The 57,671-nt window shown below is 52.9% G+C and carries 52 protein-coding genes, 1 tRNA gene and 1 other RNA gene (2 of these 54 only partly in view); 26 read left to right on the top strand and 28 right to left on the bottom strand.

Translation table 11 applies throughout. From position 1 onward, the window contains the following. Together LA337_22685 and LA337_22680 are read right to left on the bottom strand one after the other, a co-directional pair. Nucleotides 1–1,755: the 5' portion of a glycoside hydrolase family 127 protein gene (locus tag LA337_22685; GenBank protein UBI15922.1), read on the bottom strand. 201 nt of this gene lie to the left of the window's left edge; the window shows 1,755 of its 1,956 coding nt (coding positions 1–1,755); its start codon is at nucleotides 1,753–1,755; the stop codon falls past the left edge of the window. A gap of 10 nt (nucleotides 1,756–1,765) precedes the next feature. Further along, nucleotides 1,766–3,166, bottom strand: a complete 1,401-nt coding sequence (locus LA337_22680) for an MFS transporter (protein ID UBI15921.1) — start codon at nucleotides 3,164–3,166, stop codon at nucleotides 1,766–1,768. A gap of 252 nt (nucleotides 3,167–3,418) precedes the next feature. On the opposite strand from LA337_22680, the gene LA337_22675 reads away from it, so the two are divergent. Next, complete coding sequence (locus LA337_22675; protein UBI15920.1) at nucleotides 3,419–4,234, top strand: helix-turn-helix domain-containing protein; 816 nt, start codon at nucleotides 3,419–3,421, stop codon at nucleotides 4,232–4,234. 4 nt (nucleotides 4,235–4,238) lie between these two features. On the opposite strand, the gene araD is transcribed toward LA337_22675, so the two are convergent. The 8 genes from araD to yiaK all read right to left on the bottom strand — a co-directional run bounded on the left by araD (nucleotide 4,239) and on the right by yiaK (nucleotide 11,818). Continuing rightward, on the bottom strand, nucleotides 4,239–4,934 hold the full coding sequence (gene araD, locus LA337_22670; protein ID UBI15919.1) for an L-ribulose-5-phosphate 4-epimerase: 696 nt from the start codon (nucleotides 4,932–4,934) through the stop codon (nucleotides 4,239–4,241). Beyond that, entirely contained in the window at nucleotides 4,928–5,788 is an 861-nt protein-coding gene (locus LA337_22665; GenBank protein UBI15918.1) for an L-ribulose-5-phosphate 3-epimerase, read from the bottom strand. The genes araD and LA337_22665 overlap by 7 nt, the downstream gene beginning before the upstream one ends. After that, complete coding sequence (ulaD, locus tag LA337_22660) at nucleotides 5,781–6,443, bottom strand: 3-keto-L-gulonate-6-phosphate decarboxylase UlaD (protein ID UBI18537.1); 663 nt, start codon at nucleotides 6,441–6,443, stop codon at nucleotides 5,781–5,783. Before ulaD ends, LA337_22665 begins: the two co-directional genes overlap by 8 nt. Continuing rightward, on the bottom strand, nucleotides 6,443–7,945 hold the full coding sequence (locus LA337_22655) for a carbohydrate kinase (protein ID UBI15917.1): 1,503 nt from the start codon (nucleotides 7,943–7,945) through the stop codon (nucleotides 6,443–6,445). Before LA337_22655 ends, ulaD begins: the two co-directional genes overlap by 1 nt. Before the next feature lie 100 nt (nucleotides 7,946–8,045). After that, nucleotides 8,046–9,365, bottom strand: coding sequence for an MFS transporter (locus LA337_22650; GenBank protein UBI15916.1), 1,320 nt, complete (start codon nucleotides 9,363–9,365; stop codon nucleotides 8,046–8,048). 31 nt (nucleotides 9,366–9,396) lie between these two features. Further along, nucleotides 9,397–10,329, bottom strand: coding sequence for a DUF4862 family protein (locus LA337_22645; GenBank protein ID UBI15915.1), 933 nt, complete (start codon nucleotides 10,327–10,329; stop codon nucleotides 9,397–9,399). A gap of 14 nt (nucleotides 10,330–10,343) precedes the next feature. After that, nucleotides 10,344–10,808 (bottom strand): YhcH/YjgK/YiaL family protein, encoded by a 465-nt coding sequence (locus tag LA337_22640; GenBank protein UBI15914.1) that lies wholly within the window; start codon nucleotides 10,806–10,808, stop codon nucleotides 10,344–10,346. A gap of 11 nt (nucleotides 10,809–10,819) precedes the next feature. Then, on the bottom strand, nucleotides 10,820–11,818 hold the full coding sequence (gene yiaK, locus LA337_22635; protein ID UBI15913.1) for a 3-dehydro-L-gulonate 2-dehydrogenase: 999 nt from the start codon (nucleotides 11,816–11,818) through the stop codon (nucleotides 10,820–10,822). A 217-nt stretch (nucleotides 11,819–12,035) separates the two neighbouring features. Between yiaK and yiaJ the strand changes: the two genes are divergently transcribed. The 3 genes from yiaJ to LA337_22620 all read left to right on the top strand — a co-directional run bounded on the left by yiaJ (nucleotide 12,036) and on the right by LA337_22620 (nucleotide 14,830). Further along, nucleotides 12,036–12,851: an IclR family transcriptional regulator YiaJ gene (gene yiaJ / locus LA337_22630; GenBank protein ID UBI15912.1), complete on the top strand. Its 816-nt coding sequence runs from the start codon at nucleotides 12,036–12,038 to the stop codon at nucleotides 12,849–12,851. 117 nt (nucleotides 12,852–12,968) lie between these two features. Then, the gene (locus tag LA337_22625) at nucleotides 12,969–13,460 is read left to right on the top strand and encodes a 4Fe-4S binding protein (protein ID UBI15911.1); all 492 of its coding nucleotides are present in this window, start codon (nucleotides 12,969–12,971) and stop codon (nucleotides 13,458–13,460) included. 23 nt (nucleotides 13,461–13,483) lie between these two features. Further along, nucleotides 13,484–14,830, top strand: a complete 1,347-nt coding sequence (locus LA337_22620) for a DUF4026 domain-containing protein (GenBank protein ID UBI15910.1) — start codon at nucleotides 13,484–13,486, stop codon at nucleotides 14,828–14,830. A 39-nt stretch (nucleotides 14,831–14,869) separates the two neighbouring features. Here the strand turns inward: LA337_22620 and avtA are convergent, their stop codons facing one another. Both avtA and malS read right to left on the bottom strand, forming a co-directional pair. Continuing rightward, entirely contained in the window at nucleotides 14,870–16,168 is a 1,299-nt protein-coding gene (gene avtA, locus LA337_22615; GenBank protein UBI15909.1) for a valine--pyruvate transaminase, read from the bottom strand. A 133-nt stretch (nucleotides 16,169–16,301) separates the two neighbouring features. Next, complete coding sequence (gene malS / locus LA337_22610; protein ID UBI15908.1) at nucleotides 16,302–18,332, bottom strand: alpha-amylase; 2,031 nt, start codon at nucleotides 18,330–18,332, stop codon at nucleotides 16,302–16,304. Nucleotides 18,333–18,648: 316 nt separating this feature from the next. On the opposite strand from malS, the gene LA337_22605 reads away from it, so the two are divergent. Continuing rightward, entirely contained in the window at nucleotides 18,649–19,473 is an 825-nt protein-coding gene (locus tag LA337_22605) for a protein bax (protein ID UBI15907.1), read from the top strand. A 73-nt stretch (nucleotides 19,474–19,546) separates the two neighbouring features. Here LA337_22605 and LA337_22600 read toward each other — a convergent pair whose 3' ends face one another. Beyond that, nucleotides 19,547–20,725: a XylR family transcriptional regulator gene (locus LA337_22600; protein UBI15906.1), complete on the bottom strand. Its 1,179-nt coding sequence runs from the start codon at nucleotides 20,723–20,725 to the stop codon at nucleotides 19,547–19,549. Nucleotides 20,726–21,086: 361 nt separating this feature from the next. On the opposite strand from LA337_22600, the gene xylA reads away from it, so the two are divergent. The 4 genes from xylA to LA337_22580 all read left to right on the top strand — a co-directional run bounded on the left by xylA (nucleotide 21,087) and on the right by LA337_22580 (nucleotide 24,909). Beyond that, complete coding sequence (gene xylA, locus LA337_22595) at nucleotides 21,087–22,409, top strand: xylose isomerase (GenBank protein UBI15905.1); 1,323 nt, start codon at nucleotides 21,087–21,089, stop codon at nucleotides 22,407–22,409. Between the two features lie 71 nt (nucleotides 22,410–22,480). Next, a complete protein-coding gene (gene xylB / locus LA337_22590; GenBank protein ID UBI15904.1) occupies nucleotides 22,481–23,935 on the top strand; it encodes a xylulokinase in 1,455 nt (484 codons plus the stop codon). 167 nt (nucleotides 23,936–24,102) lie between these two features. Next, on the top strand, nucleotides 24,103–24,471 hold the full coding sequence (locus LA337_22585) for a hypothetical protein (protein UBI15903.1): 369 nt from the start codon (nucleotides 24,103–24,105) through the stop codon (nucleotides 24,469–24,471). Next, nucleotides 24,472–24,909: a YiaB family inner membrane protein gene (locus LA337_22580; GenBank protein UBI15902.1), complete on the top strand. Its 438-nt coding sequence runs from the start codon at nucleotides 24,472–24,474 to the stop codon at nucleotides 24,907–24,909. 40 nt (nucleotides 24,910–24,949) lie between these two features. Here the strand turns inward: LA337_22580 and LA337_22575 are convergent, their stop codons facing one another. Further along, entirely contained in the window at nucleotides 24,950–25,945 is a 996-nt protein-coding gene (locus tag LA337_22575) for an acyltransferase (protein UBI15901.1), read from the bottom strand. A 172-nt stretch (nucleotides 25,946–26,117) separates the two neighbouring features. Between LA337_22575 and LA337_22570 the strand changes: the two genes are divergently transcribed. The 3 genes from LA337_22570 to glyS all read left to right on the top strand — a co-directional run bounded on the left by LA337_22570 (nucleotide 26,118) and on the right by glyS (nucleotide 29,512). Continuing rightward, nucleotides 26,118–26,426, top strand: a complete 309-nt coding sequence (locus LA337_22570) for a hypothetical protein (protein UBI15900.1) — start codon at nucleotides 26,118–26,120, stop codon at nucleotides 26,424–26,426. Nucleotides 26,427–26,521: 95 nt separating this feature from the next. Continuing rightward, nucleotides 26,522–27,433 (top strand): glycine--tRNA ligase subunit alpha, encoded by a 912-nt coding sequence (glyQ, locus tag LA337_22565; GenBank protein UBI15899.1) that lies wholly within the window; start codon nucleotides 26,522–26,524, stop codon nucleotides 27,431–27,433. Nucleotides 27,434–27,442: 9 nt separating this feature from the next. Next, nucleotides 27,443–29,512 carry a glycine--tRNA ligase subunit beta gene (gene glyS / locus LA337_22560; protein UBI15898.1) on the top strand — a complete coding sequence of 690 codons (2,070 nt, stop codon included), beginning with the start codon at nucleotides 27,443–27,445 and terminating at the stop codon, nucleotides 29,510–29,512. A gap of 66 nt (nucleotides 29,513–29,578) precedes the next feature. Here glyS and cueP read toward each other — a convergent pair whose 3' ends face one another. From cueP to LA337_22545, 3 genes are all read right to left on the bottom strand, one after another. Beyond that, a complete protein-coding gene (gene cueP, locus LA337_22555) occupies nucleotides 29,579–30,118 on the bottom strand; it encodes a copper-binding periplasmic metallochaperone CueP (GenBank protein ID UBI15897.1) in 540 nt (179 codons plus the stop codon). A 185-nt stretch (nucleotides 30,119–30,303) separates the two neighbouring features. Continuing rightward, the gene (cspA, locus tag LA337_22550) at nucleotides 30,304–30,516 is read right to left on the bottom strand and encodes an RNA chaperone/antiterminator CspA (protein UBI15896.1); all 213 of its coding nucleotides are present in this window, start codon (nucleotides 30,514–30,516) and stop codon (nucleotides 30,304–30,306) included. Between the two features lie 279 nt (nucleotides 30,517–30,795). Then, a complete protein-coding gene (locus tag LA337_22545) occupies nucleotides 30,796–31,086 on the bottom strand; it encodes an HTH-type transcriptional regulator (protein ID UBI15895.1) in 291 nt (96 codons plus the stop codon). Between the two features lie 380 nt (nucleotides 31,087–31,466). Here LA337_22545 and LA337_22540 point away from each other — a divergent pair, with 380 nt between their 5' ends. After that, on the top strand, nucleotides 31,467–32,177 hold the full coding sequence (locus tag LA337_22540) for a DUF3053 domain-containing protein (protein ID UBI15894.1): 711 nt from the start codon (nucleotides 31,467–31,469) through the stop codon (nucleotides 32,175–32,177). 58 nt (nucleotides 32,178–32,235) lie between these two features. On the opposite strand, the gene ghrB is transcribed toward LA337_22540, so the two are convergent. From ghrB to LA337_22510, 6 genes are all read right to left on the bottom strand, one after another. Further along, complete coding sequence (ghrB, locus tag LA337_22535) at nucleotides 32,236–33,210, bottom strand: glyoxylate/hydroxypyruvate reductase GhrB (GenBank protein UBI15893.1); 975 nt, start codon at nucleotides 33,208–33,210, stop codon at nucleotides 32,236–32,238. 22 nt (nucleotides 33,211–33,232) lie between these two features. After that, on the bottom strand, nucleotides 33,233–34,513 hold the full coding sequence (locus tag LA337_22530; GenBank protein UBI15892.1) for an MFS transporter: 1,281 nt from the start codon (nucleotides 34,511–34,513) through the stop codon (nucleotides 33,233–33,235). Between the two features lie 64 nt (nucleotides 34,514–34,577). Then, entirely contained in the window at nucleotides 34,578–35,516 is a 939-nt protein-coding gene (locus LA337_22525; GenBank protein UBI15891.1) for a sugar kinase, read from the bottom strand. A 3-nt stretch (nucleotides 35,517–35,519) separates the two neighbouring features. Then, complete coding sequence (locus LA337_22520) at nucleotides 35,520–36,269, bottom strand: sugar phosphate isomerase/epimerase (GenBank protein UBI15890.1); 750 nt, start codon at nucleotides 36,267–36,269, stop codon at nucleotides 35,520–35,522. A 99-nt stretch (nucleotides 36,270–36,368) separates the two neighbouring features. Further along, complete coding sequence (locus LA337_22515) at nucleotides 36,369–37,385, bottom strand: LacI family DNA-binding transcriptional regulator (protein ID UBI15889.1); 1,017 nt, start codon at nucleotides 37,383–37,385, stop codon at nucleotides 36,369–36,371. 104 nt (nucleotides 37,386–37,489) lie between these two features. Beyond that, on the bottom strand, nucleotides 37,490–38,152 hold the full coding sequence (locus LA337_22510; protein ID UBI15888.1) for an OmpA family lipoprotein: 663 nt from the start codon (nucleotides 38,150–38,152) through the stop codon (nucleotides 37,490–37,492). Between the two features lie 159 nt (nucleotides 38,153–38,311). Here LA337_22510 and LA337_22505 point away from each other — a divergent pair, with 159 nt between their 5' ends. Then, on the top strand, nucleotides 38,312–40,645 hold the full coding sequence (locus LA337_22505; protein ID UBI15887.1) for a molybdopterin guanine dinucleotide-containing S/N-oxide reductase: 2,334 nt from the start codon (nucleotides 38,312–38,314) through the stop codon (nucleotides 40,643–40,645). Here LA337_22505 and LA337_22500 read toward each other — a convergent pair. Together LA337_22500 and tag are read right to left on the bottom strand one after the other, a co-directional pair. Beyond that, the gene (locus LA337_22500) at nucleotides 40,614–41,054 is read right to left on the bottom strand and encodes an N-acetyltransferase (GenBank protein UBI15886.1); all 441 of its coding nucleotides are present in this window, start codon (nucleotides 41,052–41,054) and stop codon (nucleotides 40,614–40,616) included. The genes LA337_22505 and LA337_22500 overlap by 32 nt on opposite strands. Beyond that, nucleotides 41,044–41,613: a DNA-3-methyladenine glycosylase I gene (tag, locus tag LA337_22495; protein ID UBI15885.1), complete on the bottom strand. Its 570-nt coding sequence runs from the start codon at nucleotides 41,611–41,613 to the stop codon at nucleotides 41,044–41,046. The genes LA337_22500 and tag overlap by 11 nt, the downstream gene beginning before the upstream one ends. Before the next feature lie 159 nt (nucleotides 41,614–41,772). Between tag and LA337_22490 the strand changes: the two genes are divergently transcribed. The 5 genes from LA337_22490 to LA337_22470 all read left to right on the top strand — a co-directional run bounded on the left by LA337_22490 (nucleotide 41,773) and on the right by LA337_22470 (nucleotide 46,169). After that, a complete protein-coding gene (locus LA337_22490; GenBank protein ID UBI15884.1) occupies nucleotides 41,773–42,474 on the top strand; it encodes an autotransporter outer membrane beta-barrel domain-containing protein in 702 nt (233 codons plus the stop codon). A 251-nt stretch (nucleotides 42,475–42,725) separates the two neighbouring features. After that, the gene (locus LA337_22485; GenBank protein ID UBI15883.1) at nucleotides 42,726–43,928 is read left to right on the top strand and encodes an MFS transporter; all 1,203 of its coding nucleotides are present in this window, start codon (nucleotides 42,726–42,728) and stop codon (nucleotides 43,926–43,928) included. A 211-nt stretch (nucleotides 43,929–44,139) separates the two neighbouring features. After that, nucleotides 44,140–45,834, top strand: a complete 1,695-nt coding sequence (gene eptB / locus LA337_22480; GenBank protein UBI15882.1) for a kdo(2)-lipid A phosphoethanolamine 7''-transferase — start codon at nucleotides 44,140–44,142, stop codon at nucleotides 45,832–45,834. 91 nt (nucleotides 45,835–45,925) lie between these two features. Then, nucleotides 45,926–46,002 (top strand) — tRNA-Pro (locus LA337_22475). Between the two features lie 34 nt (nucleotides 46,003–46,036). Next, a non-coding RNA gene (locus LA337_22470) (RtT sRNA) lies at nucleotides 46,037–46,169 on the top strand. A 46-nt stretch (nucleotides 46,170–46,215) separates the two neighbouring features. Here the strand turns inward: LA337_22470 and LA337_22465 are convergent. Then, a complete protein-coding gene (locus tag LA337_22465; GenBank protein UBI15881.1) occupies nucleotides 46,216–47,577 on the bottom strand; it encodes a hypothetical protein in 1,362 nt (453 codons plus the stop codon). Nucleotides 47,578–47,902: 325 nt separating this feature from the next. Continuing rightward, a complete protein-coding gene (locus LA337_22460; GenBank protein ID UBI15880.1) occupies nucleotides 47,903–49,264 on the bottom strand; it encodes a hypothetical protein in 1,362 nt (453 codons plus the stop codon). Between the two features lie 562 nt (nucleotides 49,265–49,826). On the opposite strand from LA337_22460, the gene LA337_22455 reads away from it, so the two are divergent. The 7 genes from LA337_22455 (at nucleotide 49,827) to LA337_22425 (ending at nucleotide 57,057) form a co-directional block, all read left to right on the top strand. After that, nucleotides 49,827–50,063 (top strand): hypothetical protein, encoded by a 237-nt coding sequence (locus LA337_22455; protein ID UBI18548.1) that lies wholly within the window; start codon nucleotides 49,827–49,829, stop codon nucleotides 50,061–50,063. Continuing rightward, nucleotides 49,978–51,585, top strand: a complete 1,608-nt coding sequence (locus LA337_22450; protein UBI15879.1) for an ABC transporter substrate-binding protein — start codon at nucleotides 49,978–49,980, stop codon at nucleotides 51,583–51,585. Before LA337_22455 ends, LA337_22450 begins: the two co-directional genes overlap by 86 nt. A gap of 166 nt (nucleotides 51,586–51,751) precedes the next feature. Further along, nucleotides 51,752–52,771, top strand: a complete 1,020-nt coding sequence (gene dppB, locus LA337_22445) for a dipeptide ABC transporter permease DppB (GenBank protein UBI15878.1) — start codon at nucleotides 51,752–51,754, stop codon at nucleotides 52,769–52,771. 9 nt (nucleotides 52,772–52,780) lie between these two features. Beyond that, the gene (dppC, locus tag LA337_22440; GenBank protein ID UBI15877.1) at nucleotides 52,781–53,683 is read left to right on the top strand and encodes a dipeptide ABC transporter permease DppC; all 903 of its coding nucleotides are present in this window, start codon (nucleotides 52,781–52,783) and stop codon (nucleotides 53,681–53,683) included. Nucleotides 53,684–53,693: 10 nt separating this feature from the next. After that, nucleotides 53,694–54,677 carry a dipeptide ABC transporter ATP-binding protein gene (dppD, locus tag LA337_22435; protein UBI15876.1) on the top strand — a complete coding sequence of 328 codons (984 nt, stop codon included), beginning with the start codon at nucleotides 53,694–53,696 and terminating at the stop codon, nucleotides 54,675–54,677. Continuing rightward, nucleotides 54,674–55,678: a dipeptide ABC transporter ATP-binding subunit DppF gene (dppF, locus tag LA337_22430; GenBank protein ID UBI15875.1), complete on the top strand. Its 1,005-nt coding sequence runs from the start codon at nucleotides 54,674–54,676 to the stop codon at nucleotides 55,676–55,678. Before dppD ends, dppF begins: the two co-directional genes overlap by 4 nt. A 176-nt stretch (nucleotides 55,679–55,854) precedes the next feature. Next, on the top strand, nucleotides 55,855–57,057 hold the full coding sequence (locus LA337_22425) for a sigma 54-interacting transcriptional regulator (GenBank protein ID UBI15874.1): 1,203 nt from the start codon (nucleotides 55,855–55,857) through the stop codon (nucleotides 57,055–57,057). A 35-nt stretch (nucleotides 57,058–57,092) separates the two neighbouring features. Here LA337_22425 and LA337_22420 read toward each other — a convergent pair whose 3' ends face one another. After that, on the bottom strand, nucleotides 57,093–57,671 hold the 3' portion of the coding sequence (locus tag LA337_22420; GenBank protein ID UBI15873.1) for an amino acid permease. 720 nt of this gene lie beyond the right edge of the window; 579 of the gene's 1,299 nt are visible here — the last part of the coding sequence; its start codon lies beyond the right edge, outside the window; it ends in the stop codon at nucleotides 57,093–57,095.

Genomic DNA, 57,671 nt, shown 5'->3' with positions numbered 1-57,671 from the left:
CTCGAATACCCTGAATTCGCTCTCTTTCGCCAGCCACAGATTATGCAGTTCTTCGCCGTTGTCGGCCTGCTCCAGGCAATACACCAATGGCCCACGTTGAATAGCGACCTTACCGGCAACATGACGCACCAGTGGGTTTCCGTACACCCGACGCACTGGCATTGGCAGAGTCAGACTGAGCGTATCGCCCTCCTGCCAGGTTCGGCTGATGTGCAAATAGCCTTTGCGAATATCCTGCTCAACCGGTTGGCCATTCAGCAAAACCTGCGGCGCGGAGCACCAGTCAGGCAAGCGCAAGGCCAGGGTGTGATACACCGACTGCGGTGATTCAATGGCGATTTTCACCTGCTCATGCCATGGATAATCCCCGCTAATGCGCAGTTTGAGCGCGCCATCTGCCACGGGGACTTCCATGCTATTGCCCACATACATATTGATATACAGCGCGTCCTGACGTGGCGTGTAGATGTAATGGCCAATTGAGGTTAAGACGCGGGCGATATTGGGCGGACAGCAGGCGCAGCCGAACCAGCGTTGGCGAACGGGCTTCACGTGGTCGTAAATATGATTGAATTTTAATGACTTAGGGTGTACTTCCAGTGGGTTAACGTAGAAGAAGTGTTTACCGTCCAGCGCCATGCCGCCGAGAACGGTGTTATACAGGGCGCGCTCCATGACGTCGGCATACTGGCTGTCGGCCTCCATTTCCAGCATTCTGCGGGCGAACATCATCAGTCCGATTGAAGCGCAGCTTTCCGCGTACACGGAGTCGTTGGGCAGATCGTAATCGCTGCTAAACGCCTCGCCACTGCTTTGAGAGCCGATCCCGCCGGTAATGTACAACTGGCGCTGGGCCATATTTTTCCACAGACGCAGGCAATCCTGACGCTTGCCTTCGTCCTGGCTTAAACGTGCCAGGTGCGCCACGCCGGTCATCAGATATACAAAGCGCACTGCGTGACCGATAGCCGTTTGCTGTTCTGAAATGGGCTGATGTGCCTGGCTATAGGGTTTATCTTTCACCATCCACGCCGGGCCGTAAGTGTGCCAGTAAGAGGTTTGCCCCCGCTTTTCGTACTCTTCGTCATAGAAATGGGGCTGAGCGCCGCGTTGTTCAACAAAGTAATTTACCAGCGCCATATAGCGTGGCTGCTGAGTCACTTCATATAAGCGCATTAAGGCCAGCTCGATTTCCGGGTGTCCGGGGTAGCCGCGTAACTGATTTTCACCAAGCCCAAACACGCTGTCGATATGATCCGCCAGGCGGCACACCACTTCTAACAAACGACGCTTACCCGTCGCCTGGAAGAATGCGACGCCCGCTTCAATTAAATGACCGGCGCAGTACAGTTCATGGCATTCGGCGAGGTTGGTCCAGCGTTCATCCGGAGCTTTTACCGTGAAGTAAGTATTGAGATAGCCGTCTGCACACTGTGCCGCAGCCACCAGTTCAATGACCTCATCAGCGGTTTTCTCAAGTTCTGCATCGGGTTTCTGGCACAGGGACCAGGCGACGGCCTCCAGCCATTTCGCCACGTCGCTATCCTGAAAAACCATGCCGTAAAACTCGCCGTCCTGCAGTCCCGCGGCGATGCGGAAGTTTTCTATCGCATGGCTTGGTTCCGCCTCTGCAATGCGGTCATTAAGCGCATCCCACTGGTAGGGGATCACCACATCACGCACCAACTGCTGATATTGTCCGAGGAACGGATCGCTGACCGTGAGCTTATGCAGGTCGACTTCCAGTACGTTCATTTCGTGCTCCTTAAGGCTGTACATGACGCTGACGCAAATCGGTGGCAATGCGCGACATCATCGGGTTATTGAGTTTGCAAAGGCGGATAGACAGCGCCAGCAGCAGGTGGAACAGCGCGGGCAGCAGCGTTTCCATCGCGGTAATCCCTTGCAGCGAACTGGCGGTTTGGTTGCCAGCGCCTGGCTGATAGGCGACAAAAATAAACAACAGGCTGATGATCCCCGCGCTTGAGGCCCAGGCCAGCTTGATGAAAAACAGGTTGAAGGCGAAATTCATGCCGGAAGAACGTACGCCGGTTTTCCACTCGCCGTAGTCGTCGGCAAAGGCCATCAGCGAGAAATGCAGCGGCAGCGTAAAGCCCAGAATAATGCCGTTGCCGAGGATCACCGCCAGCCACAGCGTCTGATAAGCCGGACCGGTTGGCAGGAACCACATCAGCACCGCCAGCGCCGTCAGCACCAGGTTGGTGTAGTAATAGAGTTTGACGGTATCCATGCGGCGGGTCAGCGGGCTGACGATCACCGAACCGATGATGGACGCGAAGGTGACCATGGTGAAAAACAGCGACGTGTAAGCGGTGCTGCCCTCCAGCACATAGGTAATGAAGTACATGTACCCGCCGCCGCGAATATTAAAGACGTTAATCAGCAGGAAAGACATTACCAGCATCAGTAATAGCTGATCATTTTTGCGCAGCCCGCCAATGTGTTCGCGCAGGGTAAATTTCCCCATCATCGCCAGCGGCACGCGCTCGCGCACCCAGAAGAAGCAGCACAGGAACATCACTACCGCGATGGCGCACAGGATACCCACGCCGAACTGATAACCCTGCGCAGCGTTGCCCTGACCCAGAACATCCACCATCCACGGCAGGCCGACGGAGACAAGGAATCCCGCCACGCCGCACAACACAAAGCGCCAGGACTGGCAGGCGATCACCTCATTGTGGCGGGTGGTCATGGTGTTGATCAGCGCACAGTACGGCACGTTGATGGCGGTATAGCCGACGGAGAGCAGCAGATAGGTGCCGAACGCCCAGGCAATTTTTACGCTCATGCTGGCGTCAGGGACGGTAAACGTGAGTACGCCAATAATGCCAATGGGAACCGCAACCCACAGCTGCCAGGGGCGAAAGCGCCCCCAGCGACTTTGGGTACGGTCGGCCAGCACGCCCATTATCGGGTCGGAAATGGCGTCAAATACGCGCAGGGCAATAAACAATGTACCAACCAGTGCGGGCGTTAACCCGAAGACATCGGTGTAGAAAAATGTCAGGAAGTTCATGATCAGACAGGTAATGACCGTCCCGCCCGCATCGCCTAACCCATAGCCTATTTTTTCACGCAGAGAGAGTTTGTCGTCCTGGGCACGCTGTGCCAAATCGGATGTCGTAATCGGAGCCGAAGTCATAAATAACTCCCGGAGAGAATGTTCAGAAAAATTCCCGCTACACTGCGGGTTATTTGTGGGTAATTTGCAAAGTACGTTATTTATTCTGCACGAAATGTTTGGAGCAACAAGGGAAGAGAAAAGTATAAAAAGATAACAATTCCGACTTCATTTAGAAAATGTGATTTCGATCCGGTGAAACCTGGGTTTATCGTGAATAATCAATAATAAAGACCGATTTAAATAATGCTGAAAGCGGGAATTTGAATATATATGCTCGAATTATCCATGTCTCTTCCGATTAAAGTACAAAATGGCGGATTATTTATTTCTCGGGGCGTGGGCAGTCATCCTGCGCGACGATTGCAATCCTGGGAAATTATCTTTGTCGAAAAAGGGACATTAACGATTCGCGAAGGCCAGACCGTTTTTGGCGTGAATGCCGGAGAAAGTTTGCTGCTGTGGCCGCAGCGCTCGCATATTGGCGTTGGGCAATTTCCGGCTGATTTGAAATTTTACTGGCTGCATTTTGAGGTGATGGCAGAAAGCGACGCATCAATAACTGAACCGTTACTTGCTATCCCTCAACATACCCGGGTGAGCGAGCCACAATATATTATCTCGTTGTTTCGTCAGTTCTTACGCGAGCAGGAAAATATTCATCGCAGCATAGCGCTGGAACTGATCCTGCTGCTGATTTTGCAGCAAATATCCGCGGCTGCCAGCGAGCAACCACCAGACAGTCCGGGTAATGCGCTGGCGTGGAAAGCGCAGCAGATAATTCACACTCAGTTCCACCTGCCGATTAGTGCCTCAACGCTGGCGAAAGAGCTGCATTGCAATGCGGACTATCTGGGGCGTGTATTCCGTAGCGCGTTCCGGCTGACACTCACCGAAGCGTTGCATCGCCAGCGGGTAAGGGCGGCAGAAAAACTGTTGATCAGTGATTCGCTATCGCTTACCGAAGTGGCGATGAAATGTGGATTTAATGAGGTGGGTTATTTTCGCAAAATCTTTCGCAAGCATACCAGCCTGACGCCCGCGGCGTGGAAACGGCGCTATTGCAAAGAGCATATTAATAGCGCCTGACCCGTTACTGCCCGTAATACGCATTCACGCCATGTTTGCGCAGATAATGTTTATCCAGCAACTCAGGCTGCATATCCGGCAACTGCGGAGCTAACTGGCGCGAGAACAGTCCCATGTAGGCGCACTCTTCGAGCACCACGGCGTTATGTACGGCGTCTGCGGCGTCTTTACCCCAGGCAAACGGACCGTGTGAATGCACTAACACCGCCGGAACCTGCATCGGGTTCAGGTCCCGTTGCTCAAAAGTTTTAATGATGACTTCGCCGGTCTGGTATTCATATTCACCGTTGATCTCCTCAACGGTCATCAGACGGGTACATGGAATAGAACCATAGAAATAATCGGCATGCGTGGTGCCCCATGCCGGGAGATCAAGACCCGCCTGCGACCAGATCGTCGCGTGGCGTGAGTGGGTATGGACGATCCCACCGATCTCAGGGTAGCGGCGGTATAGCGCCAGATGGGTTGGCGTGTCAGATGAGGGTTTTTTACTCCCTTCAACCACGTCGCCGCTGGCGATATCCACCACCACCATATCGTCGGCGGTCATCACGTCATATTCTACGCCGGATGGCTTAATCACCATCAGTGTCCGCGTTTCATCTACTGCGCTGACGTTACCCCAGGTAAAGGTGACTAAACCATGAGCCGGAAGCGCCAGATTGGCCGCCAGCACCTCGGCCTTCAGTTGTTTTAACATGGAAATCCTCCCTCCTGCATACGTGCTTCTATCCAGCGTCGTGCCTGGATAATTTCCAGTACCGGCTCTTTCGCTTTTTCTGTCCACATTTCAATCAGAAACGACCCGCGATAGTTCAGCTCATGCAGCGTTTTGAAGATACCAACAAAGTCCACACACCCTTCGCCAAAGGGCACATCGCGAAACTGGCCCGGATGGGTTTCGGTTACTGGCAGCGTGTCTTTCAGGTGGATAGCGGCGATACGGTCAATGCCCAGCGTCAATTCGGCAGTGACGTCATTACCCCAGGCGCTGAGGTTGCCTACGTCCGGATAGACGGTGAACCACGGCGATGACAGCATTTCATCCCACTTTTTCCACTTGCTGATCGAGTTCATGAACGCGGTATCCATGATTTCTACCGCCAGCATGACCTGCGCGGCGGCGGCTTGCTCGACTGCCCATGCCAACCCTTCGGCAAAGCGCTGCTGCGTACCTTCGTCATGTTCTTCGTAATAGACGTCGTAGCCTGCCAGCTGAATGGTGCGAATACCGAGATCGCGCGCCAGACGAATGGCTTTGGTCATGATGTCGCGCGCCCGGGCGCGTGTAGATTCATCGCGGCTGCCAAACGGAAAACGGCGGTGGGCGGACAGGCACATTGAGGGGATTGCCACGCCGGTTTCCAGCATCGCGCTCACCAGCGATGCGCGCTGAGCGGGACTCCAGTCGAGACGCGACAGGCGTTCATCGGTTTCATCCACTGACATTTCGACGAAATCAAAACCGCAGCTTTTCGCCAGCACCAGACGCTCCGGCCAGGAGAGGTCTTTCGCCAGCGCTTTTTCATAGATACCTAACGGATGATTACGCATACTGTGCTCCCCAGATGGCATCGATTTGCGCATGGAATTCGCCAGCAACCTGCGTTGGGTTTTTCGCCCCAGCCAGCGCGCGTCCGGCGATAAAGGCTTTGACGTTGATATCGCGAAACAGCGGCAGGTCGGCGGGCGTAATCCCGCCGGTAATCGACAGTTCCAGACCAATATCGGAAAGCGCTTTCATGCGTGCCAGATCCGCTTCTCCCCACTGTTGCCCGCTGGCCTGGGCATCGCGCCCGCGATGGTAAATCGCCTGACGAACCCCAACGCGATACCAGTCTCGGGCGTCATCCAGCGTCCAGTTGCCGAACAGTTCCATCTGAATTTCACCGCCGCAGGACTGCGCGACGTCATGACCTTTTTCTACCGTCGCCAGCGGCGCAGCGCAGATGATGGTCATCCAGTTAGCGCCAGCATCAAACGCTTGCTGTGCGAGGGTTTCGCCCGCATCGGCCACCTTCCAGTCGGCGACGATGATTTTATTTGGGCACTGGGCGCGCAACGCTTTTACGGCGCTAAGGCCTTCGGTTAAGCAGAGAATCGTCCCCGCCTCAACGATATCAACACTCTCTTGTAGCAGTGCGACATCGCGCTGGGCCGCCTGCAGGTTGGTGTGGTCGAGCGCCAGTTGCAGTAATGGTCGACTCATCATTCGTACTCCTTAATGCGGGCGTGATAGCCCTGTAGTGCGGTAATTAAATTCTGGTATTGGCGGTATTTACGCTGGTAGCTCGCATGCGCGGCGGCGTCTGGCAGCAGCGTGCGCACCGGGTGCTGTAAGCTGCGCTGGGCGTCGCTGAAATTGTGATAAACGCCGGTGCCTACGCGGGCAGCAAGCGCTGCGCCAAAGCAGCCGGTCTCTTCAATCTGCGGCAGCTCGATACGTAAGCCGCTGACGTCGGCCAGCATTTGCATCCAGACATCTGAGTGCGCCGGACCTCCGGTGACGCGCAGGGTATGCGCCTGCGTAAAGCGTTCGCGCATGCGGTTGAGGTGGGTCATGTGGCTGAAAACCACGCCTTCGTAGATGGCCTGTAATAAGTGGGCGCGAGAGTGTATAGCCTGCATGCCATAAAAGCCGCTGGTCATCTCCAACCCGGCGTTGCTGCCGTACAAAAAGGGCAGGAAGAAAAGCTCGCTACCGGCTTTCGGTAAGCTGTCGACGGCCTGATTGATCTCATCAAAAGAGAGTTCGCCCCACTGAGCGGTAAACCATTCCAGATTGCCGGAGGAGGTCGGACTGGCTTCGTGAACGATGTACTGCCCGTCATTCACATAGCGGCCATAAACATAGGGATGGGCCTCGTGGTCACGCAGGCCGTGAGCGATCCCGCTGGTGACAGCCCAGGTTCCCATTACCGCGTTGAGGGTGTGCTCATCTTCAATACCGGCGCAGAGTGCGGTGGAAACCACATCAAACAGACCGCCGACGACGGGCGTACCCGCCGCCAGACCGGTGATGGCGGCTGTCTGAGCGGTGATTTCCCCGCATATTTCTGCTGAGCCAACGACAGGTGGCAGGGCAGTGTCGATTTCACTGATGCCCAACCATTGGGTCAATCGCGGGTCGTACTGACCGGTGGTCATGTTGTAGAGGTTCGACTCGGAGATATTGCTTTCTTCGCAGCCTTTGACGCCGGTTAAGCACCAGCGCAGGTAATCATGGCCCATCATGACGCTGCCAATTTGCGCGTAGCGCTGAGGGGTATTCTCCTTTACCCAACGCAGGAGCGATGCCGGATGCCCGGTCCACAATGTCTGGCGGGTGACCGGGTAGAGCTGCTCAGGGATCCCATCCTGCTGCCAGCGCTGAACGATGTCCATCGCGCGTCGATCGGAAGAGAGAATGGCATTGCCCAGCGGTTTATCCTGCTTATCAAGAAGAAACAGGCCTTTGCCCTGAGCGGAAATACCGACGCCTTTAATTTGATCGCCGCAGACGCCAGTGCGTTTTAACAGACCGGCAATGGTCGCGACGCACTGTTGCCACAGTTGGTGCATATCGCGTTCGGCGTAACCGGGTAACGGCGATATTGTCTGCAGCGATTGCCGGTTAATTCCCTGCTCATGACCTTTGGCATCATACAAACCTGCTTTCAGATATGTACCGCCACAATCAATACCCAGCCAGAAGGTCGCTTTCTCACTCATCTTTGTCATCTCATTTTGGCCGGATGACGCTGCGCTTATCCGGCCTGGGGTATGTATGGATTTCGTCGGCCCGATAAGCGAAGCGTCACCGGACATCGTGTTACGCCGCGTGTTTACGCGGATTCAGCGTCTTTAGCGGCGCAGAACCGGCATCGCATTTTGCTGGCAGCAGCAGTGCCATCAGCGCGGCCAGCGCCAGTGAGATTGCCAGGCAGTAAACGCCCGCATCTTTGCTGTACAGGGTGATGAGTACGCCGACCGCGTAAGGACCGCAGAAGCCTCCAAGGTTGCCGAGGGCGTTGATAACCCCACGTGCGCCACCGGCCATTTCCGCGCTGAACAACCGCGCCGGAATGGTCCAGAACACGCCCGCAGCCGATTGCAGGAAGAAGCCACAGCCGACCAGCGCGGCATAAGCCAGCCAGACGTTATTTTTCAGCGCTACGGAGAGGAACATGCACAGGGCAAAGCCAATCAGCGGCAGGCAGACGAACAGCTTGCGTTTACCGGTGCGGTCAGAGAGAGAAGAGAACAGGAACATCCCGGCAATTGCGCCAACGTACGGCAGAATGGCGAGCATACCGACCTGTCCCATGCTGCTGTGCGTCAACTCTTTGAGGATGGTCGGCAGCCACAGGGTGTAACCGTAAATCCCGGTCTGGTAGAAGAAATTCAGTGCGATCAACTGCCACATGGTTTTATCGGACAGCACCGCGCCCAGAGAGGCATTTTTGACTTCGGTTCCGGCAATGGCTTTTTGCTCGGCGGCCAGCGTTTCAACGAGGTAATTTTTCTCGGCGTCAGAGATCCAGCGTGCTTCCTGCGGTCGGTCGTAAACGGTATAGGCCCACAGCACCAGGACCACAATGGAGAGTAAACCTTCAATAATGAACAGCCAGCGCCAGTCGAGCACGGTGATGATCCAACCCGAGAGCGGGGCGGTAATGATCCCGGCAATCGGCACAAACATAATCACAATCGCATTGGCGCGACCGCGCTCGGCGTCGGGGAACCAGTTGCTGATCATCGTCAACACAACCGGCAGCATGCCGCCTTCGGCAACGCCGAGTAAAAAGCGCAAAACCAGCAGTTGATACTGATTAGTGATCAATCCTGTCAAAACGGAAATAACCGCCCAGGCAACCAACGACCAGCCGATAAATTTCTTGCCGCTACCGTGTACGGCAATTTTTCCGCCGGGAACCTGTAAAAACAGATAACCGATAAAGAAAATACCGCCAGCCAGTCCCGCCATGGTGGCGGAAATACCTAATTCGGCGTCCATGCCGCCCGGCATCGCAAATGCGATATTAACGCGGTCCATATAAGAAATAATACAGGCGATGAGAATGGGTGGAATAATTCGCAGCCAGCGCTGACGGGGTATATCTTTGAGTGTAGGGCGAGAGGTCATGTTCATATTAATATTCTCGTAGAGTAGTATGTTATTTTTATAATTTTGTTTTGTTTAATGCAGCGATACCGTCGCGCAATATTGCTACGCGATGATCCACATCTGCATTGGCATTTATTTCCAGTAATTTAATACCGGCAAATTGCAATGGCTCGGTTCCTGCGCAGGCGAATAATTCGCGGGCATGGTCGGTGGTCATCAAGCTTTGCGGGCAGAAAGGAGCAAACGGCGCGTGTAAGTCCTGCCACTCGCCATACTCTCCCGTGATTGTGGTGCCGGAAAACATCAGCGCGCCCAATTTACCGGCCTGTTGGACCTGCTGCGTGTGGGTCAGCGGTAGGGCGAGGTTCTGCCCTTCAATGGCCGATCGCGCCCAGTTAATGCACACGCTGATGTCATATCCGGTTATTGCGTCCAGCACGTTTTCTAACGGCAAAAAGCCTTTGCGTGGCGCAGGGCCCGTCATGGCATCGCAATGCTCCAGCACCAGATCGCAGGACCAGTCCCAGTGGGTAATTTCTTTCAGTGAACGAGCGAACGCGTCGGTGGCCTGGGCGACGTTCGGGTTGCCTGCCAGCGGGGCAGCGTGCAACTCCAGCGCGATCACTTTTCCGCCATTGGTTGCATTGATATGGTTGATTTTCTGGTGCAGATGGCGGTAATACGCCACACAGGCTTTACGCTGATCTTCGTCGCTGGAGGCCAACCCGAAACCACCCTCAGTACCGCGGCGGCGCATGGTTTCCATAATGGCCGTGACCACGATTTGCCAGTCGCCCGGCGTATGGCGCAATAACCATTCGTCGCCCAACGGATGCAGATGTTCAAGGCAGGGCTGTTCCAGTCCGCGAATATCCGGGGTATCGGAGAGCTGCCGCCAGAATTCCTTCTCTTCCTCTTCACTCTTTTGGTGAAATGAGGGTGCACAGGGGTACGCACCGATAATATAACCGGTTGTATTAGCTTTCATTTTTTGTGCTCCTTTTATAAAACTGAAATAGCAACCTTCACGACTATTTTGCGGATCGGTGTGGCGACAGTTTTATGACATCCCGGACGATGAACATCCTGCGGGAAAAATATGGCGTAACTTCCCGGAGTCATTTCAATAAAAGATTCATGTTCACTGGCGTGATAAAAAATAATATCGCGCTGTTCTAATAACGCTTCGCTGATTTCATTATTTCCGGTATCAATAGCGATACCGATTTTTTCTTCACCCCAGGCTAAAAACTGAATATCAAGATAGCGGCGATGCACTTCCGGGCGATTTTCGGCTGGGTCACGGGTAGTTAAATCGATAATCTGCGCGAAGATATGTTTACCGTCTATCTCCACCACGCCCGGCTCCAGTTTGCGGAAATCCGTGGTGCGCAGAAAATCGAGCGCCCTTTCAATCGCTGCGGGCAAACGACACGGATTAGGCTGAGCAATATGTCCAAAGATCATGGTGTTGCTCCTTACAGCGACTGAATTTTTGCCCAGACACTGTCATCAATGGTGATGCCGTTTTGGCGATTTTCTGCCAGTAGCTTTGTAAACTCGTGGCCCGGCAGACGAACAGGCGTGTTTTCATCAGCGCGTTCGGCGGTGGTGATGAAATCCATAATCCGCTGTAGTTTGGCATCGCGGGTGGCGCCATCGATTAGCTTATCCACTTCAATGGCGATGAAAATCTGTGAAACGCCATATTCATCGCTGTTATCCTGGGTGACTTCCGCCACGGAGGAACCGTCAGAAAGCAGGGTGGCAATCATATCCAGCACAATCGACAGGCCTGAACCTTTCCAGTAACCCATTGGTAAAATGCGGCGATTTTTTTCGATAACGCCCGGCTCTTTGGTGAGATTGCCTTCATCGTCAAAACCACCGTCTACCGGCAGTTCGCGACCAGCCAGGCGATTCACTTCCAGCATGCCGTAGGAGAACATCGACATCGACATATCAACCATGGTGATTGGCGTGGAGGGGATCGCGACAATCAGCGGGTTAGTACCAATACGGCACTCTTTCGAACCCCATGGCGGCATGACGGCAATCGAGTTGGTCCAGCAGATACCAATGTACCCTTTCTCTGCCGCCTGCCAGCCATAGCTGCCGCCGCGCATCCAGTGGTTGGCGTTACGCAGCGCGACCAGGCCAATGCCGTGATCGGAAGCCAACTCAATAGCTCTGTCCATCATCTTTTTCGCCGTCAGGTTGCCGATCGAACGCTGGGCATCCCATTGTTCAATCGCCCCCAGGCTGGTAATGCGCTGCGGTTTGGCCTCAGGAATGATGTCGCCGTTATCCAGTTGCTGAATGAAACGGGGGAAGCGATTCACGCCGTGCGAATAAACGCCGGACTCGGTGGTGCGCGCAAACATTTCGGCACAGGCATCGGCGGTTTCAACGGCGATACCGCGTGCCAGCAGTACCCGATTGAACGCATCTTTCAACTGCTCAAAAGTGACTTTCATTCCTGTTTCCTTGTTTAAGTTTGATCGCTTTTTTATCTCTAAATTTCACTATGCGAAATCTGATTTCAAATATAGCGATCAAATTTTGACAGATCAACGGGGTGGTCTATTTTTTAAAATCATCAAAATCAAATAGTTGTGTTTTTTCGGTTCAGATCGTGAACTGAAACACACTTTGCGCTACCATCAGAGCGCGACGAAAAGGGGAGCGGAAGCGATGGGCACCAAAGAGAGTGAAATGACGCAAGATAAAGAGAGGCCAGCCGGAAGTCAGAGCCTGTTCCGTGGTTTGATGTTGATTGAGATCCTGAGCAACTATCCGAATGGGTGTCCGCTGGCCCATTTGTCTGAACTGGCCGGGCTGAACAAAAGTACCGTGCATCGACTCCTGCAAGGCCTTCAGTCATGCGGATACGTCACGCCCGCACCCGCTGCGGGCAGTTATCGGTTGACCACTAAATTTATCGCCGTGGGACAAAAGGCGCTGTCGTCACTGAATATCATCCATGTTGCCGCACCGCACCTTGAAGCGCTGAATATCGCCACTGGCGAAACGATCAACTTCTCCAGTCGTGAAGATGACCATGCGATTCTGATTTATAAGCTGGAGCCGACGACAGGCATGCTGCGTACCCGCGCCTATATCGGCCAACATATGCCGCTGTACTGCTCCGCGATGGGCAAAATTTACATGGCGTTTGGGCATGCGGATTACGTGGAGTCCTACTGGGAGAGCCATCAGGATCTGATTCAGCCGCTGACCCGCAATACCATTACCGGTCTACCGGCGATGTACGATGAACTGGCACAGATCCGCGAAAGCAGTATGGCGATGGATCGGGAAGAGAACGAGCTGGGGGTATCCTGTATTGCCGTGCCGGTGTTTGATATTCATGGCCGGGTGCCCTACGCGGTATCAATTTCACTCTCGACATCGCGACTTAAGCAGGTAGGGGAAAAGAATCTACTCAAGCCGCTGCGTGAAACCGCACAGGCCATTTCAAATGAGCTGGGCTTTACCGTTCGCGATTAGGCGCATGCCAGGCGTCGTTCAGACACCTGACACTATTTAACCGTTTCCCCTGTCCGATCAAAGCGACAGGGGCAGTCTCTCTGGCAATCTGAAGTTTTCATGCAGAAGGAGGGGGCTATGAACGAGTTTATTATGGCGGATGCGGCAAAATGTATTGGGTGTCGTACCTGTGAAGTTGCCTGCGTCGTCGCGCATCAGCAAAACCAGGACTGTGCGTCGGTCTCTTCTTCTGCGTTTGTCCCGCGGATTCGGGTGATCAAAGACGATGCCTTTACAACGGCAGTCGCCTGCCATCAATGTGAAGATGCTCCCTGCGCGAATGTATGTCCAACGCACGCTATTCGCCGTGAACATGGACATATCTTCGTTGAACAAACACGATGTATTGGTTGTAAAAGCTGTATGCTGGCCTGTCCGTTTGGGGCAATGAATGTTGTCGCCCGCTCATCGCGGGTGCAGGCGATAAAATGCGATTTGTGCTGGCATCGCGAAACGGGGCCTGCGTGTGTTGAAGCTTGCCCGACAAGTGCGTTGCAGTGCGTAAGCGAGAATCAGATCGCGCAGCTAAACTGTGAAAGGCGTAGCCGTACGGCGTTTTCTACCTTTTGAACATTGAGCAAGGACGCATAATTATGGCATCAAACAAGCAAGCGTATCTCGCCGCTGCGAACAACGGTCTGTTTAAAACGGACTCCGAGTTTGTAGCGACCCCGCCACAACCCGTTACCCTTGAAGCGTTACAGGCGCGTGTGGAGGGGCAGACGCTATTTCCGGAGCTGTTGTCACGTATTGACGAAGAGAAAGAAGAACTGCATCTGACCTTTACCGCAGGCGGTGAGCTTTATCTTTATCGCGTTTCTCTCTTTAGCTGTGAGCACGATCCTTCCGCCCTGGAATACGTCCCTGGCGCACGTTCTGTTGCACCGGAAGTACTTTCTGAGATGGCAGAATATCGCCAGCGAATCTCAGTCACGACCCGTTTTAGTAATGATGTTTTCCTGAGCTGGCAGCAGGCGATCAAAATTGTGGGACTGTTGGTGCCGGACCTGCTGGTGGCCCAGGACGCTAGCGCAGGCGGTAGGCTGTTTTCCCGCGAGCGGTTACTGTTTGAAGCGCGTTTTCCGGCGCGGCCGCGTGCAGATACACTGTATGCGATCCACGCCGTTCACGATGATGAAAACGATCATTACTGGTTGCACACGCATGGCCTGCGGCGGTTGGGTTTACCGGAGTGCGAGGTGATTATTCACCAGCCGGTGGAAAATCTGGGCAGCATTGGCTACATGATTGAAGCGTTTGTGAATATCTGTATTGACGATCGCGGCATGTATTGTAATGAACCGCTGATGCTGGCGCGAACTCACGAAGGCGAGCAGTATATTGTGGCCATTCCCTGGGAACAGGGACTTAGCGTGATCGAACATGGCGGCAACCTGAACCTGTTGCCTGAGATCGCAGAGAGGGTGGGTGATATCTCAGATTTACCTTCCGGGCGTTTTTCCGGCGATCTGGCCGATCGGGAAGATGAGCATAATGGCCCGTCGTGCCTGTTGTTCCGTCTAGCCGATGAGCGTGGCGGCATTGGCAGCGTGATTGACGGTGGGCTGGGTGGCGATCAAGTGATGTTCATGAAAAGTATCGCATTGTCGGATAGCGATGCGCAAAAAGCGCAAATGCGCTGGCCTTATTTCCAGCATATTTTTGAGACGCAGCATAATGAAATATCAGCGCCCCTTGTCAAAATCGGTGTTCCCTACGGCGATGACGATAAGCGCGAACATATGTGGTTTATGTTGCAGAACATCGCTGATGAACATCTGACAGGCGTATTAACCAATCAGCCGTATTACGTGCATCATATGCAGGAAGGCGAGCAATATACGTTACCGTTTACACTGCTCAGTGACTGGCGCATTTATCATCCGCGGGGAGTGTTTACCCCAGATAATATTTTCGAGCTGATATCGCACAGTTCGTGATGCTAGCGCCCGATACAAAACGGTATCGGGCGACAAAAATCAGCTGCTCCCTTCGCTCCAGGCGCGCTCGATCTCTTCCGCCAGAATCTTCACCCCTGCTTCGATTTTCTCCGGCTCCGGAACGTAGTTCATCCGCATGCACTGATGGGTATGCGGCCAGGGTTTATCCAGACCCGGGAAGAAGTAGTCACCGGGAACCATCAGTACGCCGCGCGCTTTCAGGCGCTGATACAGCAGCTCGGTGGTGATCGGCAAATCTTTAAACCATAACCACAGGAAAATCGCGCCTTCCGGTTTATGAATCAGGCAGCGATCTTCAGACAAATAGCGGCGAATGATCGCAATCGTCTCCTGAACACGCTGATAATAAAACGGTTTGATTACCGTTTCGGAGAGGCGCAGCAGATCGTTACGTTTAATCATCTCGCACATCATTGCCGGCCCCATTCCGCCAGGCGCGAGGCTGATGATGCCGTTCATATTGGTGATGGCGGTGATGATTTTTTCATTCGCGATGATGATGCCGCAGCGGGAGCCTGGCAGGCCCAGCTTCGAAAGGCTCATGCACAGCACAATGTTGGGGTTCCACAGCGGGCGCGCTTCGCTAAAGATGATGCCGGGGAACGGTACGCCATAGGCGTTATCAATCACCAGCGGGATCCCATGCTGGTTGGCCAGCCGGTCCAGCTTCATCAGCTCTTCGTCGGTGATCACGTTGCCTGTCGGATTCGTCGGACGAGACACGCAAATCATCCCCGTCTCTTCACCAATATGCAGGTGTTCAAAATCAACGTGATACTTAAACTGGCCTTCCGGTAACAGTTCGATGTTTGGGCGCGCGGAGACAAAGAGTTCCTCTTCCAGCCCGGAATCGGCATAACCAATGTATTCCGGGGCTAACGGGAACAACACTTTTTGCGTTGTGCCGTCGGCGCGACGTCCGGCGAACAGATTGAATAAGTAGAAAAACGCGCTCTGACTGCCATTTGTCAGAGCAATATTTTGTGGCTCGATATCCCAACCCTGCTTCTCACGTAGCAGTTTCGCCAGCTCAGACAGTAGCTCGGTTTTTCCTTGTGGACCGTCATAATTACAAAGCGCATCAGTGGCTTTGCCGTTTTCCAGCATATCTGCCAGCAGAGACTGAAAGTAATTTTGCATCTCTGGAATTTGCGCCGGATTACCGCCGCCAAGCATGATGGCGCCTGGGGTGCGTAAACCGTCGTTGAGGTCCTCCATCAGGCGTGTGATGCCTGAATGGCGGGTGAATTTGTCGCCAAAAAGTGAGAATGTCATAGCAGGTGGTCTGTCGAACTGAGTAGTAAAGTGGCTAACCATAGCGCTACCCATGGCAGGGTGCAAATCGGGGGCATCAGGTTGGATTGAGGTTTTGTGCTGTAGATTTTTATCTGGCTGGTTTTTTATGTTGAATCAGGCTTCCCGCTGCGTGCACAGCGAGAAGCCGGGCGCGTCAGGGCTGACCGGCCCACACCACCATCACTTTGTCGTCGCCATGTTCGCGGATAAATCCGTATCCCTGCTTCAGGGTCAGCGTGGTTTGTTTACCGGCGCCAATGGCGGGATGTCTGGCCCTGAACTGGCCGATACGTTGCCAGTGTGCGACGCTGGCGGCAGATTTCCCGGTCACATCCTGCCAGTTCATCTCCGAGCGCGTCCCCTGTAATGGATCTGAGCCGGTTGGGCCAAAGGGGCGGGCCGACTCGTCGCCATAAAAGAGTTGTACCGCGCCAGGCGCCAGCAGCAATAGCTCGGCGGCTTTGTCTCCACCTTCGCGGAACAGACGTGTATCGTGCGAGGAGAGATAGCTCAGAACGTTAAAGTCCTGTAGTTTATCCGCCATCTGCTGCCAGGTGGGGTCCATATTCGCCAGACACTCGACGGCTTTTGCCGCTTGCTCCTGGTAGTCGAAATTGATCATCGCATCGAAGCCGTGACGGTAATAGTCGCTTTGCATCACGCCGTGGCCCCAGGCCTCGCCGGTCATCCAGAAGGGTTTATCATCCAGCGCTTTGTCAGGGTTGGCTTTCTTCCATTCGACCAGCGCCGCGCTGGCCTGTGTTTTTAGCTGCTGCCAGGCGGGAAGTTCGACGTGTTTAGCGGTATCGACCCGAAAGCCGTCAATCCCGTAATCACGCACCCACTGACTGAGCCAGTGCGTCAGATAATCCCGGGGCGTGTATCCGGCGATAGCTTTAGCGTGCGTATCCGGCTTGTGCTGATAAAAATGTGGCAGCCCGGAGGGCCTGGTGGATTCGGTTTTCAGGTCGGGCAGGAAGGCCAGCGACATGGTGAGGTCGTCAAAGCCAGGATTGTCGTAATCGCCAATATCGGTGCGGATCCAGTTTTTCCCCCACCATTTTTCCCAGCCGGCTTTATCGCTGAAGTTGATGTAATCATTAAAGCTGTGCCAGCTCTGCCCGGCGGCCGGTTTCCAGTCAGTCCAGCGTTCGCCGAGCGTTTTTTTCAGCTCATCGCCCGATAAGTACAGCGCCCCAAACTGATATTCCTGCATATCCGCCAGGGTGGCGTAGCCGGTATGGTTCATTACCACATCAAACAGAACACGGATGCCGCGCTGATGTGCGCCATCAACCAGCGCGCGCAGGTCTGCTTCGTCACCCATATTGGCATCGAGCGTGGTCCAGTCCTGAGTGTAGTAGCCGTGGTAAGCGTAGTGAGGGAAGTCGCCTTTGGTGCCACCACCGACCCAGCCGTGGATTTGCTCAAACGGCGCACTGATCCACAGGGCGTTGACGCCCAGTTGTTGCAGGTAGTCGAGTTTGCTGGCGAGCCCGCGCAAATCGCCGCCGTGGAAGGTGCCAATTTCCTGCATGCCGTCGCTGCGACGCCCATAGCTGTGGTCGTTACTCGGATCGCCATTTACAAAGCGGTCCGTCAGGACGAAATACACCGTGGCGTTATGCCAGTCAAAAGCGGCAGGGGCATCAGTTTCCGCCCGTTCGAGCAGCAACAGCCCGTTACTGGTTGCGGCGGGCTGCAGGGTAATCGCCCCGTTTTTTACCGTCGCGGTTTGCTGGCTGTAGAAATCACGTACCACGGCACCTTCCGGGAAGGTCTGGCTCACGTTCAGCGTGACCGGCGCACCGTCCCATTTCGGGCACTGGCGAATCTGGGTCGTGACAGGGTCTGCGGCGCTTTTTACCGAGAGCATCAGCGTTGGCGTACCGGAGCGGGTATCCACTTCCAGCGTGTAATCGCCGTCTTTGAATAAGCGCCACTGCGGCGGAGCGCCTTCACACGGTTTTAGCGACAGCATCTGGTTGAGTTTTATCGCATCGGCGGGCTGCCAGCACTGTTGGTCAAAATTCAGGGTTAAAGGACGAGTACCCTTCGTCAACGCTGCATGGCTGACGAATTTACCCGTACCTTCCGCTTCGAAGGTCGGTAGTCCCTGAGAAGTCCATGATGAAGCGATGGCAATGCCGGGTATGAGCGCCAGCGCAACGGCGGCAAGTTTCATAATGCTGTCCTTGATGCTGCGATTTTCGCCAGTTTGCCAGTGAAATCAGGCCGGAAACTCCTCCTTAGAGTCGATTCCGCCAGGAGGAGAAGTGAGGGTGAGTTAACGCGCGCAAAAAACAAACTGATTTTGCGATAACCCCCACATTTTCTTCGAATTAATGGCACCCCGAACCGTTAATGCGTGACATAGTTTCAGAATTGGACTATTCCTTTGGGTGCTCTTGACAGCTATTTTTGATATGATTTGAGATTCATCTCTCATTTTTGTGAAAAATATAAGGTGTTGGAATGTATAAATCCGACCAGGAGACCTAATGATATTGACTCCCATTCGACGATATGGGGCAATGATTCTTATGTTACTCACCGTTGCATTTTCGGGTGAGGTGCTGGCAAAGACACACACGGCGACAACGAGTCACAAGCCCCAGATAACCAAGGCAAGTAATAAACAGGTTAGCAGTAAACAAGAGTATTCTCGCAATAGTGCAAAGAGTAGTTCACTTCCTGATTTGCGAAAATACCCTTCCGGAACACCAAGGAAAAAAGCATTTCTCCGGACGGTTATGCCTTATATTACCAGTCAAAATGCTGCCATTACGGCGGACCGTAACTGGCTGATTTCAAAACAGTACCAGAACCGCTGGTCACCGACTGAGCGTACGCGGATGAAAGACATCGCGAAGCGCTACAAAGTGAGCTGGTCTGGTAACACGCGTAAAATTCCGTGGAATACGCTGCTTGAGCGCGTAGACATTATCCCGACCAGTATGGTGGCAACCATGGCTGCGGCCGAAAGCGGCTGGGGCACGTCGAAGCTGGCGCGCAGCAACAACAACCTGTTTGGCATGAAATGTGGCAAAGGTCGTTGTAACAATGCACCAGGTAAGGTGAAAGGCTACTCACAGTTTGAATCGGTGAAAGAGTCGGTGAATGCTTACGTCATCAACCTGAACACGCATCCGGCTTACTCTTCCTTCCGTAAGTCACGCGCGCAGCTGCGTAAAGCCGACCAGGAAGTCACCGCTACCGCGATGATCCATAAGCTGAAGGGTTACTCCACTAAGGGACAGAGCTACAACAACTATCTGTTCGCAATGTATCAGGATAACCAGCGTTTAATCGCCGCGCATATGTAATTTCGCGTGCTGATCCGGTCTACAAGTCATCTCGTAGGCCGGATCAGACGAAGTCGCCATCCGGTAATGATCCTCACAGCAACACTTCACTGTTCACATCGCGATACTCTTTTGGCGTCGTGTCGTACTCTTTCTTGAAGACCGAATAGAAATACTGCAGAGACGGATAGCCGCACATCTGTGAAATTTCGTTGATTGAAAGCGTGGTAGAAATCAACAGGCTACGCGCTTTTTCCAGCTTTTCGGCATGAATCACAGCGTGGATAGTCTCGCCGACCTCTTCTTTAAAGCGCTTCTCCAGGTTCGAGCGTGAGATTCCTACTGAATCCAGCACCTGTTCAACCTTAATACCTTTACAGGCATGATTACGGATAAAGTGCATCGCCTGAATGACCGCCGGGTCGGTTAAGGAACGGTAGTCGGTTGAGCGACGTTCAATGACACGCACCGGAGGAACCAGAATGCGTTGCAGCGGCAGTTCCTCGTTCGCCAGTAAACGGTGCAGGAGTTTAGCAGCCTGATATCCCATCTGCCTGGCTCCCTGAGCCACGGATGACAGCGCCACCCGGGACAGGTAGCGGGTCAATTCTTCGTTGTCTATTCCTATCACGCACAGTTTTTCCGGTACCGGAATATGCAGGTGTTCGCAGACTTGCAGGACGTGTCGTGCCCGCGCGTCGGTAACGGCGATAATACCGGTTTGCGGCGGCAGAGTTTGTAGCCAGTCCGCCAGTCGATTTTGCGCGTGCTGCCAGTTCTCCGGCGCGGTTTCCAGCCCCTGATAGACGACACCGCGGTACTTCTCTTTGGCAACCAACTGGCAAAACGCATATTCACGTTCCGCGGCCCAGCGTTTACCGCTTGAGGAGGGCAGGCCGTAAAATGCAAAGCGGTTAACTCCCTTCTCTTTCAGATGCAGGAAAGCGCTTTCTACCAACGCGTGGTTGTCGGTGGCGATGTAATGTACCGGTGGGTAATCTTGCTCCAGATGGTAAGAACCTCCAACGCCGATGATGGGAACATCGACATCGGCAAGTAATTGCGCAATGTCATCATCGTCATAATCAGCAATAACGCCGTCGCCTAACCAGTCTTTAATATTATCGATACGGGCGCGGAAGTCTTCCTCAATGAATATATCCCACTCGGATTGCGATGCCTGTAAATATTCACCCACTCCTTCTACCACCTGGCGGTCGTAGGCTTTATTGGCATTAAATAGCAGAGTGATGCGGTGACGTTTATCAAACATAAGAACCTGTCCTGGAAAGGTTAACGTGGGCCTGTCGATACTAGCAAAACCGCAGGTACGACTGCTTGATGAAGCGTGACAAATTTCTTATTTGCCTGGCGCTACGCAAAATTCACATACTGTCAGCGGGATGACAATTGTCATTTTTTATCTACGCATTACGGTTTTTTGTTTAATGGCTAACCTTCGATCGCGATCGCTTTTTTATTTCTTTTTTCAGCGCGTTTTTTTGGGAGCCAGCGCACGTTTGGGTATTCTCTTAATAGCGGTGTGAAATAACGTAATTGAGCAATAAATCAGGAAATTCCAGTATAGCTATATCACAGTTTACTTGCCGTATTACCTGATTATGGAGCTTATTATGCCGGCTTATTTTGACCAACTCGATCGTGTTCGTTTTGAAGGCACTCAATCCACCAACCCGCTCGCATTCCGCCATTACAACCCTGACGAAATCGTGTTGGGCAAGCGCATGGAAGATCATCTGCGTTTTGCGGCCTGCTACTGGCATACCTTCTGCTGGAACGGTGCGGATATGTTCGGTATGGGGGCTTTCGATCGCCCATGGCAGCAGCCTGGTGAAGCACTGGCGCTGGCGAAACGCAAAGCGGATGTGGCATTTGAGTTCTTCCACAAGCTGAACGTGCCTTATTACTGCTTCCATGACGTGGATGTTTCGCCGGAAGGCGCGTCTTTGAAAGAGTATAAAAACAACTTTGCGCAGATGGTTGATGTGCTGGCGGCAAAACAGGAACAGAGTGGTGTGAAGCTACTGTGGGGAACGGCAAACTGCTTCACCAACCCACGCTACGGCGCGGGCGCGGCCACGAACCCGGATCCGGAAGTGTTCAGCTGGGCCGCCACGCAGGTGGTTACGGCTATGGATGCCACGCATAAGCTCGGCGGCGAAAACTACGTTCTGTGGGGCGGTCGTGAAGGCTATGAAACACTGTTGAATACCGATCTGCGTCAGGAACGTGAGCAGATTGGCCGCTTCATGCAACTGGTGGTGGAACACAAACACAAAACCGGTTTCCAGGGCACTTTGCTTATTGAACCGAAACCGCAGGAACCGACCAAACACCAGTACGACTACGATGCGGCGACCGTGTACGGATTCCTCAAGCAGTTCGGTCTGGAAAAAGAGATCAAACTGAATATCGAAGCCAACCACGCCACGCTGGCAGGCCACTCGTTCCATCACGAAATTGCTACCGCCATCGCGCTGGGTCTGTTTGGTTCTGTCGATGCCAACCGTGGTGACGCACAGCTGGGCTGGGATACAGACCAGTTCCCTATCAGCGTCGAAGAGAATGCACTGGTGATGTATGAAATCCTGAAAGCGGGCGGCTTCACCACCGGCGGCCTGAACTTTGATGCCAAAGTGCGTCGTCAGAGTACCGATAAATACGATTTGTTCTATGGTCATATTGGCGCGATGGATACCATGGCGCTGTCGCTGAAAATTGCGGCCCGTATGATTGAAGACGGTGGTCTGGATCAACGCGTGGCTAAACGCTATGCCGGTTGGAATGGTGAGCTGGGCCAGCAAATTCTGAAAGGACAGATGACGCTGACGGAAATTGCGCAGTACGCTGAGCAACACAACCTGGCGCCGGTGCACCAGAGTGGTCATCAGGAATTGCTGGAAAATCTGGTAAACCATTATTTGTTCGACAAATAACGGATCTCTGAGAACGTCGGTAAGCCCGGTCAGCTCGCGCTACCGGGCCTTTCTTTAAGGAACGATGCCCTATGTATATCGGGATAGATCTAGGTACATCAGGCGTAAAGGCTATTCTGCTCAATGAGCAGGGCGATGTGGTCGCTTCGCACACGGAGAAACTCACCGTCTCGCGGCCTCATCCGTTATGGTCTGAACAAGACCCTGAGCAGTGGTGGCGGGCAACGGATCGTGCGGTGACAGCGCTGGGCCAGCAGCATTCACTTCGCGAAGTGAAAGCGCTGGGGATTGCCGGACAAATGCACGGCGCCACGCTACTGGACGAGCAACGGAAGGTATTGCGTCCGGCTATCCTGTGGAATGATGGACGCTGCGCTGAAGAGTGCGTGATGCTCGAGAACCTGGTTCCGCAGTCGCGCGCCATCACCGGCAACCTGATGATGCCTGGCTTTACCGCGCCAAAGCTACTGTGGGTGCAGCGCCACGAACCGGAGATTTTCAGCCGGGTTGATAAAGTCCTGCTGCCGAAAGATTACCTGCGCCTGCGTATGACTGGCGATTTTGCCAGCGATATGTCTGATGCGGCAGGTACGATGTGGCTGGATGTCGCGAAGCGTGACTGGAGTGATGTCATGCTGGCCGCCTGTAAGCTGACTCGTGCGCATATGCCTGCGCTCTATGAAGGCAGCGATATTACCGGAACATTGTTGCCAGAGGTCGCCCACGCCTGGGGTATGCAGGAGGTTGCGGTGGTTGCCGGCGGCGGCGATAACGCGGCGGGAGCAGTGGGTGTGGGCATGATGAATGCCGGTCAGGCGATGTTATCGCTGGGTACTTCCGGGGTCTATTTTGCGGTCAGCGACGGCTTTCTCAGCAAACCGGAAAGCGCAGTCCACAGCTTTTGCCATGCCTTGCCTGAACGATGGCATCTGATGTCCGTGATGCTTAGTGCGGCGTCCTGCCTGGACTGGGCGGCAAAATTAACCGGAATGGCGAGCGTTCCTGCGTTGATTGCTGCTGCGCAAGAGGCGGATGAACACGCTGAGCCGGTCTGGTTTTTACCCTATCTGTCCGGGGAACGTACGCCGCACAACAACCCACAGGCAAAGGGCGTATTTTTCGGTCTGACGCATCAGCACGGGCCGGCGGAACTGGCGCAGGCGGTGCTGGAAGGCGTGGGTTTTGCGCTGGCTGATGGTATGGACGTGGTTCATGCCTGCGGCGTGCAGCCCGCCAGCATCACGCTGATTGGCGGCGGGGCGCGCAGCGAATACTGGCGTCAGATGCTGTCTGACATCAGCGGATTGCAGCTGGATTACCGTACCGGCGGCGATGTCGGTCCTGCACTCGGCGCGGCGCGACTGGCGCAAATTGCCATGAATCCGCAGCGGGCTTTATCAGACCTTCTGCCTCAGCTTACGCTGGAACAAGCGCATTATCCGGATGCCGGGCGCCACGCGCTTTACCAACAGCGTCGGGAAACCTTCCGCCAAATCTATCAGCAATTAAAACCGCTGATGTCCTGACCCTAAATCCCCTCTGGTAAACAGCGGGGATTTATCAAATATATATTTCAATCTAATAAATAATTAGCGCGCATGAATTTATTCTGAAAGTCCGGCGTAGTGGCATTTTTCTGTGTTGTCTTTAGCGGGTTATTCATATTGTATCCATGATGGATAAGGAGATCCCAATGAAGACGACAAGGCTGTTGCCATGGATATTATTCCTCTCTGGCGCGTTGATTTACGTTATTGGCTTATGGCGAGCATGCCCGTTATTGAGCGGCAAAGGCTATTTTTTTGGTGCGCTGATGACGGGGATGTTTGTGACGTACGCTTATCAGCGTGCTGAAAATCTCAATCAGAACGACGAACGCTTCGCTTCCGTGTGTCAGATGGTGGCGCTCATAACGATCGGATTGTTGCTGGTGGGGGTGTGGAATACCCCGTTAGCACCCATCGAAATGGGGCTGTACCCGGCGGCATTCTTTGTGTGTTTACTGGGGCAAGTTTTACTCATGCGCCCAGCAGAATATTTATCTAAAGGACAGGAACTCTAAATGGAAAACAGGACATCAACTTATTCACCCGCATTTAGCATTGTGTCGTGGGTCGCGCTGCTAGGCGGTATTGTGGTTTATCTGTTGGGGTTGTGGAACGCCGATATGCAGTTGAACGAAAAGGGGTATTACTTTGCTGTTTTGGTGCTTGGTTTGTTTTCTGCTGCGTCTTATCAAAAAACGGTACGGGATAAATATGAAGGGATCCCGATTACGCCGATTTACTACGTAACCTGCCTGGCCGCGTTTGTTATTGCGGTGGCGTTGTTGGTTATCGGTTTGTGGAATGCCACGCTGCTGCTAAACGAGAAAGGATTTTATGGCCTGGCCTTCTTTTTGAGCCTGTTTGGTACCGTTGCGGTACAGAAAAATATCCGTGATGGTGGTTTGGATCAATCAAAAGAAACGCCAGCAGTAGCGGAAGATTTTACAGTATGATCGCTTGCCCTCGATGGTTACCGATCGAGGGCTTTTCTTTTTAGCTCACCAGCCTGCGCGTATCGATACGCTGCAACAGTATGGACAACAGTAAACTACCAGCCAGCGTAGCGCTGAAAATCCACAGCATATCCAGCGGTGGCCAACTCTTGAGTTCAAGGCCGTTGGTGCGCAGCGCGTGAATGATCAGCGCATGAAAGCCATAAATGCCCAGCGAGTGGCGGGAAATAAGGCCCAGTACCGGCAAAGTGCGCGTGCTGAGCGTATTTTTGACCAGCGTCAGGAGCGAGGCGGCGCAAATAAATACTGCCGGACCGCAGTAGAGGTACCAGGTATCGGCAAAATTGCCTCGCCAGCGCAGTTCATGCAACGTGCCCCGAGAAATAATAAACACCGCGGTGATGAACAACGCCGCACAGAGCCAGGTGAGCACGCGCTTTTGCGTATCCATCATGCCAATCGCCCGACCCAGCAGGCCGTACACGATGTAATAGAAAGTGTCGCCACTGATGTACAGATTGATGGGCAGCCATTCAAAACCGCCAATTTTTTGCGAGACGGTGTTGGGATTGGCAATCACCCCAATCACTACCATGAGCGCCAGCAGCATCTTGCCGCTGATATTTTTCACCTGTATCAGCGGTGAAACCAGGTAGATGACGGCGATCGCGAAGAAAAACCACAGGTGATAGAACACCGGCTTTTGCAGCAGGTTTTTCAGCGACAGCCCGGCGTTGATCGAGGTAAACAGCAGGATATAGGCCAGCGCCACGCTGCTGTAAAACAAAATGCAGAGCGCGATGCGCGTGAAATGGCGCGGTTTGGCGCTGCGCTCGCCAAAAAACAGGTAGCCAGAAATCATAAAGAACAGAGGGACGCTGACGCGAGAGGCTGAATTGAGCACATTGGCCAGATCCCAATTCAGCGGGCTGACGCTTTGCGCATTGGTGATGTACCAGGTCGTGGTGTGGATCATCACGACCATGAGACAGGCTATCCCGCGCAGGTTATCAATCCAGAAAATTTTGGGCTGCATCAGTTCCTCTGTATCCGTTAAAAAAAGTCTGACCGAAATTTTGCGCGCGTAGCTCACTGGAATAATCCGAGTTCTTACGCTAAAGCTTGAGATGGTCTGATGAGATTCTCAAAATAGGATCCGTTTCCAGACACTAATAATAAGACTGACCAGCAAACCAGGCGGTAATAAAATGATGATGAAGTATTTCTTTCCCGCGATCGCTACCCTCATGCTGGTAGCGTGCGCTAACACACAGCCGCCTGCACCCGCGCAGAAGGCGCAAAAGGTTAAGGTCAGTGCCACACGCTCGCTGGATATGGAGTCGCTGTGCAAAAATGAGGCGGCACAACTTTATAACACCGGCGCGCAGAAAATTGATATCTCCGGCCTGGAACAATTCCAGGGCAGCTATGAGATGCGTGGTTCGACCTTCCGTAAAGAGAGTTTTGTCTGCTCTTTTGATGCAGACGGGCAGTTTTTGCACCTTTCCATGCGCTAAGTTCCCCCTTTTTCCCGTTTCGTACTGTATATCTTGCAGCCAGCGGGTATACTGACCGCTTCCTTTAAATCCACACGTATCCAGCACGAAATAATATGCAAAAGTTTGATACCAGGACCTTCCAGGGCTTGATCCTGACCTTACAGGATTACTGGGCTCGCCAGGGCTGCACCATCGTTCAACCATTGGACATGGAAGTCGGCGCGGGCACATCTCACCCAATGACCTGCCTGCGTGCGCTGGGGCCGGAACCGATGGCGACTGCTTATGTGCAGCCTTCTCGTCGTCCGACCGATGGCCGCTATGGCGAAAACCCGAACCGCTTACAGCACTACTATCAGTTCCAGGTAGTGATTAAGCCGTCTCCGGACAACATTCAGGAGCTGTACCTGGGTTCTCTGAAAGAGCTGGGTATGGACCCGACCATTCACGATATCCGTTTCGTGGAAGATAACTGGGAAAACCCGACGCTGGGTGCCTGGGGTCTGGGTTGGGAAGTGTGGCTGAACGGCATGGAAGTGACGCAGTTCACCTACTTCCAGCAGGTTGGTGGTCTGGAGTGTAAACCTGTGACCGGGGAAATTACCTACGGTCTGGAACGTCTGGCCATGTACATTCAGGGCGTAGACAGCGTTTACGACCTGGTCTGGAGCGACGGCCCGCTGGGTAAAACCACTTACGGCGACGTGTTCCATCAGAACGAAGTGGAGCAATCCACCTACAACTTCGAATACGCCGACGTGGACTTCCTGTTCACCTGCTTCGAGCAGTACGAGAAAGAAGCACAGCAGTTGCTGGCGCTGGAAAATCCGCTGCCGCTGCCTGCGTATGAACGTATCCTGAAAGCCGCCCATAGCTTCAACCTGCTGGATGCGCGTAAAGCGATCTCCGTCACCGAGCGTCAGCGCTATATCCTGCGCATTCGCACCCTGACCAAAGCAGTGGCAGAAGCTTACTATGCTTCCCGTGAAGCCCTTGGCTTCCCGATGTGCAACAAAGACAAATAAGAGGCGGCCATGTCTGAGAAAACTTTTCTGGTGGAAATCGGCACTGAAGAGCTGCCACCAAAAGCACTGCGCAGCCTGGCTGAGTCCTTTGCTGCGAACGTTACTGCGGAGCTGGATAACGCTGGCATCGCGCACGGCAACGTGGAGTGGTTCGCCGCGCCGCGTCGTCTGGCGCTGAAAGTCGCGAATCTGGCACAAGCGCAACCTGACCGTGAAGTTGAAAAACGCGGCCCGGCCATTTCCCAGGCGTTTGACGCTGAAGGAAAACCGAGCAAAGCGGCAGAAGGTTGGGCGCGTGGCTGCGGCATTACGGTTGACCAGGCTGAGCGTCTGACCACCGACAAAGGTGAGTGGCTGCTGTATCGCGCGCATGTGAAAGGTGAAAGCGCTGAAGCGCTGCTGCCGAATATGATCGCCACCTCTTTGGCGAAACTGCCTATCCCGAAACTGATGCGCTGGGGCGCGTCTGACGTGCACTTCGTGCGTCCGGTTCACACCGTGACCCTGCTGCTGGGCGACAAAGTCATTCCGGCAACTATTCTGGGTATTCAGTCAGATCGCGTGATCCGCGGACATCGCTTTATGGGCGAGCCGGAATTCACCATCGATTCTGCCGATCAGTACCCAGAAATCCTGCGTGAGCGCGGCAAAGTGATTGCAGATTACGCTGAGCGTAAAGCGAAAATCAAAGCCGATGCTGAAGAAGCGGCGCGTAAGATTGGCGGTAACGCTGACCTGAGCGAAAGCCTGCTGGAAGAAGTCACCTCGCTGGTGGAATGGCCGGTAGTGTTGACTGCGAAGTTCGAAGAGAAATTCCTCGCGGTTCCGTCTGAAGCGCTGGTACACACCATGAAAGGTGACCAGAAGTACTTCCCGGTTTACGCGAACGACGGCAAACTGCTGCCGAACTTTATCTTCGTTGCCAACATCGAATCGAAAGATCCGAGCCAGATTATCTCCGGTAACGAGAAGGTGGTTCGTCCACGTCTGGCGGATGCCGAGTTCTTCTTCAATACCGACCGTAAAAAACGTCTGGAAGACCATCTGCCGCGTCTGCAAACCGTGCTGTTCCAACAGCAACTGGGTACGCTGCGCGACAAGACTGACCGTATCCAGGCGCTGGCGGGCTGGATTGCTGGTCAGATTGGCGCTGACGTTAACCACGCAACGCGTGCTGGCCTGCTGTCTAAGTGCGACCTGATGACCAACATGGTCTTCGAGTTCACTGATACCCAGGGCGTAATGGGCATGCACTACGCGCGTCACGATGGTGAAGCGGAAGATGTGGCTGTGGCGCTGAACGAGCAGTATCAGCCGCGTTTTGCTGGTGATGACCTGCCGTCTAACCCGGTTGCCTGTGCCGTGGCGATTGCCGATAAGATGGATACTCTGGCGGGTATCTTCGGTATCGGTCAGCATCCGAAAGGTGACAAAGACCCGTTTGCGCTGCGCCGTGCCGCGCTGGGCGTACTGCGTATCATCGTTGAGAAGAACCTGAACCTGGATCTGCAAACGCTGACCGAGGAAGCGGTTCGTCTGTATGGCGATAAGCTGACTAACGCCAACGTGGTGGATGACGTTATCGACTTTATGCTTGGTCGCTTCCGCGCCTGGTATCAGGATGAAGGTTACACCGTCGATACCATCCAGGCAGTACTGGCGCGTCGTCCGACTCGTCCGGCTGATTTTGACGCACGTATGAAGGCGGTTTCGCACTTCCGTACGCTGGAAGCCGCGTCCGCGCTGGCTGCCGCGAACAAGCGTGTATCGAACATCCTGGCGAAGTCTGAAGAGACGTTGAATGACCGCGTAAATGCGGCAACGCTGAAAGAGCCGGAAGAAATTGCGCTGGCGATGCAGGTTGTGGTGCTGCGCGATAAGCTGGAGCCTGTTTTTGCAGCCGGTCATTACCAGGAAGCGCTGGTTGAGCTATCGGCGCTGCGTGAACCGGTTGATGCGTTCTTTGAGAAAGTGATGGTTAACGTGGAAGATAAAGATCTGCGTATTAACCGTCTGTCTATGCTCGAAAAACTGCGCGAACTGTTCCTGCGCGTGGCGGATATTTCTCTGCTGCAGTAATGGTCCTGAGCTGACTTAGAAAATGCCGGATGGCGGCTGTGCCTTATCCGGCATTTTTTTATGTTGTTAGCGCAGCTGTAATTTTGTCAGACAGGTCTGGCTGTCTTCCATCGTCGTGATGGGATACTGCGCTGTTTTACCGTTGTAGCTTACTGCGATGGTACCTGTCATATTGCGCGGTAACCATATCCCGACGAAGCCATTTCGACCGCTCTTCATCTCTTTTTGGACCACCACGCCCCCCTTGTTATCCGTCACTTTGACATTGAATGTTTTCTCCGGCATTTCACCCTGGCAGCCAGAAAGGCTGTGGTTGAAGCAAGGATGTGTTTGCCATTCATAAGGGGCAAATGACAGATAGAACTTGTCACCGAGCGGCAGGGTATAAATCTGATCGCCCGACGAGAGCTTTAATTCGGTACTGGTGATGGATGCGGAGTACGGCAGCGGGCGGCTCTGCGGCGACTGGTCAATGGTTTCGACGATTTGCTCGACGGATTTACCGCTGAGCCCATTCTCCGCCAGAAAAGTCGCTGGCGGGGTTGCAGCGAACGCGCTACCGGTTGTGAGCAAACCTAATATCAGCAGCAGTGAGGATTTCGACATAGCTTCAATTCCTTGTGAATGTTGTGGAATACAGACTGGCTCACTATAAAGCTTGCCCTTAGGGAAAGGTCAAAGGGACGACGGGTAAAGTAATGCAAAGAAGCGTTTGGGGGGAAGTCTTGCGAAGTACAGATAAAAAAATCCCCGCCGTATGGCAGGGATTCAGAATTTTGAGCTTTTTAAGCTTACAGGCTGGTTACGTTGCCAGCTGCCGGGCCTTTAGCGCCGCTTTCGATGGTGAAGGAAACTTTCTGACCTTCGTCCAGAGATTTGTAGCCATCGTTCTGGATAGCAGAGAAGTGTACGAACACGTCTTTAGAGCCATCGTCAGGAGTGATGAAGCCGAAACCTTTGTCAGCGTTGAACCATTTTACGATACCAGTCATTTTACCGGACATAGTGTATTACCTTTTAAAAAATAAGTGTGCCTTTCGGCGATATGGCGTGCTCTACAGATTTTTTAACAGTAAAGGAAATGCTCACTACGAGGGGTATCAACGATAACTCTTGAAGGGACTTGCCTTACTAACTGCTGTAATGGTCTGTACGTCAAACCGTTGAGGGCATTAACTCATTTTACGCATGTGGATGCAACTACTATTTTCTTATTTGTGGATACTCTCCGTAAGGGAACGGTCCTTTTACCGGACCGTTCTTAGGTAAAATTGAAAAATAGTTCAATCCATCAATTGTTTACTTAGTCTTGGGTCTGCCTGAATCAGGCGCATTAACTTCAATTCGGTACTGGAAGGCTTTACGCGTTTAGACTCCCATTCATGAACCATTGCGACCGTCACGCCCATCACCCGGGCAAAATCGTCTGTTTTTAAACCTGTCCCTCGTCGTAGCTGTTCAAATTCGGTGAAAGGGTTGGTTTTTTGCGTCAGAGTGACCGTCTGCGATACATCTTTAAAAACAATCTGCTCCAGACTGCTCAGCAGTTCAAACATAGGATCTTTGTATTCCATTGAGAACTCCTACAAATCACACAGCGGGATCGTGAATTTCATCGAAGCTCATTAAGAGTAGTCGGAAAAAATGAAGCCGGATTTAAGCATTGCGTGATGGATTCGTTTCAGCGGATCGTGGCCGATAATCTTTTGCAGGCTAACGAACTGATAACGGTCGGGATCTCCGAACGAGCGAACCCGATTGTAAAGATGACTAAAATATGACGCCGTGGGGCAAATGCAGCATTGTTTAGCAAAACGAAGGGTGGCGGGAGTGGTTATTTTCCCCCACAAGATTACGCGGAAAGGGTATCTTGCGGGGCTGACCTGGACTATCCTTGTCAACGTCAGGCACGCGGGTGTCGTTGTGCGCATTTTTGGGTGAAAGGAGTATTAAAATGGCGACAGGTAAGTCCTGCTCTCGCTGGTTTGCGCCTGTTTTGGCGCTCTTAATGGTAGTTGGCCTGAGTGGGTGTTTTGATAAAGAAGGCGATCAACGCAAAGCGTTTATCGATTTTCTGCAGAATACTGCAATGCGTAGCGGAGAGCGTTTACCAACGCTGACCGCCGATCAGAAAAAACAGTTTGGCCCGTTTGTGTCCGATTACGCGATTCTGTATGGCTATTCACAGCAGGTTAATCAGGCGATGGACTCCGGTCTGCGTCCGGTGGTTGATAGCGTAAATGCGATTCGTGTTCCTCAGGATTATGTGACTCAGCGTGAACCGTTGCGTCAGGCAAATGGTGCGCTGGGCGTGTTAGGGCAACAGTTGCAGAATGCGAAACTGCAGGCGGATGCTGCGCATGGCGCGCTGAAGCAGGGCGAGGATCTGAAGCCGGTCTTTGACCAGGTCTACAACAAAGTCGTCACTGTACCTTCAGAGGCGTTACAGCCGCTGATTCCTGCCGCGCAAATCTTCACGCAGCAGTTAGTGCAGGTCGGTGATTTTGTCGCGCAGCAGGATACACAGGTGAGCTTTGTCGCCAACGGTATCCAGTTCCCAACGTCACAGCAGGCAAGTCAGTACAACACGCTGATTGGCCCGTTGGCTTCACAGCATCAGGCATTTAATCAGGCCTGGACTGCTGCGGTGAATGCCGCTCAGTAATTAAGACGCTGTAATACATGAAAGGCCGGGTGAGCGTAAGCGCTACCCGGCCTTTTGTTTATGACGCGACCTGCGGGTTCACGCAGTTTTTCTCAAGGTGTCCTTGCAGCGCATCGATTAAATTATCCACCGCACAGGCCGCCATGTTATAGCGTGTTTCATGCGTGGCTGAACCAATGTGCGGCACGGCAACCACGTTTGGCAGCGACAGCAGCGGTGAGTCCGCCGGTAATGGCTCCTGCTCAAACACATCCAGGCCTGCGGCATGAATTTCCCCATTTTGCAGGGCGGCAATCAGCGCTTTTTCATCAACCACTGGCCCACGTCCGGCATTAATGAAAATGGCGGAAGACTTCATTTTGGCAAACTGTTCGGTGCTGAAAAGATGATGCGTTTCTTCGGTTAACGGCAGGATCAGGCAAACAAAATCAGACTCCTGCAACAGCGTATCAAGATCGCAGTAACGTGCATTGAAGCGCTCTTCCGCCTCCTGGTGATGACGACGCGCGTTGTAGAGAATTGGCATGCTAAAGCCGAAATGCGCGCGTTGTGCCAGTGCCAGGCCAATACGGCCCATGCCGACAATCCCCAGCGTTTTGTGGTGTACATCGGTACCAAACCAGTCCGGCCCGATACTTTTGGTCCATTCGCCAACTTTAACTCGTTCAGCGACTTCTACCACGCGGCGAGCGGTGCTTAACACCAGCGCCATCACCGTATCGGCGACGGTTTCCGTCAGCACGGTTGGCGTGTGCATCAACAGCACCTTACGCGCGTTGAGAGCATCGACGTCGAAGTTGTCATAGCCTACGGAAATCGTGGATGTCGCCCGCAGCCTGGGCATTTTCTCCAGCAGGGCGGTATTGACGGCTTCACTGGAGCCTAGGAGACCTTCTGCATTGGCAAAAGCGTCGGCGTGCTGTGCGACCGTGTCCGGGCGCAGGTTAGGCACCTGAGTCACAGTAAAATGCTCTTCCAGGCGATGCAGTAAATCGTCAGGTAACGCTTTATAGAGAATAATGGACGGCTTCATGCGAATCTCCGTAAGTTAAAATTTAAGCGTGGCGTGCGCCAATAGGTAGCTGTTGATTATTAGCAGGCTTAACGATCAAAGTTAGCCATACTGAGACAAAAAGCGCTACCCCCATAAAAATGTACGAGGCGGACGGGCTGCCGGTTGCGCCATTTAGGTAGCCGACAAACCATGAACCAAAGAATGAGCCTAGCGCGCCCATGCTGTTTATCAGCGCCATTGCCCCGCCGGCGACGTTGCGCGGCAGCATTTCCGGAATGATGGCGAAGAAGGGGCCATAAGGGGCATACATTGCCGCACCCGCAATAACCAACAGCGTGTAAGAAATCCAGAAGTGGTCTGCGCCCACGGCCCATGAGCCGATAAAAGCGAAAGCGGCAATGAGTAACAGCGGCCAGACAAACAGTTTACGATTTTGCAGCTTATCGGAGGCCCAGGAGACGAGGATCATCGCCGCCGTCGCCGCCAGATACGGTACGGATGACAGCCAGCCAACCTCTACCATCCCCAGATTTGCACCGCCGTTGCGGATAATCGACGGCAGCCACAGGACAAAACCATAGACGCCAATACTCCAGGCGAAATACTGCATGCACAGCAGGATCACGTTACGTGAGCGGAAAGCCTCGCTGTAGTTACGTACGGCTTTGATGCCTTGCTGTTCTTTTTCCAGCTGCGCCTGAAGCGCGGCTTTTTCAGATTCTGACAACCAGCCGACCTGAGACGGTTTGTCTTTTACCAGCACCCACCAGCAGAATGCCCAGATGATGGCCGGGAAGCCCTCGATGATAAACATTTCCCGCCAGCCCAGCGCCTGAATCAGGTAACCGGAAACCACGGACATCCACAGGACGGTGACCGGATTACCGAGGATCAGGAAGGTGTTAGCGCGCGAGCGCTCGGATTTTGTAAACCAGTTGCTGATATAAATCAGCATTGCCGGCATCACGGCGGCTTCAACGACGCCAAGAATAAAGCGAATGGCGGCAAGCATTGGAATATTGCTGACCATCCCGGTTAACGACGCGCAGGCACCCCAGAGGATCAGACAGACAAAAATCAGTTTTCGTACGCTGCGGCGTTCGGCATAAATTGCGCCCGGGATCTGAAAGAAGAAATAACCAAGGAAAAACAGCGCGCCCAGCAGGGAAGAGATCCCTTTGGTAATGCCGAGGTCCTCGTTGATACCTGCGGCGGAGGCGAAGCTGAAGTTCGCGCGGTCAAGGTACGCCAGGCTATACGTGATAAACACGATTGGCATGATGTACCACCAGCGTTTTGCTGCATTAGTTGAGCTATTCATAGACTGCCCTCTGGTTATGCTGTTACGCCGCCTCTGTATGTAGGGTACAGAGTTGGCCGGGAATTTATTCCCCTAATTGTTCACGTGTGGGTAATCCTTCGCTGTCGCCCTGAACCTGAATGGCCAGTGCGCCAATTTTATTGCCGCGGGTCACTGCCTGATGTAGCGAGCGGCCTTCGAGCAGGGCGCTGATAACGCCCACGGCAAAGCCATCGCCTGCGCCGACTGTATCGACCACGTTGTCGACTTTTACCGGCGCAACGCAGCCTTGTTCACCGCTGGCAGTTTTGTACCAGGCGCCATCAGCCCCGGTTTTAACGATCACGGCCTTCACGCCATGGCGCAGATAAAAGTCGGCGATGGCTTCGGGCGTCTGCTGGCCGGTTAAAATCATGCCCTCTTTTAACCCGGGTAGAACCCAGTCAGCCTGAAATGCCAGCCGGTTCAGTTTTTCCACCATCTCGGCTTCGCTTTTCCACAGCACTGGGCGCAAATTCGGGTCGAACGAGATGGTCTTCCCCTGGGCCTTCATGGTGCGGGCGGTATGCGCCAGTAGTTCATAAGAGCTGGAGGAAAGCGCGGCTGCTACGCCGCTCAGGTGCAGGTGGCGCGCGCTGGCGAAATAGGCCTCGTGATAATCCTCAACGCTGAGGCGGCTGGCAGCGGAACCTTTGCGGAAATACTCCACAATGGGATCGGTTCCATTTTCGACCTTGGATTTAAGCTGAAAGCCGGTAGCGTAACGCCCGTCCTGGGTGACTCCCTGCGCATTAATCCCTTCTTTTTCCAGCGACTTAACGATAAAACGGCCAAAACTGTCGTTGCCAACGCGGCTCACCCAGCCGACCTTCAGGCCCAGACGGGCAAGACCGGTCGCCACGTTAAGCTCCGCGCCTGCAACGCGCTTGATAAACTGCTCCACATCCGCCAGTTCGCCAGTTTGCGTGGCGACAAACATCGCCATCGCTTCACCAATAGTGACCACATCCAGTGAATTTTTCATACGTTACTCCTCGCGTAATAGCTCGACGTAGTGGCGGGTAACCGCCGTCAGATCCTGCCCTTCCAGGGGGAACTCAATGCCGCGCGGGACGTCGTTGGGCAGCGTTTTTAGCAGCGCCATCCAGCGCGAGTCTGCTGCATCTGGCGGTACGGCGCGGTAGCTGTCGCGATGTGTGACAGCGGCTTTGACATGGATATAGCCAACGGTTGACGCCATGTTTTGTGCTGCTTCTTCCGGGGAGTCGCCCACCCACAGCCAGTTGCCCATATCGAAGGTTAAAGATATCGGCAGGTTTTGCGTCTGACAGGTTTCGTTAAAGCGCTGCATCGGTTGCAGGCGTCCGCAGGCGGTTTGATCGTTCTCAACAACCAGCTCCATTCCGCTGTTGTCGAGCCATTCGCGTAAAACGTTGAACTGTTCGGTATGGGAAAAATGGCCGAGGGAGACTTTTAACCACAGCGCCTGCAGGGCCTGCGCTTCTTCAAGTAGCGCGGGAAGTTGGGGGTTGAGGTTACCGTTCGCAAGGAACAATGGCTCAGGCGCTGAGTAACAGGCCAGCAGGCCGAAGATTTCGATAGCAGAAGCCATCGTAGGGAGCGTTTTCAGCTCGGCATCGGTTAATAACTCGCGGCGGATTTCAACGCCGTCAGCACCGGCTTCGGCAATGATAGGCAATAATGCCGTTTGTCCGCCTGCGGCCCGCACCTGGTCTTGGCCGTAAGCGGCGGTGACCACCATAATTTTTCTTTTCATGGAAACTCCAGACTAGCGTTCTTGTAATAACGCTAGATGGAACCGGTTCCAAAGAAAAGCCTGGGATGTCGAATTTATGATCACCATCACGAAGGTAATTTAACGGGCGGTAGAGCCGCGTACGATCAGCTCGCCGGAGAAGACCTGTTCCTGAATGGCAGAAGAGCCGCCATCAATTCGGCTTACAACCTGCTCAACGGCAGTGTAGCCAATCTGCCAGGTGGGTTGTTTCAATGTGGTAATACCGACGCCCGCCAGCTCTGCCCATTCCAGTTCGTCAAAACCGAGCAGGCCGATATCGCTGCCCCAGTTAAGGCCAATGCGCTTCAGGGCGCGGGCAACCTGTAGCGTGAGGGCGCCATTGGCGGAGATAACGGCTTTACGCATGCCCCGATGCTGCTGGTGGAAATGGCGCAGCGTGTCATCCAGTTGCGTATTGTCCGTTAGCGGGACTTCGGCATTTTGCGCGATAACGCCGGGGTACTGCGCGAGCGTGGCGCGAAAAGCGCTCAGACGTTCGCGGCGCGTATTCACCATGCCCAGCGGTTCGCTGAGGAACAGGATGGCTTCAAAACCTTGCTCGACCAGATGCTCGGTGGCAACCGTTGCCGCCTGGGTGTTATCCAGCCCGACCATATCGCAGGCGAAATCGGGAATTTTACGGTCAATCAGCACCATCGGCAGCGCAGACTGCTGCAGGCGGTTCAGCCCCTCTTCGCGCATCCCGACGGCGTTGACCACAATCCCTTCAACCTGGTAACTGCGCAGCAGGTCGAGATAATGCAGCTCCTGATCCACTTCGTTGTTGGTGTTACACACCAGCGGGGTAAAGCCCTTATCGCGACAGGCGGCTTCAATACCGCTTAACACGTTGACGGAGTAAGGATTTGTAATATCGGCGATGATCAGGCCAATCAGGCGGGTACGACCGTGTTTCAGGCCTCTTGCCATCAGGCTGGGGCGGTAGTCGAGATCGGCAATGGCTTGTTCAATGCGGGCCAGCAGCGCGTCGGAAAGCAGGTGCTTTTCACCGTTGAGATAACGTGAAATGCTGGTCTTGCCGGTTTTTGCGGCTTTCGCCACATCGCTGATGGTTGCTCGTGTTGATTTGCTCATCGCTGATTTCCCTGAGTTTGGTGACAACACCTTAACGCGAAAATCAACGATGGCAAGTGCTTCATGCCGGATGGATTCGACCTGTCTCCATCCGGCACAAAACGTTACTGAAGTGGGCTTAAGGTGATTTCTACGCGACGATTCTGCGCTTTACCTTCTGCCGTGCTGTTGCTGGCGATCGGATTTGCCGGGCCCATACCCTGAGTGCGGATACGGTTAGCCGCGACCCCTTGAGTGATTAAGGCGCTGGCGACGGAGTCCGCGCGCTGCTGCGACAGACGCATATTCAGATCCTGGCTGCCGGTGCTGTCGGTGAAGCCCAGCACGTTGACGGCGGTTTTATTGTACTCTTTCAGTACCATTGCTACGCCGGTCAGGGTGTTGGCACCAGCAGGTTTCAGGTTGGCGCTGCTGCTGTCGAAGGTGACGTTATTTGGCATATTCAGAATGATGTTATCGCCACTACGCGTCACGCTGACGCCGGTTCCCTGCATTTTTTCGCGCAGTTTTGCTTCCTGCACGTCCATGTAATAGCCGACACCGCCGCCAACGGCCGCGCCAGCCGCTGCGCCAATCAGTGCGCCTTTGCCGCGATCTTTCTTCGAAGAAGAGAGTGCGCCAATGCCCGCGCCGACCAGAGAGCCAATACCCGCGCCAATGCCGGATTTACCCGCTTCGCGTTCGCCGGTGTAAGGGTTTGTTGTGCAGCCAGAAACCGCCAGGGCGCCGCTCACGATGGCAGCAATAACAAAAACACGTTTCTTCATCTTAATTCCTTAATGACTTTTTCTTCTTTGCCACAGCGACCGTGGCGGTTGATTATGACGTGTGAACATGAAGAAAATTCCAGGGAAGACTCTGAAATTTGTAAGTAACATTGAACGGCATAATAAATAAGCCGTCACATCGCATTCAGGAGCACCATCTTGGCTAATTCACCCGCACATTACTCGGTATTAACCGCCGCTCACTGGGGACCAGTCCTTGTCGAAACCGATGGGGAGACGGTTTTCTCCTCGCGTGGCGCGCTGCCTGGCACCCATCCCAACTCTTTGCAAACCGTGGTGCGCGACCAGGTTCACAGTAAAACGCGGGTACGTTTTCCGATGGTGCGTAAAGGCTTTCTCGCCTCGCCGGATAACCCACAGGGGGTGCGCGGGCAGGATGAATTTGTTCGCGTCAGTTGGGATGACGCGCTAAATCTTATCCATACGCAGCATAAACGCATCCGTGACAGCTACGGCCCGGCCTCGATTTTTGCTGGTTCCTACGGCTGGCGTTCCAACGGCGTGTTACACAAAGCCGCGACGCTGTTACAGCGTTATATGGCGCTGGCGGGCGGTTATACCGGGCATCTGGGGGATTACTCGACGGGGGCTGCGCAGGCCATCATGCCGTACGTGGTGGGCGGCAACGAAGTTTACCAGCAGCAAACCAGCTGGCCGGTGGTGCTGGAGCACAGCGAGGTGGTGGTGTTATGGAGCGCCAATCCGCTGAATACCCTGAAGATTGCCTGGAACGCTTCTGACGAACAGGGGATCGCTTACTTTGCGGCTTTACGCGACAGCGGGAAACGATTGATCTGTATCGATCCGATGCGATCGGAAAGCGTCGATTTCTTTGGCGATAAGATGGAATGGATCGCCCCGCATATGGGGACTGACGTGGCGTTGATGCTGGGTATCGCGCATACGCTGGTGGAAAACGGCTGGCACGACGAGGACTTTCTCGCCCGGTGCACGACCGGTTATGCCCGTTTTGCCGACTATCTGCTGGGTAAATCTGACGATGTTGCAAAAACGGCGGAGTGGGCAGCCGACATTTGTGGCATTCCGGCAGCGAAAATACGTGAGCTGGCGGCGATATTTCACCAAAACACCACCATGCTGATGGCGGGATGGGGGATGCAGCGCCAGCAGTATGGTGAGCAGAAGCACTGGATGATCGTCACCCTGGCCGCCATGCTCGGACAAATCGGCACGCCAGGCGGTGGCTTTGGGCTGTCGTATCATTTTGCTAACGGTGGGAATCCAACGCGCCGCTCTGCGGTGCTGGCCTCAATGCAGGGCAGCGTTAAAGGCGGCACCGACGCGGTGGATAAAATCCCGGTAGCGCGAATTGTTGACGCGCTGGAGAACCCCGGCGGTTTTTACCAGCACAACGGCATGGACCGTCATTTCCCGGACATCCGCATGCTGTGGTGGGCGGGCGGTGCTAACTTCACTCATCACCAGGACACCAACCGTTTAATTCGCGCCTGGCAGAAACCGGAGCTGGTGGTTATCTCGGAATGTTTCTGGACTGCCGCAGCGAAGCATGCCGATATCGTGCTGCCGGCGACAACGTCGTTTGAGCGTAATGATTTGACCATGACCGGCGATTACAGCAACCAGCATCTGGTGCCGATGAAGCAGGTCGTACCGCCGCAGGACGAAGCGAGAAATGATTATGATGTCTTTGCCGAGCTGAGTGAACGCTGGGAAAAAGGCGGATATGACCGATTTACCGAAGGTAAAAGCGAACTGGCGTGGCTGGAGACCTTTTACAATATTGCCGGGCAACGCGGGGCCAGTCAGCAGGTGACATTGCCGCCTTTCGCCGAGTTTTGGCAGCGCAACGCCCTGATCGAAATGCCAGAAAACGCCGCCAGCGCGCAGTTTATCCGTTTCGCGGATTTTCGCCGCGACCCGCAGGCGCATCCGCTGAAAACGGACAGCGGAAAAATTGAAATCTACTGTGAGAGGATTGCCGGTTACGACTACGCAGACTGTGCGGGACACCCGATGTGGCTGGAGCCTGATGAGTGGTTCGGTAACGCAGAGCCGGAGCAGTTACAGTTGCTTTCCGCTCATCCGTCTCACCGTTTGCACAGCCAGCTTAACTACAGCGCGTTGCGCGAACAGTATGCGGTAGCGGATCGTGAGCCGGTCACGATCCACCCGCAGGACGCCCACGCGCGCGGCATTGTGGATGGCGACACGGTCAGGGTGTGGAATCAGCGAGGACAAGTTCTGGCGGGAGCGGTGGTGTCGGCAGGTATTAAACCTGGCGTCATCTGTATTCATGAAGGCGCCTGGCCTGATTTGGATCTCGCTGCTAACGGTATTTGTAAAAATGGCGCCGTCAACGTGCTGACCAAAGATCTCCCCAGCTCGAAGCTGGGGAATGGCTGCGCGGGCAACACTGCGCTGGCGTGGCTCGAAAAATACAGCGGACCAACGTTGACCCTTACGGCGTTTGATCCGCCTGCCAGCCCATAATCCACGTGGGATGGTGAGTTTCCTCCTGCCATGCACCGTCTTCAATGCGAAAACCCAGCGCATGGTAGAAGTTCACCGCCGATTGGTTCTTCTGGTAGACCTCAAGGCTGAGTATCGAAAAGCGCTGCTGCACATGCTGCACCAGCGCTTTGCCGATCCCGTTTCTGATGGCGGCAGGCGCGACAAACAGCGCGCCGAGAAAGCGGTCATCAATAACGCTGGCAAAGCCTTTGAGCTCGCCTTCTTCTTCCCACACCCAGGTTTGCGCGGCGGGCAGGTAAACATCACGCACGACGGATTCACTTTCGCGCCAGTAGCGCTCTTCGATAAACGGGTGGGCATGGATTGTGCTTTCCATCCATAGCGCCAGAATCGCCGGTAGATCGTCAGCCTTTGATTCACGAATCATGTTGTTCTCCCGGATAGCAGATGCAACTGGTGACATGATCGTTGACCAGGCCGCACGCCTGCATAAAGGAGTAACAAATGGTGGTGCCGACAAATTTAAACCCGCGTTTTTTTAACGCTTTAGACAGCGCATCTGACGCAGGCGTTGAGGTGGGGATATCGCTCAGGTTGGCGGCGCGGGTCACTTGCGGTTGATTATCAACAAATGACCAGACGAACTCGCTAAACGATTCTCCGTTTTGCGCCATGGTCAAAAAGGCGCGAGCGTTGCCGATAATGGCCTGAATCTTTCCGCGATGGCGAATAATGCCAGCATCCAGTACCAGCCTCTCCACATCCTCTTCAGTCATGGCCGCCACTTTTTCCGGGTCAAAATGGTGGAAGGCGTGGCGATAATTTTCCCGTTTCTTTAGTACGGTAATCCACGATAATCCGGCCTGCTGGCCTTCAAGGCAGATCATTTCGAACAGCTTTTTGCCATCGGTTTCGGGGACGCCCCATTCCTTGTCGTGGTAGGCAATGTAAAGTGGGTCCTGGCTGACCCATCCGCAACGCTGCATATTCTTCCTCGCTGTTTTTACTGGCGTAAAAATTTCATTCGGCCCGCCTTGACGCGCCAGCTAAAAAGACAATATTTAATACAGGGCCTGATGGGCCCGATATCCTTCACACAATGACAATAATATCGCCGAATTCGGCTCTTTTCTGGAGTCGCGTTGATGATTATAAGAAACAGTAGTGGTCGCCAAAGGTTAACTCTGGCGAGCGTCATAGTTTGTGCGCTGTCCATCAATACAGCATATGGCTGGCAACAAGAATATATCGTTGATGCGATGTCAGGGCATACGGCTGAACGTTATACATGGGACAGCGATCACCAACCACGTTATAACGATATTCTGGAAGAACGTATTCGCTCCACTCAAAACGTAGCGGGGCCCGTGGTGAATCTGGCGGATGAGACGCCTATGGAGGCGACCAGCGGCATGAGTATGGGCTGGAACTTCCCGCTTTCAAGGCAGGTGACAACCGGTCCGGTTGCCGCGCTGCATTATGACGGTTCAACCACGTCTACTTACAACGAGTTTGGCGATAGCGCGACGTCGATAGCGCAGAACGATCCGTTGTGGCATGCCAGCGTCAGCACGTTAGGCTGGCGAGTAAACTCCCAGTTCGGTGATGTGCGACCGTGGGCGCAAATCAGCTATAACCAGCAGTTTGGCGAGAATATCTGGAAAGCGCAGTCGGGCTTAAGCCGCATGACGGCGGCGGGTCAGGACGGTAACTGGCTGGATGTTACCGTCGGTGCAGACATGCTGTTGAACCCGCACATGGCGGCTTATGCGGCGCTCTCGCAGGCGGAAAATAGCACCAACAACAGCGACTATATGTACACCATGGGTGTGAGCGCCAAATTTTAACTTAAAAAATCATCAGAAAAACATCTCTGTTACATATCGAGATCAACAATCACACGCGCCTCAGCGATAGCGTGTACTAACTCATGCGATAAAATTCAGTAACCCAACTTTTTGTCTCGTCATTCATTCCACAATCCAGGCATTTCATTCCGTCCTGGCGGCATTTCATGCCGTTTTCTCCTGCTCATAAAAGCGCTTCGGTATGGTTGTTGGCAGAGAATTTCCCATTTTGTTTATGCAGGAAGACTGCCATGAAAACTTCTGATTATCAGCGTACCCGCTGGCTGACTCTGATCGGCACCATTATTACCCAATTTGCTTTAGGTTCTGTTTATACCTGGAGCCTGTTTAATGGCGCACTCTCTTCTAAGCTTGATGCGCCAGTGAGCCAGGTTGCATTTTCCTTTGGCTTGCTGAGCCTTGGGCTGGCGATTTCCTCTTCCGTTGCCGGCAAGCTGCAGGAACGTTTTGGCGTGAAACGCGTCACCATGGCCTCCGGTGTTTTACTCGGCGTCGGCTTCTTCTTAACCGCCCACTCCGACAGCCTGATTATGCTGTGGCTGAGCGCCGGTGTGCTGGTTGGTCTGGCGGATGGTGCAGGTTACCTGTTAACGCTTTCCAACTGCGTAAAATGGTTCCCGGAGCGTAAAGGGTTGATTTCCGCCTTTGCCATCGGTTCTTATGGCCTTGGCAGCCTCGGTTTTAAATTTATCGATAGCCAGTTACTGAGTACCGTAGGCCTGGAAAAAACCTTCATGATTTGGGGCGCGATTGTGCTGGTAATGATCGTCTTTGGCTCCACGCTGATGAAAGATGCGCCGAATCAGGAAGTGAAAACGAAAAATGGCGTGGTCGAGAATGACTTCACCCTGGCGCAGTCCATGCGTAAACCGCAGTACTGGATGCTGGCGGTCATGTTCCTGACGGCGTGTATGAGCGGCCTGTATGTGATTGGCGTGGCGAAAGATATCGCACAAAGCCTGGCGCATATGGATGTGGCAACGGCGGCAAATGCGGTTACCGTGATTTCTATCGCGAACCTGTCGGGCCGTCTGGTGCTGGGGATTCTGTCCGATAAAATCTCCCGTATTCGCGTTATCACCATTGGCCAGGTCGTTTCGCTGGTGGGTATGGCTGCTCTGCTGTTCGCGCCGCTGAATGACGTCACTTTCTTTATGGCGATTGCCTGTGTCGCATTTAACTTTGGCGGCACCATCACCGTGTTCCCGTCACTGGTCAGCGAATTCTTCGGTCTGAATAACCTGGCTAAAAACTACGGTGTTATCTACCTGGGCTTCGGTATTGGCAGTATTTGCGGTTCCATTATCGCCTCGCTGTTTGGCGGGTTCTTTGTGACCTTCTGCGTTATCTTTGCGCTGTTAATCATTTCGCTGGCGCTTTCTACCACCATTCGTCAGCCACAACGTAGCGTCTACACCGAGGCGCACGCCTAAACCTATTAGTGGTCTGATTAATACCTGGCGCATATATTTACAAAAATATATGCGCCATTTTCATTCTCTATAAGCACTTTTTCTCCCTCCTGTGGTCTACTTACCCGCGCCCGTAGACATTTCACTTCTGCTGTTGTCGCATTTTTCCTCTGTCCGGTCTGATTGATCGCTGCACAGGGTGTTTTTATCCCGATTTCCAGGGTTTGTTTGCATGAGATACATTAAGTCGATGACGCAGCAGAAACTCAGTTTCTTGCTGGCAATCTATATCGGTTTGTTTATGAACTGTGCTGTATTTTTCCGTCGCTTTAGCGGATATGCGCACGAGTTTACCGTCTGGAAAGGACTCTCCGCGGTTGTTGAATTGGCCGGCACTGTGCTGGTGACCTTCTTTTTACTCCGACTTCTCTCGTTATTTGGCCGACGCGCCTGGCGTGTGCTGGCAACCTTTGTGGTGCTGTGTTCTGCCGGCGCCAGTTATTATATGACCTTCCTGAACGTGGTAATTGGCTACGGCATTATCGCCTCCGTTATGACCACGGATATTGATTTATCGAAAGAAGTCGTCGGCTGGCATTTCATCGTGTGGCTGGTTTCGGTCAGTATTATCCCATTGGTGCTGATCTGGAGTAACCGCTGCCGCTATACCCTGATGAGACAGATTCGTACGCCGGGTATGAGATGGCGTAGCGTGGGGGTAGTACTGTTAGCTGGCCTGCTGGTATGGGCGCCGATTCGCCTGCTGAGCATGCAACAGAGAAGCGTTGAACGTGAAACGGGGATCGATCTACCCAGCTATGGCGGGGTTGTGGCGAACTCTTATTTGCCGTCAAACTGGCTCTCAGCGCTGGGTCTGTACGCCTGGGCACAGGTGGATGAATCTTCAGACAACAAATCGCTGATGAACCCGGCGAAGAAGTTCACCTACGTTGCGCCCAAAAATCTCGACGACACCTATGTGGTCTTTATTATCGGGGAAACCACGCGTTGGGATCATATGGGGATTTTTGGCTATGAGCGCAATACTACGCCAAGACTCGCCCAGGAGAAAAATCTGGCCGCATTCCGGGGATATTCCTGCGATACGGCAACTAAACTTTCGCTGCGCTGTATGTTTGTACGTCAGGGCGGGGCGGAAGAAAACCCGCAGCGTACCCTGAAAGAACAAAACGTCTTTGCTGTGCTCAGCCAGTTAGGGTTCAAGACCGACCTCTACGCGATGCAAAGCGAGATGTGGTTCTACAGTAATACCATGGCGGAGAACATCGCTTACCGTGAGCAGATTGGCGCTGAGCCGCGTAACCGTGGCAAAAACGTTGACGATATGCTGCTGATTACCGAGATGCAGCAGTCTTTGCAGAATAATGAAGATGGTGACAAGCATCTGATTATTCTGCACACCAAAGGCTCGCATTTTAACTACACTCAGCGCTACACCCGCGAATATGCGCAGTGGAAGCCGGAGTGCGTCAATGTTGATAGCGGCTGCTCGAAGGCCGAGATGATCAACTCGTTTGATAACTCGGTAACCTATGTTGATCACTTTATTACCAAAGTGTTCGATCAACTGCGCGATAAGAAAGCGATTGTGTTCTACGCCGCCGACCACGGTGAGTCGATTAACGAGCGTGAGCACCTGCACGGTACGCCGCGTAAAATGGCGCCGCCAGAGCAGTTCCGCGTTCCTATGTTGGTGTGGATGTCAGACAAATATCTGGAAGACCCAGACCATGCGAAGGCGTTTGCACATCTGAAGCAAGAAGCTGATATGAAGGTGCCGCGTCGTCATGTGGAACTGTACGACACTATTTTGGGTTGCCTCGGTTATACCTCGCCAAATGGCGGTATTAACGAGAATAACAACTGGTGCCGCATTCCGGACGCGAAGAAGGTTAAGGCTCAGTAATTGGGCTGCTGACTTTCTCACCGATCAAATGGCATTTTGATGCTAAGGGATTGACGGGCGCGCTGCTGAGCAGTAAGATGCGCCCCGCATTCGGTGATTGGCGCAGCCTGGTAGCGCACTTCGTTCGGGACGAAGGGGTCGGAGGTTCGAATCCTCTATCACCGACCAAATTAGAAAAGCCCGCTCTTTGAGCGGGCTTTTTGCATTCCGGAATCCACGAGGATGAGAACCTCCGGGGGCAAGAGGTTCGACTCGAGCGCAGCGAGAGAACGTTGCGCTAGCAACGGCCCGCAGGGCGAGCCACGCAGTGGCGAGTAATCCTCTATCGCCGACCAAATTCAAAACCCTGCTCAACGAGCAGGGTTTTTTGCTTTAGCGCCATCAGGCAACGGCTGAACCGCTCAGATCAACATACCAGCCGTCATCACCGCGCGTTACCGCTGTGATTTCCCAGTCAGCCGGGGCATTCAGTAGTGAAACGTTTAGTTCATCGGTTGAAGCATTCTCGATGATAAGCCCGCAGTCGCCGGTCCAGGTGACGGTCGAGCCATCCTCACTCAGCGAACCATAACGCAGGTTGCATTCATGGTAATCAAGTTTAGAGGCGCTATAGGGGGCAATGCACAGCAAGCCAGGCTGGGTATCCGGTTTGCTCATACAAAAAGAGGTATAATCTCGCGGGTTGAATTGGATAAGATCGGTAATAAACTTGCTTTGGAGGACAAAACCTTCCCAGTTTTCGGCGTCTACTGTATTCGTCAGGCGCACAAAAACCGGCACGGCATTACTTGTATAAACTGCGGTTACAGCAGCTGAGGTGTGGTTTAATGCGACAGGAATATTATCCACACCCGTATTGGTGATCAAGTTGCGGAACTCATTGAAGTCAAAACCTACGCCATCTGTAGGGTAAGGTGTTGTGAAAAAAAACAGCGGTGAATTTGCTGTACTAAAAATTGATGCTGATTGGTACAGCCAGTTATTTGCATCATCTTTTAAATTCACGCTGAACTGAGTGCTTAAAACTGACATGTCACCGCGATATTCCTCTTGATCGTAAAAAAAACTATGGTCGTAGTTCTCTACAATGTATTCATAGTGAACAATAAAATGGTTGTCACTCAATTTTTCAATCGTATAGGGCAATACACTGACATCTGGCGTTAGGGTAATAGTCTCTGATTCAGGTAAATAAGTGACGGTAACGCTGGCTAATTTATCGTAACTGGATTGACAGCCATCGGGATATTTTGCCGTCGTAGCCTCGGCAGTCAGTGAGGTAGACTCAGAAAGCTGCGTTTCCGGGTTCAAAAAAACCATCACGCCAGGGATATTTTGTTGGGTGTGATTAAAGTAACATTCAGTGTTAATACGTGATAATGACGAAACATATGAATCAATAGATGTCCTGAAGTTATTGAGTTTGTTAGTCACATCCATGCTGACAATAATTTCATTTTCAGGTAGGGAAATTGCAAAAACGCCAGATAAGTTCTCAATATTATTTGTCAGTACTGTCAGGTCGCTGACATCCTCATTAATAAAAAGCTCTGAACGGTAAGGGACAACATATTCGTTTTCCTGAACAGCATCAATACTCTGAAGAAAAAGTTTATTCCCGTTTACCTTAACCGAACGAAATGCCCAGATACCATACTCAAAGACATCTAATACTTTATGCACTGGCAGGGTAATGGATGTACCCTGAAAATTGGTCTCAGTATAAAAAATCATATCGCTCATTATATTTCTCCATTTCATATTTAATTGTGGATGCGGCTGGTTGTTGGCCGTGAATCAAATTTAATGGAGAAGGCAGGGTTAAATGAAATCACATCAGATAAAAATCAGTTTATTTATAATTTTGATAGAAAAATGCAGCTGGCATCTATGATGCTGTGTGATTTAATGGGAGATGGTGATGTCGGCTGTTGAGGCCAACGCGCCAATTTTCACTCAGGTCTTGCCCCTTATAATGCGAACTGAAGATAAGTTTGAAAGCATAAAAAAAGCCTCATCAGAGAATCGATGAGGCTTTTGTCGTCTTATAAAAGAAGATGATTGCCTATCAGGCAGGAACAGAGCCGCTCAGATCAACGTACCAGCAGTCGTCACCGCGTGTTACGGCTGTAATCACCCAATCTGCAGGAGCATTACTACCCAACGACAGGGTCAGAGTATCACTGGAAGCATATTCAATGTTAAGCGTTGTCTCTCCTGCCCAAGTGACGGTCGCACCATCAGTACTCAGAGAGCCATACCGAAGTATGCAGGTATTAAAATCCTGAAGATTATTGTTCTCATTTACCACGCATACCATACCGGGTTGTGCAGCATCTGGGTTATTAGCACAGAAAGTATGATATTCAATGGGGTAATGGATAGTGAATATTTGGGTGTTAAAGTAGCTTTCAATGACAAAATCTTTCCAGTTTGCGGAAGCATCTGTATTTGTCAGGCGTAATAACACCGGAATTCCGCCTGCGCAATACGCCAATGACACTTGATTTGAGCTACCGCTGTCAAAAATATTATTGAATCGAGGTAAGGAAGTTGATGTTGTAAAGCTGCGATATTGGCTCATATCATATCCATCGCCGCCTGCAGGATAATCTGTCCAAAGCCATGATGTTTTATAATTAGAATCTGAAATAATCTCCATAGATTTATAGTTCCAGGAGCCGCTTTCATTTCTGACGTTAGAAAACTGATCTTCAGGAGTAATTGCATTATAACTACGATAATCCTCCTCAGGATGCATTATACAATGATCGTAGATCCCGCAGTCATAGGTAAAATGAGCGAGGAAGTGATTCTCATCCACTTTTTCTACTGTAACAGAGACTTGTTTAGCCGCGGGTGTCACGACAACGTCTTTTGTTTCTGGAGAGTACGTAATCGTCGCCGTAGTTGCTGTTCCATAACCTGCACCAATGCTGCCGACTGAGTAAATTGAAACTGATTCACAGGTCAGATATACAGATGAGGATAGTAACGTCACCGGGTTCAAAATAGCGAGCGTGCCTGAAATAGTATCTGCACTGTAGTTTTCATAGCAATACGAATCGAACAGAGGCGGTTGTTTTGCTTCACTATCAATGTTTGTTTTAAACCCTCGCATGTCACAGTGCGGATCCATACTGACAATGATATCATCACTGTTTAGGTTAAAAACCGTGACTGATGACAAAGAGTCCTTCACATGAATAGTATCCGCTAAATCACGAATATCTTCACTCATAAAATTTTCTTGTTGATTGACAGGATCAAAGTCGTTATATGATGCGCTAATCATAGCCTTGTTATTATTAATTCTTACTGAGCGATAAGCCCATTTCGTTAGAGCATACACCTCAACTTTATCATGGCTTGCAACAGTCAGGCTTTCTCCCTGGAAATCTGGTTCAGCATAAAAAATCATGTCACTCATTGTATTTCTCCATTTCATATTTAATTTTGGATACGGCGGATTGTTGGCCTGAATCAAATTTAATGGAGGTAACAGCAATGAATGAAATCACATTAGATAAAAATGGCTTTATTTATATATTTATAGCGGAACGCCATCCCCTCAATGATGCTGTGAGATTTTACGAGAGGAGATGATGTCGGCTAGTGAGGATAACGTGCCATTTTGTGACATCTTCTATTGATTTTATGTATGAGCTTGCGCTGAGAAAGGTGTCTGAACTTATGTCTGAAAGTAGCATTTTCACCTGTGCGTTTTAACGTTCACAGAAGGTCATGCTCACATATTCAGCAAAATGTGAGTTATTTTTCATAATCTGCGTAAAATTTATACTCTAAGTGTTGCAATATGTTTGGTTTTTTATGCTGAGTCAGAGGGCGTAGCATAAATTTCCCTGCTGGAAATGTTTCAGAAATGTTTTTTTTATCTTTGTTCGGGATTTCTCATCCTCCGCGTAAATCAAGGCTCCCTTATTGACGTTTACACATTCTGTTGACAGATTGTAGGGCATGAGGGGCATTTCATGGAGAATCCGCACTGCAACTCAGTCGCTTATGTGAACGGAATCCCCATCCTCTTAACGCCGACCCGGCCGGGTAAAAAACAAAAAAGGCCAGGCGGTGCAAACCCACTGCAAAGGGTAAAACAACAAACATCACATTTGGAGCAGAAGAATGAGTATTTCCTTGAAGAAGTCAGGGATGCTGAAGCTTGGTCTGAGCCTGGTGGCCATGACCGTCGCAGCAAGCGTACAGGCTAAAACTCTGGTTTATTGTTCAGAAGGATCTCCTGAAGGCTTTAACCCGCAGCTTTTCACCTCTGGCACCACCTATGATGCCAGCTCCGTACCGATCTATAACCGCCTGGTTGAGTTCAAAACGGGTACAACTGAAGTCATCCCGGGCCTTGCTGAGAAGTGGGAAATCAGCGAAGACGGTAAAACCTATACCTTCCACCTGCGCCAGGGCGTGAAGTGGCAAGACAACAAAGATTTCAAACCGACGCGCGATTTAAACGCCGATGACGTGGTGTTCTCTTTCGATCGTCAGAAAAATGCCCAGAATCCGTACCACAAAGTGTCCGGCGGCAGCTATGAATACTTCGAAGGGATGGGTCTGCCAGATCTGATCGCCGAAGTGAAAAAAGTGGACGATAAAACCGTTCAGTTCGTCCTGACTCGTCCGGAAGCACCGTTCCTGGCTGACCTGGCGATGGACTTCGCTTCTATTCTTTCCAAAGAATATGCGGATAACATGCTGAAAGCCGGTTCCCCGGAGAAAGTGGATCTGAACCCTATCGGTACCGGTCCATTCCAGCTGCAGCAGTACCAGAAAGACTCCCGTATTCTGTATAAAGCATTCGAAGGTTACTGGGGCACCAAGCCGCAGATCGACCGTCTGGTCTTCTCCATTACGCCTGACGCTTCCGTGCGTTACGCCAAGCTGCAGAAGAACGAGTGCCAGGTGATGCCGTACCCGAACCCGGCAGACATCGCGCGCATGAAGCAGGATAAAAACATCAACCTGATGGAGCAGGCCGGTCTGAACGTTGGCTACCTCTCTTTCAACACTGAGAAGAAACCGTTTGATGACGTGAAAGTCCGCCAGGCGTTGACCTACGCGGTGAACAAAGAAGCCATCATTAAAGCGGTTTATCAGGGCGCTGGCGTCGCCGCGAAGAACCTGATCCCGCCGACCATGTGGGGCTATAACGACGACGTTAAAGACTACACCTACGATCCTGAGAAAGCCAAAGCGCTGCTGAAGGAAGCCGGTCAGGATAAAGGCTTTACCGTTGAGCTGTGGGCGATGCCGGTACAGCGTCCGTACAACCCGAACGCTCGCCGTATGGCGGAGATGGTTCAGGCCGACTGGGCGAAAATTGGCGTTCAGGCCAAAATTGTGACCTACGAGTGGGGCGAGTATCTGAAACGCGCCAAAGCGGGTGAGCATCAGGCGGTGATGATGGGCTGGACCGGTGACAATGGGGATCCGGACAACTTCTTCGCTACCTTGTTCAGCTGTGCGGCAGCGAAAGACGGTTCCAACTACTCTCGCTGGTGCTACAAGCCGTTTGAAGACCTGATCCAGCCAGCGCGTGCGACGGACGATCACAACAAACGTATTGAACTGTACAAGCAAGCGCAGGTAGTTATGCACGATCAGGCTCCGGCTCTGATTGTTGCTCACTCCACCGTGTACGAACCAGTGCGTAAAGAAGTGAAAGGCTATGTGGTTGATCCATTGGGCAAACACCACTTCGAAAACGTTTCTGTCGAATAATTAAAAGCAATTAAGGAAGCGCTGCGCCCCGGTATTGTGTAGGCCGGATAAGCGCAGCGCCATCCGGCGTAATGCTTTACCCGCGATGCAGTTTGCGTGGGATAAGATTTGTGAGCAATACAGACTCACGGTTCCAGGCCGTGCGTCATTAGAGAGAATCCGGGTTATGTTGCAGTTCATTCTCCGACGTTTGGGACTCGTCATCCCCACGTTTATCGGTATCACTCTTCTCACTTTTGCCTTCGTCCATATGATCCCCGGCGATCCGGTAATGATCATGGCGGGTGAACGTGGAATCTCCCCTGAGCGTCATGCTCAACTGTTGGCTGAACTCGGTCTGGATAAACCGATGTGGCAGCAGTACCTCCACTATATCTGGGGGGTTATGCATGGTGACTTAGGTATCTCGCTGAAAAGCCGCTTACCGGTATGGGAAGAGTTCGTACCTCGCTTTAAAGCAACGCTGGAACTCGGCGTTTGTGCGATGATCTTCGCCGTTGCGGTGGGTATTCCGGTGGGCGTACTTGCTGCTGTGAAGCGCGGCTCTATTTTCGATCACACCGCCGTTGGCCTGGCGCTGACCGGTTACTCCATGCCGATCTTCTGGTGGGGCATGATGCTGATCATGCTGGTTTCCGTGCAGTGGAACCTGACGCCGGTTTCCGGTCGGGTGAGCGACATGGTGTTCCTTGATGACTCCAATCCCCTGACCGGTTTTATGCTGATAGACACCGCCATCTGGGGGGAAGAGGGCAACTTTATTGATGCGTTGGCGCATATGGTTCTGCCGGCGATGGTGCTGGGTACCATTCCTCTGGCGGTCATTGTGCGTATGACCCGTTCATCGATGCTGGAAGTGCTGGGCGAGGATTACATTCGCACCGCGCGCGCCAAAGGCCTGACCCGTATGCGCGTCATCATCATTCACGCTCTGCGTAACGCGATGCTGCCCGTGGTAACCGTAATCGGCCTGCAGGTCGGTACGCTGCTGGCTGGGGCGATCCTGACCGAAACTATCTTCTCCTGGCCGGGGCTGGGGCGCTGGCTGATCGATGCGCTGCAACGCCGTGATTATCCGGTGGTGCAGGGCGGGGTGCTGCTGGTCGCGACGATGATTATTCTCGTCAACCTGCTGGTAGACCTGCTGTACGGCGTGGTGAACCCGCGTATTCGGCATAAGAAGTAAGGGGCCATCATGTCACAGGTTACTGAAAATAAAGTTATTGCTGCACCGGTGCCAATGACTCCGCTGCAGGAGTTCTGGCACTATTTTAAACGCAACAAAGGCGCGGTTGTCGGGCTGGTTTATGTTGTCATCATGATTCTGATTGCGGTCTTTGCGAATGTTCTCGCCCCGTATAATCCGGCTGAGCAGTTCCGTGATGCGCTGCTGGCACCACCTGCGTGGCAGGAAGGCGGTACCATGGCGCATCTGTTTGGTACAGATGATGTGGGCCGCGATGTGCTGTCCCGCCTGATGTACGGTGCGCGTCTGTCGCTGCTGGTCGGTTGTCTGGTGGTTGTGCTCTCCCTGCTGATGGGCGTGATTCTCGGGCTTATCGCCGGCTACTTTGGCGGGATTGTCGATAACGTCATTATGCGTGTGGTCGATATCATGCTGGCGTTGCCGAGCCTGTTACTGGCGCTGGTGCTGGTGGCGGTGTTTGGCCCCTCGATTGGCAACGCCGCGCTGGCGCTGACGTTCGTGGCATTGCCGCACTATGTACGTTTGACGCGCGCCGCCGTGCTGGTGGAGGTTAACCGCGACTACGTCACCGCATCCCGCGTGGCGGGAGCCGGTGCGATGCGCCAGATGTTCGTCAATATTCTTCCTAACTGTCTTGCGCCGCTGATTGTTCAGGCGTCGCTGGGCTTCTCTAACGCCATTCTCGATATGGCTGCTCTCGGCTTCCTGGGGATGGGCGCACAGCCGCCTACGCCGGAATGGGGCACCATGCTCTCTGACGTGTTGCAGTTTGCGCAAAGCGCCTGGTGGGTCGTGACCTTCCCGGGGCTGGCAATCCTGCTGACGGTGCTGGCATTTAACCTGATGGGTGACGGTCTGCGTGACGCGCTCGATCCCAAACTGAAGCAGTAAGAGGTTCGAGATGGCGTTATTAAATGTAGATAAATTATCGGTGCATTTCGGCGATGTCGGTTCCGAATTCCGCGCCGTAGACCGCATTAGCTACAGTGTGAACCAGGGTGAAGTGGTTGGCATTGTTGGGGAGTCAGGCTCTGGTAAGTCCGTCAGCTCGCTGGCGATTATGGGATTGATTGACTACCCAGGCCGGGTAATGGCCGAAAATCTGGAATTTAATGGTCGCGACCTGAAGCGCATCTCAGAGAAAGAGCGTCGCCAGTTAGTGGGCGCGGAAGTCGCGATGATCTTCCAGGACCCGATGACCAGCCTTAACCCGTGCTATACCGTTGGTTACCAGATTATGGAAGCCATCAAGGTGCACCAGGGCGGCAACAAAAAAACGCGTATTCAGCGGGCGATTGACCTGCTGACGCTGGTCGGGATCCCCGATCCGGCCTCGCGTCTGGATGTATATCCGCACCAGTTGTCCGGTGGGATGAGCCAGCGCGTCATGATCGCGATGGCGATAGCCTGTCGTCCAAAGCTGCTGATTGCCGACGAACCGACCACGGCGCTGGATGTGACTATTCAGGCGCAAATCATCGAGCTGCTGCTGGAGTTGCAGCAAAAAGAGAACATGGCGCTGGTCTTGATTACGCACGATCTGGCGCTGGTGGCCGAAGCAGCGCACAAAATTATCGTGATGTACGCCGGGCAGGTTGTGGAAACCGGGGCCGCGCAGGATATTTTCCGCGCGCCGCGTCACCCGTATACCCAGGCGTTGCTGCGCGCGTTGCCGGAGTTTGCTCAGGATAAAGCGCGTCTGGCTTCGTTGCCGGGCGTGGTGCCCGGTAAATATGACCGCCCGAACGGCTGTTTGCTGAATCCGCGCTGCCCCTATGCGACCGACAAATGCCGCGCTGAAGAACCTGAACTGAACCTGCTGGAAGGCGGTCGTCAGTCGAAATGCCACTACCCACTTGATGATGCCGGGAGGCCTGGGCTATGAGTACGCAAAAGGCCGCTTTGCCACAGCCGCTGTTGCAGGCAATTGACCTGAAAAAACACTACCCGGTGAAAAAGGGCATGTTCGCCCCGGAACGCCTGGTGAAAGCGCTGGACGGTGTCTCCTTTACCTTAGAACGCGGTAAAACATTGGCGGTGGTCGGCGAGTCGGGCTGCGGGAAATCCACCCTTGGCCGCCTGCTGACAATGATTGAAGTTCCGACCGGCGGTGAGCTGTATTACCAGGGGCAGGATCTGCTTAAGCACGACCCGCAGGCGCAGAAGCTGCGTCGGCAGAAAATCCAGATTGTGTTCCAGAACCCGTACGGTTCCCTGAACCCGCGTAAAAAAGTCGGGCAGATTCTGGAAGAGCCGCTGCTAATCAACTCCGCGCTGAGCAAAGAGCAGCGTCGTGAAAAGGCGCTGGCGATGATGGCGAAAGTGGGGCTGAAAACTGAGCACTACGATCGCTATCCGCACATGTTCTCCGGCGGTCAGCGTCAGCGTATTGCCATCGCTCGCGGGCTGATGCTTGACCCGGACGTGGTGATTGCCGACGAACCGGTCTCGGCGCTGGACGTTTCCGTTCGTGCGCAGGTGCTAAACCTGATGATGGACTTGCAGCAGGAACTGGGGTTGTCATACGTCTTCATCTCCCACGACCTGTCGGTAGTTGAGCACATTGCCGATGAAGTGATGGTGATGTACTTAGGCCGCTGTGTGGAAAAAGGAACGAAGGATCAGATCTTCAATAATCCGCGTCATCCGTACACGCAGGCGCTGCTTTCCGCAACGCCGCGCCTGAACCCTGACGATCGTCGTGAGCGTATCAAGCTGACCGGTGAGCTGCCAAGCCCGCTGAATCCGCCGCCGGGCTGTGCGTTCAACGCGCGCTGCCGTCGTCGCTTTGGTCCGTGTACCCAGCTTCAGCCGCAGTTGAAAGATTACGGCGGTCAACTGGTCGCCTGTTTCGCCGTTGACCAGGATGAAAACCCGCAGCAATAAACGTGGGTTATGACCCAATAACCGGAGCCTTGTGCTCCGGTTTTTTTATATTTTGTTTTTACGCCCACAATGTGAGTCCTCTGGCAGAACATTATTCCATAGCGTCTAAAATGTAGTCAGATTTTCTCTCGTCACAGAAATATCTGTGTCGCAGTTGCTAACTATCAGGAGCAAATGTGGTCACGATACGCTGGGATATTAAAACAATTGATCGTCTGTCGATGGTTGAGGATGTCCTGAAGGAATTTTCCTGCTGCGATATCAATATCATCTCGATGAAAGTCACGCCTGGACGGATCCTGATTAAATCCTGGTGCCGCCAGTTACAGGATATTTCCTGCGTGCAATCCTGTTTAAGCCAGCGCACCGATATTATTAACGTCGCTTACCTGTGCGAAGAGATAAGCGAGCTGTCGATGTCTGAGCCAGAACGCCCGCGCTATTTCTCTGACATTATTTGCAGCAGCCAGAGCATGCACTCGCTTATCGAAAAGGCGATAAAAATTGCCGACAGCAAATACACTGTTCTGATCCGCGGCGATACGGGTACCGGCAAAGAGCTGTTAGCCCGGGCTATCCATAATTCCGGGCAGCGGCGTTTTTATCCGTTTATTCCGGTCAACTGCTCTGCGCTACCTGAGTCGCTGATGGAGAGTGAATTCTTTGGCTACGAGAAAGGGGCTTTTAGCGGCGCAGACGGTAAAGGCAAAAAAGGGCTGTTTGAAATGGCCGATAAAGGCACCCTTTTTCTCGATGAATTTGGTGAAATGCCGCTGAGTTTACAGGCTAAACTCCTGCGTGTTCTTCAGGATGGCGGGATCCGTCGCGTTGGAGGGGCGCAAATTATTCCGGTCAATGTGCGCATTATTGTGGCCACCAACGCCAATCTGGAAGAGAGGGTGGAACAACGTCTGCTGCGCGCGGATCTCTATTACCGCATCAACGTACTTTCACTGACTATTCCGCCTTTGCGGGAGCGTCCGCAGGATATCAGCCTGCTGATTCGCCACTTTGTGCAGAAATACGCGAAGGAATTCCAGCGGCGGATCATTCTGGATAAAGCCTGCTTTGATGCCCTGCATCATCACAGCTGGCCGGGAAACGTGCGTGAACTGGAAAATACCATTATTCGCCTGATGCTGATGGCGGAATCCGATGTTATTACGCGGGAAGAATTAGGGATGGTGAATTTGCCCGCCGTTGAGCAGGCACCGACAGAACGTCCTTTTAAAGAACAGGTTTTGTGTGCTGAACGTCAGCTTATTGAACAGATGGTGGAAGAGAATGTGTCGTCGCGGCATATTGCCAAAGCGCTGGGGGTATCACATACCACGGTACTGAATAAAATTCGCAGCTATCAACTGGAGAGTGTGGATTAAGCGCCGCCAGTGGCTGACGGCGCAGTATACGTGGATTATTCAATCAGCTTCAATAATGGCGACAGGCACAGCAGGATCCCGTACAGCAGGATGAGCCAGGTTTTCAGCCCGCGCAGTTTTTCCAGTTGCGTTACTTTATAGATCAGGAAAAACGGAATAATACACGACACAATCCCGTACAGTGGGCTACCTAACTGGAAGAACACCAGTACCGAGACGCGAAACGATACCCAAATGACCAGGGTGATAACAATAAAGGTGCAAATACCCAGTGTAAGCACCAGGGGATTAATTTTCTCGACGTCAATAACGCGACTCAGAACGTTAAGAATAATACCTTTAATCGCCTCGTGGAACCCCAGATAAATACCAAAGAATGCGGTTAATACGGCGAAGATATTCAGCACCGTGGAGGTGATATGAATAATTTGCCCGGGAATGACCTGCGCCGCCAGCGCCAGTGCGGAAATATTTTGTTCAAAGGCCGAAACGGCCTCTTCATGGCTAATGGAAAAGGTAAAAGAGAAAGAGAAAAACAGAATGACCGCAATCAGCGTAATGTAACTGATCCGATGCGTACGGATTGCCATACGCGTGGCCAGCACCCGATCCGC

The organism is Citrobacter europaeus (assembly GCA_020099315.1).
GTDB classification, from domain to species: Bacteria; Pseudomonadota; Gammaproteobacteria; order Enterobacterales; family Enterobacteriaceae; genus Citrobacter; species Citrobacter europaeus.
The sequence above is the reverse complement of the archived record's forward strand: the minus strand, read 5'-3'. Positions and strand labels throughout refer to the sequence as shown.

Excerpts from the sequence above, each read along its gene's own strand:
- LA337_22680 (UBI15921.1), bottom strand. The coding sequence starts at position 3,166 with ATGACTTCGGCTCCGATTACGACATCCGATTTGGCACAGCGTGCCCAG.
- LA337_22675 (UBI15920.1), top strand. The coding sequence starts at position 3,419 with ATGCTCGAATTATCCATGTCTCTTCCGATTAAAGTACAAAATGGCGGA.
- araD (UBI15919.1), bottom strand. The coding sequence starts at position 4,934 with ATGTTAAAACAACTGAAGGCCGAGGTGCTGGCGGCCAATCTGGCGCTT.
- LA337_22665 (UBI15918.1), bottom strand. The coding sequence starts at position 5,788 with ATGCGTAATCATCCGTTAGGTATCTATGAAAAAGCGCTGGCGAAAGAC.
- ulaD (UBI18537.1), bottom strand. The coding sequence starts at position 6,443 with ATGAGTCGACCATTACTGCAACTGGCGCTCGACCACACCAACCTGCAG.
- LA337_22655 (UBI15917.1), bottom strand. The coding sequence starts at position 7,945 with ATGAGTGAGAAAGCGACCTTCTGGCTGGGTATTGATTGTGGCGGTACA.
- LA337_22650 (UBI15916.1), bottom strand. The coding sequence starts at position 9,365 with ATGAACATGACCTCTCGCCCTACACTCAAAGATATACCCCGTCAGCGC.
- LA337_22645 (UBI15915.1), bottom strand. The coding sequence starts at position 10,329 with ATGAAAGCTAATACAACCGGTTATATTATCGGTGCGTACCCCTGTGCA.
- LA337_22640 (UBI15914.1), bottom strand. The coding sequence starts at position 10,808 with ATGATCTTTGGACATATTGCTCAGCCTAATCCGTGTCGTTTGCCCGCA.
- yiaK (UBI15913.1), bottom strand. The coding sequence starts at position 11,818 with ATGAAAGTCACTTTTGAGCAGTTGAAAGATGCGTTCAATCGGGTACTG.
- yiaJ (UBI15912.1), top strand. The coding sequence starts at position 12,036 with ATGGGCACCAAAGAGAGTGAAATGACGCAAGATAAAGAGAGGCCAGCC.
- LA337_22625 (UBI15911.1), top strand. The coding sequence starts at position 12,969 with ATGAACGAGTTTATTATGGCGGATGCGGCAAAATGTATTGGGTGTCGT.
- LA337_22620 (UBI15910.1), top strand. The coding sequence starts at position 13,484 with ATGGCATCAAACAAGCAAGCGTATCTCGCCGCTGCGAACAACGGTCTG.
- avtA (UBI15909.1), bottom strand. The coding sequence starts at position 16,168 with ATGGTTAGCCACTTTACTACTCAGTTCGACAGACCACCTGCTATGACA.
- malS (UBI15908.1), bottom strand. The coding sequence starts at position 18,332 with ATGAAACTTGCCGCCGTTGCGCTGGCGCTCATACCCGGCATTGCCATC.
- LA337_22605 (UBI15907.1), top strand. The coding sequence starts at position 18,649 with ATGATATTGACTCCCATTCGACGATATGGGGCAATGATTCTTATGTTA.
- LA337_22600 (UBI15906.1), bottom strand. The coding sequence starts at position 20,725 with ATGTTTGATAAACGTCACCGCATCACTCTGCTATTTAATGCCAATAAA.
- xylA (UBI15905.1), top strand. The coding sequence starts at position 21,087 with ATGCCGGCTTATTTTGACCAACTCGATCGTGTTCGTTTTGAAGGCACT.
- xylB (UBI15904.1), top strand. The coding sequence starts at position 22,481 with ATGTATATCGGGATAGATCTAGGTACATCAGGCGTAAAGGCTATTCTG.
- LA337_22585 (UBI15903.1), top strand. The coding sequence starts at position 24,103 with ATGAAGACGACAAGGCTGTTGCCATGGATATTATTCCTCTCTGGCGCG.
- LA337_22580 (UBI15902.1), top strand. The coding sequence starts at position 24,472 with ATGGAAAACAGGACATCAACTTATTCACCCGCATTTAGCATTGTGTCG.
- LA337_22575 (UBI15901.1), bottom strand. The coding sequence starts at position 25,945 with ATGCAGCCCAAAATTTTCTGGATTGATAACCTGCGCGGGATAGCCTGT.
- LA337_22570 (UBI15900.1), top strand. The coding sequence starts at position 26,118 with ATGATGATGAAGTATTTCTTTCCCGCGATCGCTACCCTCATGCTGGTA.
- glyQ (UBI15899.1), top strand. The coding sequence starts at position 26,522 with ATGCAAAAGTTTGATACCAGGACCTTCCAGGGCTTGATCCTGACCTTA.
- glyS (UBI15898.1), top strand. The coding sequence starts at position 27,443 with ATGTCTGAGAAAACTTTTCTGGTGGAAATCGGCACTGAAGAGCTGCCA.
- cueP (UBI15897.1), bottom strand. The coding sequence starts at position 30,118 with ATGTCGAAATCCTCACTGCTGCTGATATTAGGTTTGCTCACAACCGGT.
- cspA (UBI15896.1), bottom strand. The coding sequence starts at position 30,516 with ATGTCCGGTAAAATGACTGGTATCGTAAAATGGTTCAACGCTGACAAA.
- LA337_22545 (UBI15895.1), bottom strand. The coding sequence starts at position 31,086 with ATGGAATACAAAGATCCTATGTTTGAACTGCTGAGCAGTCTGGAGCAG.
- LA337_22540 (UBI15894.1), top strand. The coding sequence starts at position 31,467 with ATGGCGACAGGTAAGTCCTGCTCTCGCTGGTTTGCGCCTGTTTTGGCG.
- ghrB (UBI15893.1), bottom strand. The coding sequence starts at position 33,210 with ATGAAGCCGTCCATTATTCTCTATAAAGCGTTACCTGACGATTTACTG.
- LA337_22530 (UBI15892.1), bottom strand. The coding sequence starts at position 34,513 with ATGAATAGCTCAACTAATGCAGCAAAACGCTGGTGGTACATCATGCCA.
- LA337_22525 (UBI15891.1), bottom strand. The coding sequence starts at position 35,516 with ATGAAAAATTCACTGGATGTGGTCACTATTGGTGAAGCGATGGCGATG.
- LA337_22520 (UBI15890.1), bottom strand. The coding sequence starts at position 36,269 with ATGAAAAGAAAAATTATGGTGGTCACCGCCGCTTACGGCCAAGACCAG.
- LA337_22515 (UBI15889.1), bottom strand. The coding sequence starts at position 37,385 with ATGAGCAAATCAACACGAGCAACCATCAGCGATGTGGCGAAAGCCGCA.
- LA337_22510 (UBI15888.1), bottom strand. The coding sequence starts at position 38,152 with ATGAAGAAACGTGTTTTTGTTATTGCTGCCATCGTGAGCGGCGCCCTG.
- LA337_22500 (UBI15886.1), bottom strand. The coding sequence starts at position 41,054 with ATGATTCGTGAATCAAAGGCTGACGATCTACCGGCGATTCTGGCGCTA.
- tag (UBI15885.1), bottom strand. The coding sequence starts at position 41,613 with ATGCAGCGTTGCGGATGGGTCAGCCAGGACCCACTTTACATTGCCTAC.
- LA337_22490 (UBI15884.1), top strand. The coding sequence starts at position 41,773 with ATGATTATAAGAAACAGTAGTGGTCGCCAAAGGTTAACTCTGGCGAGC.
- LA337_22485 (UBI15883.1), top strand. The coding sequence starts at position 42,726 with ATGAAAACTTCTGATTATCAGCGTACCCGCTGGCTGACTCTGATCGGC.
- eptB (UBI15882.1), top strand. The coding sequence starts at position 44,140 with ATGAGATACATTAAGTCGATGACGCAGCAGAAACTCAGTTTCTTGCTG.
- LA337_22465 (UBI15881.1), bottom strand. The coding sequence starts at position 47,577 with ATGAGCGATATGATTTTTTATACTGAGACCAATTTTCAGGGTACATCC.
- LA337_22460 (UBI15880.1), bottom strand. The coding sequence starts at position 49,264 with ATGAGTGACATGATTTTTTATGCTGAACCAGATTTCCAGGGAGAAAGC.
- LA337_22455 (UBI18548.1), top strand. The coding sequence starts at position 49,827 with ATGGAGAATCCGCACTGCAACTCAGTCGCTTATGTGAACGGAATCCCC.
- LA337_22450 (UBI15879.1), top strand. The coding sequence starts at position 49,978 with ATGAGTATTTCCTTGAAGAAGTCAGGGATGCTGAAGCTTGGTCTGAGC.
- dppB (UBI15878.1), top strand. The coding sequence starts at position 51,752 with ATGTTGCAGTTCATTCTCCGACGTTTGGGACTCGTCATCCCCACGTTT.
- dppC (UBI15877.1), top strand. The coding sequence starts at position 52,781 with ATGTCACAGGTTACTGAAAATAAAGTTATTGCTGCACCGGTGCCAATG.
- dppD (UBI15876.1), top strand. The coding sequence starts at position 53,694 with ATGGCGTTATTAAATGTAGATAAATTATCGGTGCATTTCGGCGATGTC.
- dppF (UBI15875.1), top strand. The coding sequence starts at position 54,674 with ATGAGTACGCAAAAGGCCGCTTTGCCACAGCCGCTGTTGCAGGCAATT.